This is a genomic window from Arthrobacter rhizophilus, from assembly GCF_026241105.1.
Taxonomy (GTDB): domain Bacteria; phylum Actinomycetota; class Actinomycetes; order Actinomycetales; family Micrococcaceae; genus Arthrobacter.
In genome coordinates, this window is sequence record NZ_JAPFFT010000009.1 from 115344 (window position 1) to 170239 (window position 54896).

The 54896-nt window shown below is 61.2% G+C and carries 58 protein-coding genes (1 of these 58 only partly in view); 43 read left to right on the forward strand and 15 right to left on the reverse strand.

Annotated elements, in window-relative coordinates; all coding sequences use genetic code 11:
- The 4 genes from OOZ51_RS09960 to rplL all read left to right on the forward strand — a co-directional run.
- Positions 1-830, forward strand: partial view of a GNAT family N-acetyltransferase gene (locus OOZ51_RS09960; protein ID WP_265979289.1) — the 3' portion only. The gene continues 253 nt to the left of window position 1, outside the view; the window shows 830 of its 1083 coding nt (coding positions 254-1083); its start codon lies beyond the left edge, outside the window; the stop codon is at positions 828-830.
- Positions 809-1960 carry a GNAT family N-acetyltransferase gene (locus OOZ51_RS09965; RefSeq protein ID WP_416346369.1) on the forward strand — a complete coding sequence of 384 codons (1152 nt, stop codon included), beginning with the start codon at positions 809-811 and terminating at the stop codon, positions 1958-1960. The genes OOZ51_RS09960 and OOZ51_RS09965 overlap by 22 nt, the downstream gene beginning before the upstream one ends.
- Positions 1961-2262: 302 nt before the next feature.
- Entirely contained in the window at positions 2263-2868 is a 606-nt protein-coding gene (rplJ, locus tag OOZ51_RS09970) for a 50S ribosomal protein L10 (RefSeq protein ID WP_265979291.1), read from the forward strand.
- A gap of 75 nt (positions 2869-2943) precedes the next feature.
- Positions 2944-3321, forward strand: coding sequence for a 50S ribosomal protein L7/L12 (gene rplL, locus OOZ51_RS09975; protein ID WP_265979292.1), 378 nt, complete (start codon positions 2944-2946; stop codon positions 3319-3321).
- Positions 3322-3455: 134 nt separating this feature from the next.
- Here the strand turns inward: rplL and OOZ51_RS09980 are convergent, their stop codons facing one another.
- A complete protein-coding gene (locus tag OOZ51_RS09980) occupies positions 3456-3923 on the reverse strand; it encodes an aminoacyl-tRNA deacylase (protein ID WP_265979294.1) in 468 nt (155 codons plus the stop codon).
- A gap of 41 nt (positions 3924-3964) precedes the next feature.
- Positions 3965-5173: an acetyl-CoA C-acetyltransferase gene (locus OOZ51_RS09985; RefSeq protein WP_265979295.1), complete on the reverse strand. Its 1209-nt coding sequence runs from the start codon at positions 5171-5173 to the stop codon at positions 3965-3967.
- 398 nt (positions 5174-5571) lie between these two features.
- On the opposite strand from OOZ51_RS09985, the gene rpoB reads away from it, so the two are divergent.
- The 8 genes from rpoB (at position 5572) to OOZ51_RS10025 (ending at position 22318) form a co-directional block, all read left to right on the forward strand.
- Positions 5572-9078: a DNA-directed RNA polymerase subunit beta gene (gene rpoB / locus OOZ51_RS09990; RefSeq protein WP_265979297.1), complete on the forward strand. Its 3507-nt coding sequence runs from the start codon at positions 5572-5574 to the stop codon at positions 9076-9078.
- Positions 9079-9180: 102 nt separating this feature from the next.
- Entirely contained in the window at positions 9181-13080 is a 3900-nt protein-coding gene (locus OOZ51_RS09995) for a DNA-directed RNA polymerase subunit beta' (RefSeq protein ID WP_265979299.1), read from the forward strand.
- A 383-nt stretch (positions 13081-13463) separates the two neighbouring features.
- Positions 13464-13838 (forward strand): 30S ribosomal protein S12, encoded by a 375-nt coding sequence (rpsL, locus tag OOZ51_RS10000; RefSeq protein WP_011692814.1) that lies wholly within the window; start codon positions 13464-13466, stop codon positions 13836-13838.
- Position 13839: 1 nt separating this feature from the next.
- Positions 13840-14310, forward strand: coding sequence for a 30S ribosomal protein S7 (gene rpsG / locus OOZ51_RS10005; RefSeq protein WP_059387355.1), 471 nt, complete (start codon positions 13840-13842; stop codon positions 14308-14310).
- A gap of 68 nt (positions 14311-14378) precedes the next feature.
- On the forward strand, positions 14379-16493 hold the full coding sequence (fusA, locus tag OOZ51_RS10010; protein WP_265979306.1) for an elongation factor G: 2115 nt from the start codon (positions 14379-14381) through the stop codon (positions 16491-16493).
- A 235-nt stretch (positions 16494-16728) separates the two neighbouring features.
- Positions 16729-17919 (forward strand): elongation factor Tu, encoded by a 1191-nt coding sequence (gene tuf, locus OOZ51_RS10015; RefSeq protein WP_265979308.1) that lies wholly within the window; start codon positions 16729-16731, stop codon positions 17917-17919.
- 141 nt (positions 17920-18060) lie between these two features.
- A complete protein-coding gene (locus OOZ51_RS10020) occupies positions 18061-22164 on the forward strand; it encodes a hypothetical protein (protein ID WP_265979310.1) in 4104 nt (1367 codons plus the stop codon).
- 28 nt (positions 22165-22192) lie between these two features.
- Entirely contained in the window at positions 22193-22318 is a 126-nt protein-coding gene (locus OOZ51_RS10025; protein WP_265979311.1) for a hypothetical protein, read from the forward strand.
- A gap of 32 nt (positions 22319-22350) precedes the next feature.
- Here OOZ51_RS10025 and OOZ51_RS10030 read toward each other — a convergent pair whose 3' ends face one another.
- Complete coding sequence (locus OOZ51_RS10030) at positions 22351-23778, reverse strand: GH1 family beta-glucosidase (protein WP_265979312.1); 1428 nt, start codon at positions 23776-23778, stop codon at positions 22351-22353.
- Positions 23779-24167: 389 nt separating this feature from the next.
- Here OOZ51_RS10030 and rpsJ point away from each other — a divergent pair, with 389 nt between their 5' ends.
- From rpsJ to map, 23 genes are all read left to right on the forward strand, one after another.
- Entirely contained in the window at positions 24168-24476 is a 309-nt protein-coding gene (rpsJ, locus tag OOZ51_RS10035; protein ID WP_038464699.1) for a 30S ribosomal protein S10, read from the forward strand.
- An 18-nt stretch (positions 24477-24494) separates the two neighbouring features.
- Positions 24495-25145, forward strand: coding sequence for a 50S ribosomal protein L3 (gene rplC / locus OOZ51_RS10040; protein ID WP_028265107.1), 651 nt, complete (start codon positions 24495-24497; stop codon positions 25143-25145).
- Positions 25146-25149: 4 nt separating this feature from the next.
- Positions 25150-25767 carry a 50S ribosomal protein L4 gene (rplD, locus tag OOZ51_RS10045; protein ID WP_265979315.1) on the forward strand — a complete coding sequence of 206 codons (618 nt, stop codon included), beginning with the start codon at positions 25150-25152 and terminating at the stop codon, positions 25765-25767.
- Entirely contained in the window at positions 25764-26069 is a 306-nt protein-coding gene (gene rplW / locus OOZ51_RS10050; RefSeq protein ID WP_059387362.1) for a 50S ribosomal protein L23, read from the forward strand. The genes rplD and rplW overlap by 4 nt, the downstream gene beginning before the upstream one ends.
- Before the next feature lie 29 nt (positions 26070-26098).
- Entirely contained in the window at positions 26099-26938 is an 840-nt protein-coding gene (gene rplB / locus OOZ51_RS10055) for a 50S ribosomal protein L2 (protein ID WP_028265104.1), read from the forward strand.
- A gap of 12 nt (positions 26939-26950) precedes the next feature.
- Positions 26951-27232 carry a 30S ribosomal protein S19 gene (rpsS, locus tag OOZ51_RS10060; protein ID WP_018773666.1) on the forward strand — a complete coding sequence of 94 codons (282 nt, stop codon included), beginning with the start codon at positions 26951-26953 and terminating at the stop codon, positions 27230-27232.
- A 38-nt stretch (positions 27233-27270) separates the two neighbouring features.
- The gene (rplV, locus tag OOZ51_RS10065; protein ID WP_028265103.1) at positions 27271-27636 is read left to right on the forward strand and encodes a 50S ribosomal protein L22; all 366 of its coding nucleotides are present in this window, start codon (positions 27271-27273) and stop codon (positions 27634-27636) included.
- Entirely contained in the window at positions 27637-28473 is an 837-nt protein-coding gene (rpsC, locus tag OOZ51_RS10070) for a 30S ribosomal protein S3 (protein ID WP_028265102.1), read from the forward strand.
- Positions 28474-28890, forward strand: coding sequence for a 50S ribosomal protein L16 (gene rplP / locus OOZ51_RS10075; RefSeq protein WP_234749058.1), 417 nt, complete (start codon positions 28474-28476; stop codon positions 28888-28890). It abuts the gene before it with no gap.
- A gap of 2 nt (positions 28891-28892) precedes the next feature.
- Positions 28893-29216 carry a 50S ribosomal protein L29 gene (gene rpmC, locus OOZ51_RS22400; protein ID WP_323054726.1) on the forward strand — a complete coding sequence of 108 codons (324 nt, stop codon included), beginning with the start codon at positions 28893-28895 and terminating at the stop codon, positions 29214-29216.
- Positions 29213-29512, forward strand: coding sequence for a 30S ribosomal protein S17 (gene rpsQ, locus OOZ51_RS10085; RefSeq protein ID WP_323054727.1), 300 nt, complete (start codon positions 29213-29215; stop codon positions 29510-29512). The genes rpmC and rpsQ overlap by 4 nt, the downstream gene beginning before the upstream one ends.
- Positions 29513-29862: 350 nt before the next feature.
- Positions 29863-30231: a 50S ribosomal protein L14 gene (gene rplN, locus OOZ51_RS10090; RefSeq protein WP_003803789.1), complete on the forward strand. Its 369-nt coding sequence runs from the start codon at positions 29863-29865 to the stop codon at positions 30229-30231.
- Positions 30232-30234: 3 nt separating this feature from the next.
- On the forward strand, positions 30235-30594 hold the full coding sequence (gene rplX, locus OOZ51_RS10095) for a 50S ribosomal protein L24 (protein ID WP_265979327.1): 360 nt from the start codon (positions 30235-30237) through the stop codon (positions 30592-30594).
- A complete protein-coding gene (rplE, locus tag OOZ51_RS10100) occupies positions 30594-31172 on the forward strand; it encodes a 50S ribosomal protein L5 (protein ID WP_265979328.1) in 579 nt (192 codons plus the stop codon). The genes rplX and rplE overlap by 1 nt, the downstream gene beginning before the upstream one ends.
- Before the next feature lie 77 nt (positions 31173-31249).
- Positions 31250-31648, forward strand: a complete 399-nt coding sequence (gene rpsH, locus OOZ51_RS10105; protein ID WP_028265096.1) for a 30S ribosomal protein S8 — start codon at positions 31250-31252, stop codon at positions 31646-31648.
- 18 nt (positions 31649-31666) lie between these two features.
- Complete coding sequence (gene rplF / locus OOZ51_RS10110; protein WP_236812277.1) at positions 31667-32203, forward strand: 50S ribosomal protein L6; 537 nt, start codon at positions 31667-31669, stop codon at positions 32201-32203.
- Between the two features lie 3 nt (positions 32204-32206).
- Positions 32207-32590 (forward strand): 50S ribosomal protein L18, encoded by a 384-nt coding sequence (gene rplR / locus OOZ51_RS10115; protein ID WP_265979331.1) that lies wholly within the window; start codon positions 32207-32209, stop codon positions 32588-32590.
- A gap of 29 nt (positions 32591-32619) precedes the next feature.
- Positions 32620-33291 carry a 30S ribosomal protein S5 gene (rpsE, locus tag OOZ51_RS10120; protein ID WP_265979332.1) on the forward strand — a complete coding sequence of 224 codons (672 nt, stop codon included), beginning with the start codon at positions 32620-32622 and terminating at the stop codon, positions 33289-33291.
- A 2-nt stretch (positions 33292-33293) separates the two neighbouring features.
- Positions 33294-33500 carry a 50S ribosomal protein L30 gene (rpmD, locus tag OOZ51_RS10125; RefSeq protein WP_059387371.1) on the forward strand — a complete coding sequence of 69 codons (207 nt, stop codon included), beginning with the start codon at positions 33294-33296 and terminating at the stop codon, positions 33498-33500.
- Complete coding sequence (gene rplO, locus OOZ51_RS10130) at positions 33500-33982, forward strand: 50S ribosomal protein L15 (RefSeq protein WP_184740612.1); 483 nt, start codon at positions 33500-33502, stop codon at positions 33980-33982. Before rpmD ends, rplO begins: the two co-directional genes overlap by 1 nt.
- 185 nt (positions 33983-34167) lie before the next feature.
- Positions 34168-35478, forward strand: coding sequence for a preprotein translocase subunit SecY (secY, locus tag OOZ51_RS10135; RefSeq protein ID WP_265979335.1), 1311 nt, complete (start codon positions 34168-34170; stop codon positions 35476-35478).
- 5 nt (positions 35479-35483) lie between these two features.
- Entirely contained in the window at positions 35484-36053 is a 570-nt protein-coding gene (locus OOZ51_RS10140) for an adenylate kinase (RefSeq protein ID WP_265979376.1), read from the forward strand.
- 203 nt (positions 36054-36256) lie between these two features.
- The gene (gene map / locus OOZ51_RS10145; RefSeq protein WP_265979336.1) at positions 36257-37084 is read left to right on the forward strand and encodes a type I methionyl aminopeptidase; all 828 of its coding nucleotides are present in this window, start codon (positions 36257-36259) and stop codon (positions 37082-37084) included.
- A gap of 107 nt (positions 37085-37191) precedes the next feature.
- On the opposite strand, the gene OOZ51_RS10150 is transcribed toward map, so the two are convergent.
- The 3 genes from OOZ51_RS10150 to OOZ51_RS10160 form a co-directional block, all read right to left on the reverse strand.
- A complete protein-coding gene (locus OOZ51_RS10150) occupies positions 37192-38538 on the reverse strand; it encodes an ABC transporter substrate-binding protein (RefSeq protein ID WP_265979337.1) in 1347 nt (448 codons plus the stop codon).
- A 102-nt stretch (positions 38539-38640) separates the two neighbouring features.
- Positions 38641-39579: a carbohydrate ABC transporter permease gene (locus OOZ51_RS10155; RefSeq protein ID WP_265979339.1), complete on the reverse strand. Its 939-nt coding sequence runs from the start codon at positions 39577-39579 to the stop codon at positions 38641-38643.
- Positions 39576-40526: a carbohydrate ABC transporter permease gene (locus OOZ51_RS10160; protein ID WP_265979341.1), complete on the reverse strand. Its 951-nt coding sequence runs from the start codon at positions 40524-40526 to the stop codon at positions 39576-39578. Before OOZ51_RS10160 ends, OOZ51_RS10155 begins: the two co-directional genes overlap by 4 nt.
- A gap of 235 nt (positions 40527-40761) precedes the next feature.
- Between OOZ51_RS10160 and OOZ51_RS10165 the strand changes: the two genes are divergently transcribed.
- The 8 genes from OOZ51_RS10165 to OOZ51_RS10200 all read left to right on the forward strand — a co-directional run bounded on the left by OOZ51_RS10165 (position 40762) and on the right by OOZ51_RS10200 (position 46107).
- Positions 40762-41712, forward strand: a complete 951-nt coding sequence (locus OOZ51_RS10165) for a P1 family peptidase (RefSeq protein WP_265979342.1) — start codon at positions 40762-40764, stop codon at positions 41710-41712.
- 256 nt (positions 41713-41968) lie between these two features.
- Positions 41969-42190 (forward strand): translation initiation factor IF-1, encoded by a 222-nt coding sequence (gene infA, locus OOZ51_RS10170; protein ID WP_009358723.1) that lies wholly within the window; start codon positions 41969-41971, stop codon positions 42188-42190.
- 74 nt (positions 42191-42264) lie between these two features.
- Positions 42265-42378 carry a 50S ribosomal protein L36 gene (rpmJ, locus tag OOZ51_RS10175; protein WP_011775570.1) on the forward strand — a complete coding sequence of 38 codons (114 nt, stop codon included), beginning with the start codon at positions 42265-42267 and terminating at the stop codon, positions 42376-42378.
- 191 nt (positions 42379-42569) lie between these two features.
- Complete coding sequence (gene rpsM / locus OOZ51_RS10180; RefSeq protein WP_011775569.1) at positions 42570-42947, forward strand: 30S ribosomal protein S13; 378 nt, start codon at positions 42570-42572, stop codon at positions 42945-42947.
- A gap of 45 nt (positions 42948-42992) precedes the next feature.
- Entirely contained in the window at positions 42993-43394 is a 402-nt protein-coding gene (rpsK, locus tag OOZ51_RS10185; protein WP_028265083.1) for a 30S ribosomal protein S11, read from the forward strand.
- Positions 43395-43537: 143 nt separating this feature from the next.
- A complete protein-coding gene (locus OOZ51_RS10190; RefSeq protein WP_265979357.1) occupies positions 43538-44548 on the forward strand; it encodes a DNA-directed RNA polymerase subunit alpha in 1011 nt (336 codons plus the stop codon).
- A 66-nt stretch (positions 44549-44614) separates the two neighbouring features.
- Entirely contained in the window at positions 44615-45184 is a 570-nt protein-coding gene (gene rplQ, locus OOZ51_RS10195) for a 50S ribosomal protein L17 (protein ID WP_265979358.1), read from the forward strand.
- Between the two features lie 32 nt (positions 45185-45216).
- Positions 45217-46107 carry a tRNA pseudouridine synthase A gene (locus tag OOZ51_RS10200; RefSeq protein ID WP_265979359.1) on the forward strand — a complete coding sequence of 297 codons (891 nt, stop codon included), beginning with the start codon at positions 45217-45219 and terminating at the stop codon, positions 46105-46107.
- A gap of 197 nt (positions 46108-46304) precedes the next feature.
- Here the strand turns inward: OOZ51_RS10200 and OOZ51_RS10205 are convergent, their stop codons facing one another.
- From OOZ51_RS10205 to OOZ51_RS10250, 9 genes are all read right to left on the reverse strand, one after another.
- Entirely contained in the window at positions 46305-47183 is an 879-nt protein-coding gene (locus tag OOZ51_RS10205; protein WP_265979360.1) for a type II secretion system F family protein, read from the reverse strand.
- An 11-nt stretch (positions 47184-47194) separates the two neighbouring features.
- Positions 47195-48136 carry a type II secretion system F family protein gene (locus tag OOZ51_RS10210; RefSeq protein ID WP_265979361.1) on the reverse strand — a complete coding sequence of 314 codons (942 nt, stop codon included), beginning with the start codon at positions 48134-48136 and terminating at the stop codon, positions 47195-47197.
- Between the two features lie 2 nt (positions 48137-48138).
- Positions 48139-49620, reverse strand: a complete 1482-nt coding sequence (locus tag OOZ51_RS10215; RefSeq protein ID WP_265979362.1) for a TadA family conjugal transfer-associated ATPase — start codon at positions 49618-49620, stop codon at positions 48139-48141.
- Positions 49617-50816 (reverse strand): CpaE/TadZ family protein, encoded by a 1200-nt coding sequence (locus OOZ51_RS10220; RefSeq protein ID WP_265979363.1) that lies wholly within the window; start codon positions 50814-50816, stop codon positions 49617-49619. The genes OOZ51_RS10215 and OOZ51_RS10220 overlap by 4 nt, the downstream gene beginning before the upstream one ends.
- Positions 50816-51541 (reverse strand): Flp pilus assembly protein CpaB, encoded by a 726-nt coding sequence (gene cpaB / locus OOZ51_RS10225; RefSeq protein WP_265979364.1) that lies wholly within the window; start codon positions 51539-51541, stop codon positions 50816-50818. Before cpaB ends, OOZ51_RS10220 begins: the two co-directional genes overlap by 1 nt.
- Positions 51542-51634: 93 nt before the next feature.
- Entirely contained in the window at positions 51635-52684 is a 1050-nt protein-coding gene (locus OOZ51_RS10230) for a pilus assembly protein TadG-related protein (protein WP_265979365.1), read from the reverse strand.
- Positions 52672-53085 (reverse strand): TadE/TadG family type IV pilus assembly protein, encoded by a 414-nt coding sequence (locus tag OOZ51_RS10235; RefSeq protein ID WP_265979366.1) that lies wholly within the window; start codon positions 53083-53085, stop codon positions 52672-52674. Before OOZ51_RS10235 ends, OOZ51_RS10230 begins: the two co-directional genes overlap by 13 nt.
- 127 nt (positions 53086-53212) lie before the next feature.
- On the reverse strand, positions 53213-53404 hold the full coding sequence (locus tag OOZ51_RS10240; protein WP_265979368.1) for a Flp family type IVb pilin: 192 nt from the start codon (positions 53402-53404) through the stop codon (positions 53213-53215).
- A gap of 1063 nt (positions 53405-54467) precedes the next feature.
- Positions 54468-54758, reverse strand: coding sequence for a hypothetical protein (locus OOZ51_RS10250; RefSeq protein WP_265979369.1), 291 nt, complete (start codon positions 54756-54758; stop codon positions 54468-54470).
- Positions 54759-54896 lie beyond the last annotated feature (138 nt).

A 54896-nucleotide genomic window follows, 5' to 3' on the forward strand; every position in this document is an offset into this window, starting at 1 on the left:
TTCCGGTCAGAGACAACGTCGGCACCGCGTGGCTGCATGTAGATGTCCTGCAGAGATACCGCCGGCTTGGAATCGGAACCGCATTGCTCCGCACCGTGGAGGAGGTCGCGAAGGCAGAGGGAAGGCATGTCCTGCAGGCGCACACCGAACACCCCGTCGGCTTCGGAGGGGCCGGGCCCCTTGCCCCGGCCACGGGAGTTCCCGGAGATGGTCCGGGCATCGCCTTCTGCCTCAAGAACGGATACAGCCTGGAACAGACAAGCAGGTTCAACAGACTGGAAATGGACCATAACGCGGAGTGGGTGAACCTTGAGTTCACGGCGCATTCCAAAGCGGATGCCGCATACAGGGTCCTCGGTTGGACGAACCGTTGCCCCGGCGAATACGTGGAGCAGATGGCGGTTCTCATGGGCCGCATGAGCACGGATACTCCCGCGGGAGGCCTTGAGATTGAGGCAGAGGCTTGGGACGCGGCACGCGTCAGGCAACTTGAGGACACTACCCTCGCCGAGGGCCAGACCGCGCTTGTGGCAGCTGCGCAACATCGCCCAACGGGGGAACTCGCCGCTTACACCGTGATTTACCTCGATCCTGCGAAGCCGTGGATGGCTGATCAGGACGACACCTTGGTGGCAAGCCCGCACCGAGGCCACGGACTGGGGATGCTCGTGAAATTGGTGAACCTGAGGCGGCTGCAATCAGAATATCCGGCTGTCCAACGCGTCATGACTTTTAACGCCGAGGAAAACGAACATATGCTGGCCATCAACGTACAGCTCGGCTTCCGACCGGTGGGATACGACGGCGAATGGCAAAAGAGGACCAAATGACGAGCACGGTGGAGATCGGCCAACTCTGGATTCCGGATTCCCTTGACGCCGATGACGCGAAGGATTTCCTCGCCGCCGTGGAAGTCAGCCGCAAAGTCCGGATGCAGATCTGGGGGAGCGACGACCTCGCCTACACGCCCTTGGAGAAACTGCTCGAACTGGCAGATCCTTACGAACGCCAAGTCATTCTTGTGGCCCGTGTCGACGGCCGCATCGTCGGCACGGTCGACATCGCGCTCCCGCTTGCCGACAACATGGACCTGGCGGAATTCACCCTCGATATCCTCCCGGAGTTCCAACGCAGGGGGGTAGGGCGGCAGCTTCTTGAGGCCGCCGAACATTTCGCCAAGAGCGAGGGCAGGACGATGATCATGGTGGACACCAACCACCCCGCCGCGTCCTTGCGCGGGGGTGTCGATGAACAATTGGTGCCTGGCAGCGGCCTCGGGTTCGTCCCACTGGCCAGCCGGGAGGTCGACTTCGCCCGGCGTACCGGCTACACACTCCAGCACATCGAACAATTCAGTTCCTGCGCCCTCCCGCTGGACTCGAAGCTCGTCGCCGAGCTCGAGGCCGAAGCAGCGGATGCGAATGCAGGCCGGTACCGCGTCCACCACTGGACGGACCGTTGCCCGGAGCAATGGCTCGAGGCCGTGGCCGCGCTGGAGAACGCTGCCGGCGAAGTTGTGTCGGAGGGCGGCGACACCGCTGAGGCTGAGCAGCAGCAGTTAGTGTTCGACGCCGGTGTCCTGCGTCAGGCGGAAGACGCCGCGATCGCGCAGGGGCGCCGAACGGTGGTCACCGCCGTCGAGCACGTCGCCAGCCGGCGCATCGTTGGACTCACTACTATTGGCGTCCTGGCGCAACGTCAGGATGTCGTCTTCCAAGACGACACGATCGTCCTGCAGGAGCACCGGGGAAACAAGCTCGGACTCCTCATCAAGGTCGCCAACATGCAGCGCCTCAGCGAGCAGTTCCCGGACGCTCGGGTGATCTACACCTGGAATGCCCCGGAAAATCGGTACCTGCTGACAGTGAACAAGCAATTGGGATTTACCACGGCAGGAGTCACGGGGCTTTGGCAAAAGGAGCTGCCGGACATGGGACCGAAGGTTACCTCCTCCGAGTGAGCCGGCGTGATTTGGTGATGCACTTGCCCGTCCCGTAAGCTTGAACTACCAAAGACCGTCGGTTGATGGGAATCCACTCCTCTGTGCGCAGCTCAACACTGCAGCTACGCGCGGAAGAATCAAGTGGGTTCCCTGACGAAGGACCCTGACAAAGGGCGGCCGGCGCAGGTGAACGAAGCAAGTCTCCACGGTCATGTGATCGCGTCGAGCCAAGCCCCGTGCATCTGCGCGGGGCGTTTTTTAGTTGCAGCTCTTTTGAGCGGGGACCCGGAAGACCGGCTTTATTCCCCGGAAGGAGGGTTATGGCAACGCCAAGCAAGATCTCTGCAGTAGCTGAGATCACGAACGATTTCAAGGAATCGAACGCCGCTGTCCTGACCGAATACCGCGGGCTCTCTGTCGCACAGCTCAAGGAGCTGCGTGTTTCTCTCGGCCTGGACACCAAGTTCTCGGTCGTCAAGAACACCCTGACCGCCATTGCAGCCAAGGAAGCTGGTGTCGAAGCATTCGACGGTCAGCTCGCCGGCCCCACTGCGATTGCATTCATCAAGGGTGACGCGGTTGCTGCCGCCAAGAGCCTGACGGACTTTGCCAAGGTCAACAAGCAGCTGGTCATCAAGACCGGTTACTTTGAAGGCAAGGCACTGAACGCAGCAGAGGTTGCCGCTCTGGCAGCCCTCGAGTCCCGTGAGCTGCAGCTCGCCAAGGTTGCAGGCATCCTCAAGGCACCTGCTGCCGCTGCTGTACGCATCATTGACGCTCTGCGCCTCAAGCTTGAAGAAGAGGGCGGCGCTGTAGCACCGGCCGCTGAAGAAGCACCGGCTGCCGAAGAGGCTCCCGCCGAGGCTGCTGCAGAAGAGGCTGCCGCTCCGGCTGAAGCCGCTGAAGCAGCAACTGAAGAGAACTAAGTTCTCCCCCAATCAAACTGCGGTGCGGTAACGGACGATGTCCGTGGCAGCACCACCTAAAGGAAGGACGCCAACATGGCGAAGCTCAGCAACGAAGAGCTCATTGAAGCTTTCAAGGAACTGACCATCATCGAGCTCTCCGAGTTCGTCAAGCTCTTCGAAGAGACCTTCGAAGTTACTGCTGCTGCTGTTGCAGTTGCAGGCCCGGCTGCGGGCGGCGCTGGCGAAGAAGCTGAAGAGCAGACCGAATTTGATGTCATCCTCGAAGCTGCCGGCGAAAAGAAGATCGCAGTGATCAAGGAAGTCCGCGCCATCACCTCCCTCGGCCTCAAGGAAGCCAAGGACCTGGTTGACGGTGCACCGAAGGCTGTCCTCGAAGGCGCCACCAAGGAAGCTGCAGAGAAGGCCAAGGATCAGCTCGAAGCTGCAGGCGCCAGGGTTACTGTCAAGTAACTCGCCTCTTCGGGTAATTCGCTTTACCCAGGAAGCCCCGTCCGGATTCGTCCGGGCGGGGCTTCCTGCATTTAACCCCCAACTGGCTCGCAGTTGTTGTCGTTATGACGGCTTACAACGACGTCTAGTGCCAGTCAGATGGGGTCGCTGATGTCGGCCACCACGGCCTGTAACGCGGCAGCCAGTTCGTCGGCTTTCACGAAAGCGCTGAATCCGTGTTCGCCTGCACCCATGGATACCCGTCGTCCCGCGATGCTGGCGTCAGCATAGACCGGCCAAGGCTTTGAGCTTCCCAACGGAGTGATGGTGCCGCGCTCATAGCCGGTGGCCTCGAAGGCTATATCGGCGGAGGGCATGGACAGCTTGTTGACGCCGAGGAGTGCGCGCAGTTTTGGCCAGGAGATCTGCCGGTCACCAGGAACCAGCGCGAACAGGAAAGTGCCGTCCCGGTGTTTGACTACAAGAGACTTCACAATGTCCGACGGCGTGATCCCCATGATGCGGGCCGCTTCCTCAAGACTTCCGGCCGCCGCCCGTTCCACGAGCTGGACCTCCAGTCCGCGGGCGGCCGCGTCGGCCAGGAATCGCTCAGTGCCCCGCATTCATGCCCCATTTCTCAAGTGGCCGCTCCCGCTGCCGAATCCTAGTCGCGGTAAAGGAGCAGTGCTTCGCCTTGACCGCCACCGCCACACAAGGCGACTGCCGCCTTGCCCTTGCCGCGGCGCTTCAGCTCGTGGGCCGCATGCAGCGCAAGCCGGGCCCCGGAGGCCCCGATCGGATGTCCAATAGCGATTGCCCCGCCATGGATATTGCACTTTTCCAAGGGATAGTCCAAGTCCTTCAACGACTGCACCGCAACCGAGCCGAACGCTTCGTTGATCTCGATGAAGTCCAGGTCGGCAGTTGTCCATCCGGCGCGGTCCAAAGCCTGCCGGATGGCGTTGGATGGCTGTGAATGCAGGCTGTTGTCAGGTCCGGCCACTTGCCCGGGCTTGCCGAGGACTGCAAGATACTCGAGGCCGTTCTCCTCGGCAAAGCGGCGGCTCGTGAGCACCAGTGCGGAGGCGCCGTCGGACAGGGGAGACGAGTTGCCCGCCGTGATGGTTCCGTCGGTGGCGAAGGCGCCCTTCAAGGGGGCCAATGTCTCGAGAGTGGTCTGGGGGCGGACGCCTTCGTCTCTTGTCAACACCAGGGGTTCGCCCTTGCGCTGTTTGATGCTGATGGGTGTGATCTCGCCGTCGAACACTCCCTGCTCTGCGGCCGCGGCGGCACGCTGGTGCGAAGCAGCGGCCACTTCATCCTGGGAGCGGCGGTCGATGCCCAACGAGAGGTTCTTGATCTCGGTGGACAGGCCCATCGACTGGCCATCAAAGGCGTCCGTGAGACCGTCATGTGCCGCAACGTCGAGAGCCTGGATTGCCCCGTAGCTCCACCCTTGCCGTGAGCCTGGCAGCAAATGGGGAGCGCGGCTCATCGATTCCTGACCGCCGGCAACCACAACGGTGGCATCGCCGCTGCGGATCATTCGCGCGGCATCGATCACGGCCGTCAGTCCGGAAAGACAGACCTTGTTGATGGTGACGGCCGGGATATTCCATCCGATGCCGGCGGCTATGGCACTCTGCCGGGCAGGATTTTGGCCGGCTCCCGCTTGCAGGACCTGTCCCATGATCACCGCGTCCACTTTGTCCGCGGTGAGTCCGCTCGCTGCGATGGCGCCTGAAATGGCGTGCGCACCGAGCTCGACGGCGGTGAGTCCAGCCAGTTGACCGTTCAACCTGCCCTGTGGGGTACGGGTGGCAGAAAGGATGACGACGTCGTTGTTGTCCCTTTTGTCTGAAGGGGTGCTCATTTTCTCTCTTCCGATCAAGGGTGGTGAGCCTAGGCTACCGTGGCGCCCATCACCTCTCCATTCAACGATGGAGCCCCGTACAACATTCCGTCGGCGGCGGCCGCATAGGTGCCTGCAGCAACTGTGCTTGCATTCAGGCGAAATGTGGGGTAGACAGGTGGGTTGATTTGCCGTATCGTGGATATTTGCGTCTTCCCTGTTAACCTTCAGCCTTCATATAGCGGTGGGCTTTACCCCTCAGCTGCGCCTTTTGATGTGCCGTTTCGAACGTGCATGCTCTTGGTCGGCCGGGGTCCCGGGTCATATAGCGGAACCGGAAAGGTACACTGCGGATTCAATCTGCAGGGTGCAAGCGGGGGAGATCTGAAAACGCCTGAAGGTCTGTGGAAGGATCCCTCTTGGTCGCCTCGAGCACCTCTAATAACGAAACCGCTAATACGGCAAGCACCGATGGTGCAACTCGCCGGCTCTCATTCGCAAAGATTCACGAACCGCTGGACGTTCCGAATCTTCTCGCACTGCAGACAGACAGCTTTGACTGGCTGGTCGGAAACGAACGCTGGCAGGCGCGGGTAGCGAAGGCTGTCGAGGAAGGCGACCTGAGCGTCGCCACCACCTCTGGACTTGCCGACATCTTCGAAGAGATCTCCCCCATCGAGGACTTCCAGGGCACTATGTCCCTGAGCTTCTCCGAGCCGGAGTTCGCTGATCCGAAGTACACCATGGCCGAATGCAAAGACCGTGACGCCACTTACTCGGCACCGCTGTATGTCAAGGCCGAGTTCATGAACAACAACACGGGTGAAATCAAGCAGCAGACCGTGTTCATGGGCGATTTCCCTCTCATGACGGAGAAGGGAACGTTTGTTGTCAACGGCACCGAGCGTGTCGTCGTCTCCCAGCTGGTTCGTTCGCCGGGCGCCTACTTTGAGCGCACCGCTGACAAGACCAGTGACAAGGACATCTTCACTGCAAAGATCATCCCGTCCCGCGGTGCATGGTTCGAGCTCGAAATCGACAAGCGCGACCAGGTCGGCGTACGCCTCGACCGCAAGCGCAAGCAGTCGGTCACCGTTCTGCTGAAGGCCCTTGGTTGGACCGAAGGCCAGATCCTGGAAGAGTTCGGCCAGTACGACTCCATGCGTGCAACGCTGGAGAAGGACGCCACCGAAACCCGCGAAGACGCTCTTCTGGACATCTACCGCAAGCTGCGTCCGGGCGAGCCGCCCACCGTCGAGGCTGCCCAGTCCCTGCTGGACAACCTGTACTTCAACGCCAAGCGCTACGATCTGGCCAAGGTTGGCCGTTACAAGATCAACCGCAAGCTCGGCATCGACCGCTCCCTTGGCGACAAGGAAGCTTCGGTCCTGCACGTTGAAGACATCGTCGCCATGATCAAGTTCCTCGTCGCGCTTCACGCCGGCGAGAAGACCCTCATGGGCAAGCGCGATGGCGAAGACCACGAGCTCCGCGTCGAGATCGATGACATCGACCACTTCGGTAACCGCCGCATCCGCGCCGTTGGCGAACTGATCGAAAACCAGGTCCGCACCGGCCTGTCCCGCATGGAGCGCGTCGTCCGCGAACGCATGACCACGCAGGACGTCGAAGCCATCACGCCGCAGACCCTGATCAACATCCGCCCTGTTGTGGCAGCAATCAAGGAGTTCTTCGGAACGTCCCAGCTGTCCCAGTTCATGGACCAGAACAACCCGTTGTCGGGTCTGACCCACAAGCGCCGCCTGTCGGCTCTTGGCCCGGGTGGTCTTTCCCGTGACCGCGCCGGCATGGAAGTTCGAGACGTTCACCCGTCCCACTACGGACGTATGTGCCCCATCGAAACTCCTGAAGGTCCGAACATTGGTCTGATCGGTTCGCTGGCTTCCTACGGCCGCATCAACCCGTTCGGTTTCATCGAGACTCCTTACCGCCTGGTTTCCGAGGGCGTCGTTTCCGATGAGGTCCAGTACCTCACTGCCGACGACGAAGCCGAGGTCCTGATTGCACAGGCCAACGCACCGCTGGATGCCGACAAGAAGTTCGCGGAAGAAACCGTGCTTGTCCGTGCCCGTGGTGGTGGAGGCGAGCCCGTCCTGGTTCCGGCTGGCGAAGTTCAGTTCATGGACGTCTCCCCGCGCCAGATGGTGTCCGTAGCTACTGCTCTGATTCCGTTCCTCGAGCATGACGATGCAAACCGCGCACTCATGGGTGCCAACATGCAGCGCCAGGCTGTGCCGCTGGTCCGTTCCGAGGCCCCGTTCGTGGGTACCGGTATGGAGCGCGCTGCTGCCGTCGACGCCGGTGACGTTGTCATCGCGAAGAAGGCCGGTGTCGTCAACGAAGTTTCCGCTGACCTCGTCACCATGCTTAACGACGACGGCACGGAAACCAGCTACCGCATCAACAAGTTCGCCCGTTCCAACCAGGGCAACTGCTACAACCACCGTGTCCTGGTCAACGAAGGCCAGCGCCTCGAGGTCGGCGGCATCATCGCTGACGGCCCAGCAACGGACCAGGGTGAACTCGCCCTCGGTAAGAACCTTCTCGTGGCATTCATGTCTTGGGAAGGCCACAACTTCGAGGACGCCATCATCCTGTCGCAGCGCATTGTCGCTGAGGACGTCCTTTCCTCCATCCACATCGAGGAGCACGAGATCGATGCCCGCGACACCAAGCTTGGTGCCGAGGAAATCACCCGTGACATCCCCAACGTGTCCGAGGAAGTCCTGGCAGGACTTGACGAGCGTGGCATCATCCACATCGGTGCCGAGGTTGAAGCCGGCGACATCCTGGTCGGTAAGGTCACCCCGAAGGGTGAAACCGAACTGACCCCGGAAGAGCGCCTGCTCCGCGCGATCTTCGGCGAGAAGTCCCGCGAAGTGCGTGACACCTCCCTGAAGGTTCCCCACGGCGAGTCCGGCACGGTTATCGGTGTGCGCGTCTTCGACCGCGACAACGACGACGAGCTGCCCCCGGGCGTCAACCAGCTCGTCCGCGTCTACGTTGCTGCCAAGCGTAAGATCACCGACGGCGACAAGCTCGCTGGCCGCCACGGTAACAAGGGCGTCATCTCCAAGATCCTCCCGATCGAAGACATGCCGTTCCTTGCTGACGGGACGCCGGTGGACATCGTCCTGAACCCCCTGGGTGTTCCGGGCCGTATGAACGTCGGCCAGGTGCTCGAAACGCACCTCGGTTGGGTTGCCAAGACCGGTTGGAAGATCGAAGGAGAGCCGGAGTGGGTCAAGAACCTTCCGAACCTGCCTCGTGAAACCGGCCAGACCACTGTCGCCACCCCGGTGTTCGACGGTGCACGCGAAGAGGAAATCACAGGTCTGCTGGATTCCACCAACGTGACCCGCGACGGCGACCGCCTGATCGACTCCTCCGGCAAGACCCGTTTGTTCGACGGCCGCTCCGGCGAGCCGTTCCCGGACCCGGTCTCCGTGGGCTACATGTACATCCTGAAGCTCCACCACTTGGTGGACGACAAGATCCACGCGCGCTCCACCGGCCCGTACTCCATGATCACGCAGCAGCCGTTGGGTGGTAAGGCACAGTTCGGTGGCCAGCGCTTCGGTGAAATGGAAGTGTGGGCGCTCGAAGCATACGGCGCTGCCTACACCCTCCAGGAACTGCTGACGATCAAGTCGGATGACATCCACGGTCGCGTGAAGGTTTACGAAGCCATCGTCAAGGGCGAGAACATCCCCGAGCCTGGCGTTCCGGAATCCTTCAAGGTCTTGATCAAGGAAATGCAGTCGCTGTGCCTGAACGTGGAAGTTCTTTCCACGGATGGTACGACGATCGAAATGCGTGACTCTGATGACGCAGTCTTTACGGCTGCGGAAGAACTGGGCATTGATCTGTCTCGCGCAGAGCCCAGCTCCGTAGAAGAGGTCTAACAGCCGCTTTTGGCTAGCGGTGCAAACCGTCAGCCAAGGCAGCTGCCTCTTTCCGTAAATCAAGACTTCAGAATTTAGAGAACAAGAGAGAACAGGGACCATATGTCCAGCGAATCCTCCTTCGGCCTCATGCAGATCGGCCTAGCCACCGCGGAAGACATCCGCGGTTGGTCGTACGGTGAGGTCAAGAAGCCGGAAACCATCAACTACCGCACGCTCAAGCCCGAGAAGGACGGCCTCTTCTGCGAGAAGATCTTCGGCCCGTCCCGGGACTGGGAATGCTACTGCGGCAAGTACAAGCGCGTGCGCTTCAAGGGCATCATCTGTGAGCGTTGTGGCGTTGAAGTCACACGCGCCAAGGTGCGCCGCGAACGCATGGGCCACATCGAACTGGCTGCTCCCGTCACGCACATCTGGTACTTCAAGGGCGTTCCCTCCCGTTTGGGCTACCTCCTTGACCTGGCACCGAAGGACCTTGAAAAGGTCATCTACTTCGCTGCCTACATGATCACCAGCGTGGACACCGAGAGCCGTCACGCGGAACTGCCGAACCTCCAGGTTGAGCACGACCTTGAGAAGAAGCAGCTCGTCGACAACCGCGACAGCGACATCGCCACGATTGCCCGCGACCTTGAGGACGAGCTTGCCCGCCTCGAGGGTGAAGGCGCCAAGGCTGCAGACAAGAAGAAGGCCCGCGACTCCGCGGACCGTCAGATGGCCAACGTCCGCAAGCGTGCGGACGCTGAGATCGAGCGCCTCGAGCAGGTCTGGGACCGCTTCAAGAACCTCAAGGTCGCAGACCTCGAAGGTGACGAAGGACTGTACCGCGAACTGCGCGACCGCTACGGCATGTACTTCGAAGGCTCCATGGGCGCCGAAGCCATCAAGAAGCGTCTTGAGAACTTCGACATGCAGGCAGAGTCCGAGTCCCTGCGCGACACCATCCAGAACGGCAAGGGCCAGCGCAAGACCCGTGCACTCAAGCGCCTGAAGGTTGTCAATGCGTTCCTGACCACCAACAACAGCCCGCTCGGCATGGTCCTGGACGCTGTCCCGGTGATCCCGCCGGAACTGCGCCCGATGGTCCAGCTGGACGGTGGCCGCTTCGCGACCTCCGACCTCAACGACCTCTACCGCCGCGTGATCAACCGCAACAACCGACTCAAGCGATTGCTTGACCTCGGTGCTCCGGAGATCATCGTCAACAACGAGAAGCGCATGCTTCAGGAAGCTGTTGACAGCCTCTTTGACAACGGCCGCCGTGGCCGTCCCGTCACGGGTCCGGGCAACCGTCCGCTGAAGTCCTTGAGCGACATGCTCAAGGGCAAGCAGGGTCGCTTCCGCCAGAACCTGCTCGGCAAGCGCGTCGACTACTCAGGCCGTTCGGTCATCGTCGTCGGCCCGCAGCTGAAGCTGCACCAGTGTGGTCTGCCCAAGCAGATGGCCCTGGAGCTCTTCAAGCCGTTCGTGATGAAGCGACTGGTTGACCTCAACCACGCGCAGAACATCAAGTCGGCAAAGCGCATGGTGGAGCGTTACCGCCCGCAGGTCTGGGACGTGCTGGAAGAGATCATCACCGAACACCCGGTGCTGCTCAACCGTGCACCTACCCTGCACCGCCTCGGCATCCAGGCATTCGAGCCGCAGCTTGTTGAAGGCAAGGCCATCCAGCTTCACCCGCTGGTTTGTGGTGCCTTCAACGCCGACTTCGACGGCGACCAGATGGCAGTCCACCTGCCGCTGAGCCCCGAAGCCCAGGCTGAAGCCCGCATCCTGATGCTCTCCTCGAACAACATCCTGAAGCCGTCTGATGGCCGTCCGGTGACCCTGCCTTCGCAGGACATGATCATCGGTCTGTACCACCTGACCACCAAGCGTGTTGGTTCCGCAGGCGAAGGCCGTATCTTCTCCTCGGTTGCGGAAGCCATCATGGCCTACGACGCCCGCGAGCTGCACCTGAACTCCCAGGTCAAGATCCGTCTTGAGGGCTTTGTTCCTTACGCCGGCTGGGAAGCTCCGGAAGGCTGGGAGCCGGGTCAGACCGCACTGGTCCAGACCTCCCTCGGCCAGGTTCTCTTCAACGAGACCCTGCCGGAGGACTACCCGTGGGTCGAGGCTGTTGCTGACAAGGGCGAGCTTTCCCGGATCGTCAACGACCTCGCAGAGCGCTACCCGAAGGTTGTCACGGCTGCAACGCTGGACAACCTGAAGGACGCCGGTTTCTACTGGGCAACCCGCTCGGGCGTCACCGTGGCAATCTCCGACATCGAGGTGCCCACCTCCAAGCCGGCCATCCTGGCCGGTTACGAGACCATGGCTGCCAAGATCCAGGCCCAGTACGACAAGGGCCTGATCGACGACGACGAGCGTCGCCAGGAACTGATCGAGATCTGGAACAAGGCCACCAACGAAATCGCCCAGGCGATGCGTGACAGCCTGTCCCCGATGAACACCATCAACCGCATGGTGTCCTCCGGTGCACGTGGTAACTGGATGCAGGTCCGCCAGATCGCGGGTATCCGTGGTCTTGTGGCCAACCCGAAGGGTGAGATCATCCCGCGTCCGATCAAGTCCTCGTACCGCGAGGGCCTGTCGGTGCTGGAGTACTTCATCGCCACGCACGGTGCCCGTAAGGGTCTGGCCGACACCGCCCTGCGTACCGCCAACTCGGGTTACTTGACCCGTCGTCTGGTGGACGTTTCGCAGGACGTCATCGTCCGTGAAGAGGACTGTGGCACCGAGCGTGGTCTCATGACCGCAATCGCCGTGCCGGACTCGAACGGTGAGCTGGTCCTTGACGAGAACGTTGAGAACAGCGCCTACGCACGTACCCTCGCCGTCGACGTCGTCGACTCCAAGGGCGCGGTGCTGGCGGCTGCCGGCACCGACTGCGGCGACGTCGTCATTGCCGAGCTGCTCGCAGCCGGCATCACCGAGGTCAAGGTCCGGTCCGTGCTCACGTGTGAGTCCAAGGTCGGTACCTGTGCGCTCTGCTACGGCCGTTCGCTGGCCACGGGCAAGACCGTGGACATCGGAGAGGCCGTCGGCATCATCGCCGCACAGTCCATCGGTGAACCCGGTACCCAGCTGACCATGCGTACGTTCCACACCGGTGGTGCTGTTTCCGCCAGCGGTGGCGACGACATCACCCAGGGTCTGCCCCGGATCCAGGAGCTCTTCGAAGCCCGTACTCCGAAGGGTGTCGCACCGATTGCTGAAGCAGCCGGCCGCATCGCCATCGAAGAGTCCGAGCGCCAGATGCGCCTCGTCATCACCCCGGACGATGGTTCCGAGGAGATCGCCTACCCGGTGCTGCGCCGTTCCCGCCTCCTCATCGAGGATGGCGAGCACGTCAGCGTCGGCCAGAAGCTGATCAACGGTCCTGTGGACCCGAAGCAGGTTCTGCGCATCATGGGTCCGCGTGCGGCCCAGAAGTTCCTGGTGGACGAGGTCCAGGGCGTTTACCGCAGCCAGGGCATTGGCATCCACGACAAGCACGTGGAAGTCATCGTCCGTCAGATGCTGCGCCGCGTGACCGTCATCGAATCCGGCGACTCCGATCTGCTTCCGGGCGAGCTCGCTGAGCGCAGCCGCTTCGAGGACGAGAACCGTCGCGTGGTGTCCGAGGGCCGTACCCCGGCTTCCGGTCGTCCGGAACTCATGGGTATCACCAAGGCATCTCTGGCAACCGAGTCCTGGCTGTCGGCCGCTTCCTTCCAGGAGACCACCCGCGTTCTGACGCAGGCGGCCATGGAAGGCAAGAGCGACCCGCTGCTTGGCCTCAAGGAGAACGTCATCATCGGTAAGCTCATCCCGGCCGGTACGGGCTTGCCCCGTTACACCGAGGTCACCGTGGAGCCGACTGAAGAAGCAAAGGCAAGCCTGTTCACAGGCCCCAGCGCCTTCACGGACTTCTCGTATGACGCGTTGGGCGGCGACGGAGCTCCCGAGTTCCACGCCATCCCGCTGGATGACTACGATCTCGGCAACGACTTCCGCTAAGAAGTCTGCAACGCAAAGGAAGGACCCCGTACTCAGCGAGTGCGGGGTCCTTCCCGTTAGGTGCCCGACGACGGCGGCGCGCACCCGCCGTCGTCCTCCGCCTTTACACCCGATTAAGGCCTCAGATCAAGCCATGCTAGAATTTTCGTAATTGTTCTGTGTGGCAGTGGATGAAGGCCGCCGCAGCATCATTTCGGTTTTGTTCTCATGATGCTTCGGTGGTGCCTGTTTCCGAGTTGCGGGCTACGTGCGCAACGAATGCCGCACTTTTGCACGCCCACCGGTCTTCCGGCCAGGGTCGCATGGACAACGCCAAAGCTCTCACGCAAACACAGGCTAATGCCTGGGCGCGGGGCAGAGATCAACCAACGGAGAACACGAGAGTGCCTACGATTAACCAGCTGGTCCGCAAGGGCCGCACGCCTAAGGTCAAGAAGACCAAGGCTCCCGCCCTTAACGGCAGCCCCATGCGCCGCGGTGTTTGCACCCGCGTCTACACCACCACTCCGAAGAAGCCGAACTCGGCTCTGCGTAAGGTTGCACGTGTGCGCCTCAACGGTGGCGTTGAAGTTACCGCCTACATCCCCGGTGTTGGCCACAACCTCCAGGAGCACTCCATCGTGCTCGTCCGTGGTGGTCGTGTGAAGGACCTCCCGGGTGTCCGTTACAAGATCGTCCGTGGTGCCCTCGATACCCAGGGTGTCAAGAACCGCAAGCAGGCCCGCAGCCGCTACGGCGCAAAGATGGAGAAGAAGTAATATGCCTCGCAAGGGTCCGGCCCCGAAGCGGCCGCTAGTTTCCGATCCCGTTTACGGTTCCCCGTTGGTCACCCAGCTGATCAACAAGGTTCTGATTGACGGCAAAAAGTCCACCGCAGAGCGCATCGTTTACGGCGCCCTCGAAGGTGCACGCGCCAAGTCCGGTGGCGACCCCGTTGCCGCCCTCAAGAAGGCCATGGACAACGTCAAGCCTTCCCTCGAGGTTCGCTCCCGCCGTGTCGGTGGCGCAACCTACCAGGTTCCCGTTGAGGTCAAGCCGGGCCGCTCCACTGCCCTCGCTCTCCGTTGGCTGGTTGGCTACTCCAAGGCCCGCCGCGAGAAGACGATGACCGAGCGCCTCCAGAACGAAATCCTGGATGCGTCCAACGGTCTCGGTGCCGCTGTGAAGCGTCGCGAAGACACCCACAAGATGGCCGAGTCGAACAAGGCCTTCGCACACTACCGCTGGTAAAACTTCCCGTACGCCGCCGGCTCCCTGAGCTGGCGGCGAACGTGTAGTCCATCCGAAAGGGAGACACCGTGGCACAGGACGTGCTTACCGACCTTAGCAAGGTCCGCAACATCGGCATCATGGCCCACATCGATGCCGGCAAGACCACCACCACCGAGCGCATTCTGTTCTACACAGGTGTGAACCACAAGATCGGCGAGACGCACGACGGCGCTTCGACGACCGACTGGATGGAACAGGAAAAGGAACGCGGCATCACCATCACGTCTGCCGCCGTGACTTGCTTCTGGGACAAGAACCAGATCAACATCATCGACACCCCGGGCCACGTGGACTTCACGGTTGAGGTCGAGCGCTCCTTGCGCGTCCTCGACGGCGCCGTTGCTGTCTTCGATGGCAAGGAAGGCGTTGAGCCGCAGTCCGAGACTGTTTGGCGCCAGGCCGACAAGTACAACGTGCCGCGTATCTGCTTCGTCAACAAGATGGACAAGCTCGGTGCCGACTTCTACTTCACCGTAGACACCATCATCAGCCGCCTCGGCGCCAAGCCGCTGGTTCTCCAGCTGCCGATCGGTGCAGAGAACGACTTCGTCGGCGTCGTGGATCTCCTTGAGATGCGCGCGCTGGTGTGGCCGGGCGATGCCAAGGGTGACGTCACCATGGGTGCCAAGTACGAGGTCCAGGAGATCCCCGCCGATCTCCAGGCCAAGGCCGAGGAATACCGCGCACAGCTCGTTGAGACTGTTGCCGAGGCTTCCGAAGAACTCATGGAAAAGTACCTCGACGGTGAAGAACTCACTGTCGAGGAGCTCAAGGCCGGCATCCGCAAGATGACCATCAACTCTGAGCTCTACCCGGTTCTCTGTGGTTCTGCCTTCAAGAACCGTGGCGTACAGCCGATGCTGGATGCTGTTGTTGACTTCCTGCCGAACCCGCTCGACGTCCCGCCCATGATCGGTCACGACCCGCGCGACGAGGAGAAGGAACTCACCCGCAAGCCTTCTGCCGAGGAGCCGTTCTCGGCCCTCGCGTTCAAGATCGCCGCGCACCCGTTCTTCGGTCAGCTCACCTTCATCCGCGTGTACTCCGGTCATGTGGAAGCAGGCTCCCAGGTGGTCAACTCCACCAAGGGCAAGAAGGAGCGTATCGGCAAGCTGTTCCAGATGCACGCCAACAAGGAAATGCCTGTTGAGGGCGCTACCGCCGGCCACATCTATGCAGCTATCGGTCTGAAGGACACCACCACGGGCGACACCCTGTGCGACGCGAACAACCAGATCGTCCTCGAGTCCATGAGCTTCCCGGAGCCCGTGATCTCGGTTGCCATCGAGCCGAACACCAAGGGTGACCAGGAGAAGCTCTCCACGGCCATCCAGAAGCTCTCCGCTGAGGACCCGACCTTCCAGGTCTCCCTCAACGAGGACACCGGTCAGACCATCATCGCCGGCATGGGCGAACTCCACCTGGACATCCTGGTGGACCGCATGCGCCGCGAGTTCAAGGTCGAGGCAAACGTCGGCAAGCCGCAGGTTGCTTATCGCGAAACCATCAAGCGCGCTGTAGAGCGTCACGACTACACGCACAAGAAGCAGACCGGTGGTTCGGGTCAGTTCGCAAAGATCCAGATCGCTATCGAGCCGATGGACACCGCCGACGGCGAGCTCTACTCGTTCGAGAACAAGGTCACCGGTGGCCGCGTGCCCCGCGAGTACATCCCGTCCGTTGACGCGGGTATCCAGGATGCACTCAACGACGGCGTTCTGGCCGGCTACCCGGTTGTCGGCATCAAGGCCACGCTGATTGACGGCGCGTACCACGATGTTGACTCCTCGGAAATGGCGTTCAAGATCGCGGGCCGTATGGCTTTCAAGGAAGCTGCGCGAAAGGCGAACCCTGTTCTGCTCGAACCGCTGATGGATGTTGAGGTCCGCACCCCTGAGGAATACATGGGTGAAGTTATTGGTGACCTGAACTCCCGTCGTGGCCAGATGCAGTCCATGGAAGATGCCGCTGGCGTCAAGGTGATCCGTGCGCACGTTCCGCTGTCCGGCATGTTCGGCTACATCGGTGACCTGCGTTCGAAGACCCAGGGCCGCGCTGTGTACTCCATGACGTTCAACAGCTACGCAGAGGTCCCGAAGGCAGTTGCCGACGAGATCATCCAGAAGAACCGCGGCGAGTAATCACCGACGGAAAAACCAGGATGCTGGCCCGTTCCGGGAAAGCATTCAGTGCAGGTGGCCGGGCCGTGGCCCAGGCTCAGATCCGGCCCCTGCACGATCAGACTCCAGGCACCAGCATTGGTTCCTGAATCTGCAATTTCACCAAACCAAAGCCCCCAAGTAGACTTGCTGGAGTTTCTGCCGCGAAAAGCGCGGCCGAGAAGCAACTCACTTGAAATCGTTCTAGGAGGAACCTGTGGCAAAGGCAAAGTTCGAGCGGACTAAGCCGCACGTCAACATCGGCACCATTGGTCACGTTGACCACGGTAAGACGACGCTGACTGCCGCCATTTCCAAGGTGCTGTACGACAAGTACCCCACTCTCAACGAGCAGCGCGACTTCGCGTCGATTGACTCTGCTCCGGAAGAGCGCCAGCGTGGTATTACCATCAACATCTCCCACGTTGAGTACCAGACCGAGAAGCGCCACTACGCACACGTAGACGCTCCGGGTCACGCTGACTACATCAAGAACATGATCACCGGTGCTGCCCAGATGGACGGTGCGATCCTCGTGGTTGCCGCCACTGACGGCCCGATGGCTCAGACCCGCGAGCACGTTCTGCTCGCCCGCCAGGTTGGTGTTCCCTACCTGCTGGTCGCGCTGAACAAGTCGGACATGGTCGACGACGAAGAGCTTCTCGACCTCGTTGAAATGGAAGTTCGCGAGCTGCTCAGCGCTCAGGGCTTCGATGGCGACGAGGCTCCGGTTGTGCGTGTTTCCGGTCTCAAGGCACTCGAAGGCGACCCGATTTGGGTCAAGTCCGTCGAGGACCTCATGGAAGCTGTCGACAACTCGGTTCCGGACCCCGTCCGTGACCGCGACAAGCCGTTCCTGATGCCGATCGAAGACGTCTTCACGATCACCGGCCGTGGCACCGTTGTTACGGGTCGCGCCGAGCGAGGTACCCTCGCGATCAACTCTGAAGTTGAAATCGTTGGTATCCGTCCGGTCCAGAAGACCACCGTTACCGGTATCGAGATGTTCCACAAGCAGCTCGACGAGGCATGGGCCGGCGAGAACTGTGGCCTCCTGCTCCGCGGTCTGAAGCGCGACGACGTCGAGCGCGGCCAGGTTGTCGTCAAGCCGGGTTCCATCACCCCGCACACCGACTTCGAGGCCAACGTCTACATCCTGTCCAAGGACGAAGGCGGACGTCACAACCCGTTCTACTCGAACTACCGCCCGCAGTTCTACTTCCGTACCACGGACGTAACCGGCGTTATCACCCTGCCGGAAGGCACGGAAATGGTTATGCCTGGCGACAACACTGAGATGACCGTTGCGCTCATCCAGCCGATCGCTATGGAAGAGGGCCTCGGCTTCGCAATCCGTGAAGGTGGCCGCACCGTTGGTTCGGGACGTGTCACCAAGATCATCAAGTAGTTTCTACTTGTAGATCAGTGGAGGACCGGACGCCTGGCGACCGGTAGCAAAGCAAAGAAAAACCCCGTCACTATCGTGGCGGGGTTCTTCTTTGCTATCTTTTATCTATCGAATGGATAAATAGCGGACAGGAGAGCAGGAATGTCTGGCTTCTTTGGCACCATCCTCGTACTGCTTGTGGTCTTCGTCACCGCGTTGGTGGCCCACTCCTCAGGGAAATCGAAAGGGCGATCACTTGCCGAAAGGGCTGCCCAGCGGGTTGCTGACGATTCCGTCCTGCAGTATCGCTCAGGCTATCTGGCCGGCCACCTGGCAGGATGGCGCGACGCCGAGGCTCACCGCGCAGGCGCTCCCGCGAGGGAACGGGATTCCCGCCCGCCTGGCCCGGAGCGCAGTCAAACGTTCGCGCCTGCTCCCGTCCAGACGGCTCCGGTCCGAACCGTTCCAGTTAAGCCCTGGCCATTGCCCATCCAGTCGCAACCAGCCCGGATCCTGGCAGAGGCCGGGATCTCGCCAGAGGCGCTGCGAGAGGAGCAAACGGCCCGGAAACAGAAGCGGGATCGGCAGAACATCAACATCACGCTGTACGTGGCGAGCCTCCTGCTGGTCGCCGCTTCGGCACTGTTCATTGGCACGAGCCTCCCGTCAGTCCTCCGTTTTGCCGGTGTCTGGACCATCACGGTTACCTTCTATGCGGCGGGTTTCATCCTCCACGCGAGGGCACCCAGGCTGCGGCCCGCCGCGATCGCCTTCGCGGGAACGGGCCTTGCGTTGATCCCTGTGACGGGTCTGGCGATGTACAACTTTGCGTTGCACAACGGCCCGGCGGCCTGGCTGGTTACGTCCATCGTTGGGACCGTGGCCTATGTTGTCGCAGCGGTGCGACTAGACAATCGGGTTCTCGCCTTCCTGTCCTTGAGCTTTGTGGTCTCCGCGGCGTGGTCCGGCGTGTCTATGCTGGGCGGCGCCCTTGTCTGGTATTTCGCTTGCCTGATCGGGCTCGCCGTGTTCCTGGCCCAGACGGCCATGCGCCAACCGCATTGGCTTCCGCCGGTCTATGTCCGGCCTTTGATGTCCCTCCACCCTTATGTCGTGCCGTTCGTTGCACTTGCGGCCAGCTTCGTTCCCCAGCATTTGGGGAAGGGTGAATACGCCATCATCATGACGGTGTGTGGACTGTATTTCGCCGTGATGGCGTCCCTTCCGCAGGGCGTGTTCCGGCTCCCACAGTTCTATGCGGCGAGGCTCTCCTTTTCAGTGGCATTCCTCGTGCTCCTGTCCGACGCCGGGCTTGGGCTCCCGGAAGTACTGCTGGCCGCCGTCGTTCTTCTTGCGCTGCAGTCGCTGTGGTCGGCATTCGACAGCGGCAGGCTCGTTCGTTGGTTCCCGGGGCCGGGCACATCCCAGGCGATCCGGCGCTGCTGGATTGATGCCGTGGTGTGCTTTGGCCTTCAATTGGCGGCTGCCTTCATGGCGGCCTTCGCCATCCTGGTCCGGCATTCCGAGACGCCCGTGGGGATCCCGTTGTTCGCGACCCTCCTTTCCGGTGTGGTTCTGGCGTGGAAGCTGGGAGGCCAGGCCGAGTGGCTCCCTGTTGCCGCTCTTGTGGTTGCCGCACCGTTTGCCGATGAGCTGGGCGGTTGGCCGACGGCGGCGTTGTTGGCTATCGCCGGCGCGTTCTGGTTACTGCGGGCAGGGAGGCCAATGGAGCCCAGGCGTAGGGTGTTTATCTTGGCGGGACGCATTGCGCTCACTCTCAGCGTCCCGGCAGTAACAGCGGGGGTAGTGCCGGAGAATCCTGACCGCCCTGCCGCCGTCGTTCTGGCGTTCCTTGCCGCAGCGTCGTTCCAGTTGATGTTGGAAGCCGCACTGATCCGCTCGGGAGTCAGGACGTTCGCGCCGACCATCTGCCTCGCCGCCTTCGCTGGTTCCGGCATGGCAGCGATCCCATTGCTTCTTTTGCTCGAGCAAGCTCCCGGCCAACCCCTGACAGTATCGGCCGTCGCAATTCATGTCCTTGCTGTGGCGCTGCTCGGCTGGGCGCTGTTCCCGGACGCTGCAGGCGTCGGCCTGCGGCCCGGAAGGGTGGCTGAGTTGCTTGCCCCGGCAGCTCTTGCATGGGCGGGGGCGTTGTCCTTCGGGGCAGTCTCCCTGACGTTGGGAAACACGGTGTTGCTCGTTGGCGTGCTGTACTTCACCGTTCAGGCGCTCCGCCTTCCGCGCACCCTGCACCGCCGCGGCTATTGGTGGGCCGCCCGTGCGCTCGTCACCCTGCTCGCCGGCACAGGTTATCTACAGTTACTCCTGGACGGAGGCAGCCTGGTAGTGGCGGGGGAGAGGCTTCAGCTTGCCACCGTGGTCTTCCTGGCCTTGGCCCTCCAACTGATTCCGCCGCTTGCGGAGGCGTTGCGCGGCCCTGATCGGGGTCTCGCGATACTTGACGCCGCCGTGGTGCTGCCCTTCATGGCCGGCGCCGTCGCCGTCGTGAGCCTCTCGGGCACCTACTTCGACAGCGCCTTGGCTGGAAGTTGGCAGGCGGTGGCGATCTCAATCGTCATGGCGGCGTCGGCTGTGGCAGCCGGGTTCGTGCTTCGTGCGGAGGGCGCGTCCGCGGTCTTGGCGCCGGCGACGTTGGCGCTCTTGCTGTTGCTTCGCGGTGCGCACGTTCACGAGGTCGAGGCGTTGCTTGCCATCTTCGCCGTATTCAGCGCCGTCATGGTGGCCACGGCTCCCGGGCGCACGGCGAAGGGCACCTACTTCATCGCCGCCAGGATTCTCACGGCCGCCGTTGCTGCGGTTTTTGCCCATGACGTATCAACCTCAGCCACGGTGGTGTCGCTGACTTTCGCGGGCGTCCTGGTGCTGCAGCACATCATCCGTTGGCTCATGCGGAACCGATTGCAGCAGATTCCCTTCCAACAGGCAGCAGTGTGGGTGACGTTGAGCGCGCAGGCCGTGCTGCCGGCGACGTACCTTTCCTCTGTGGTTCAGCCGGAAGCGCACGACGGCGGCCGCTGGGTCCTGCTGCTTGAGCTGGCAGTGTTGTTGGTTTCCGCCGTCGTCGCGAATCGGATCTTCACCGCCCTGGGCGCCGTGTATTTCACCATTCCGGCGTCGATTGCGGCGCTGGTGGCAGCCGGACCCGAGGTGTCCTTCCCTTCCGGGACATGGCTCTCTGAACCCTTGCTCGTCGAGGCGGCGGTGCCCCTGGTGCTGCTCACAATGTCACTCGTGGTGACTGCCGTGAGGCTACTCGTCCAACCAGGAAGCGGCGTCCCTGAACGTTGGTTCTGGCTGGCGGCGGCGCTGGCTTTCGCCGCTGCCGGAGGGGCGCTGTCAGCCGACGTGTCGGACACCGCCACGGGCATGGCGGGACTGGTATTGGCCGTAGTGTGCTTCGTGGCCTCACACGTCGAGCGAATGCCGGGCTTCTATCCGCTTGCCTCCGCCGCGAGCCTCGTCGGTGCTACTGTCTTCGCCGCTTCGGTCTTGGATAAGGCTCCGATCCTTGGCCAGACCGGGGCTCAATGGGAGGATTTCCTGCCGTGGCTCCTGGGCTGCGCAGGATCGGCCGCTGTGCTCTACTCCGCCCGTTGGTCCCGGATCCCGGGCGTGGGGTCGCAGCCCGTGCGCAAGTTGTCGCTCGCGGTAGCGGCAGGAGGGGGATTTGCCCTCGCCGCAGCTGCAGGCCTATTGCACGATGACACCGCACTGGCAGGAACTTGCCTGCTCGGGGCTGCCCTGGCCGTGGCCTTCCTCGAGGTACCTCGGGCAATCAGATTCGGTGTCGCCGAGCTGGGTGCGGTGCTGGTACTTGCCGCCGCACAGCGGGCGGTCCTTTTCGTCCACGGAGCCAGGCCCGAGCTTTTTTGGGTGGTGCAGTGGTTCGCGGTCCTCGGTGCCGTTTTGGCAGGGCTGCGCTATTACGCGGGGAACAAGCTGGAGGGGCGTATCAGGTTGGGCCTAGCCTCAGGCTTGTTGTCTCTCGGGGGCCTCCTCTCGATAGTGCCAGGCAGCGCCTTTCCGGGCACTGTGCCACAGCAACTATGGGTCCTCGTCGGATATGCGGTGCTACTGCTTGCCGCACTGGTCCTCGTCGAGCGCATGTTTGTGTGGTGGGGTGCCGCGGGCGTTGCCCTCAGTGTTATGTGGGCCCTTCGTTCCTATGCCTTCGCGATGCTCGCCGTGATCGCCCTGGCATTGATCGTCCTTGCCGTCTGGCGCCTCAACAGGACCGCGCCCTGATAGCGTTGCCTCAAAGGAGGAATGCAGAATGGAATGGATCATTTTTCTGGTTGTGGTGGTTGTGGTGGTAGCTGGCGTGATGTGGGGAAGGAAATACTTCCGCCGCGAGATCGAGCGCGCCAAGCGCATCAATCGGGCGAACAGGAAAGATTGATTTAGCACGGTCAGTCCACAAAGGGGCTCGAATCAGCCCCTGCGCGCCCTGCTCAAAGACTGGTACCAATAGAACGAGTCCTTGGGGGTTCTTTCGAGGGTGTCGAAGTCCACATGCACCAGTCCGAAGCGCTGTGAGTATCCGGCGGCCCATTCGAAGTTGTCCAGCAACGTCCACACGTAGTAGCCAAGAAGTTCGACGTCGTGGGCGATCCCGCCGGGGGCCGTGGCCCTCAGGGCCTGGCCAAGGTGCGAAGCAAGGTAGCTGATGCGGTCGGCGTCGTGCACTGGACCCCGGGTGTGGTCCGGTTCCGGGAAGCTCGCGCCGCTCTCCGTGATGAACAGGGGAGGCAGCGCTGCTCCGTAGCGGTCTTTCAGTTCCCGCAGTAGGATTCCGAGGTGTTCGGGAGCCACAGGCCAGCCAAATCCCGTGGTTTCGTATTCGGGGAAGGCCGCCAGATGGAACGGCAGCTTGGCCATCATCTCCGGGGTGTTCCAGTGTCCGCTTCCGTTGCCGCGGCCCGAAGCCACCTTGACGGGGTAGTAGTAGTTCAGGCCGTAGAAATCCAAAGGCTGGTGGATGGTCTTGAGATCCTCGTCCCGGACCTTGCCCAAGGCCCGGAACCAGGGCCTCACCTGTAGCGGCGGCTTCGGGTACCGCCCCAGGAGGATGGGATCGGCGTACACCCGGTTGAAGATGAGGTCGAAGGCCTTGGCCATGAGACCGTCTGCAAGCCGCTTGCTTGCCGGCCGGACCGGAGAGTGGACATTGGCTACGCCAACAGTTCCCGCCACGCCTGCAGCGCGCAGCGCCTGGACGGCCAGGCCGTGCCCCAACAACTGGTGGTGGGCAGCCGGCAACGCATCGAAAAGCAGCCGCCTGCCGGGAGCGTGGACACCCAGCGCATAACCTTGCAACGCGACCGAAACGGGTTCGTTCAGGGTGACCCATTGCGCCACGCGGTCACCGAAGCGGTGTGCGGCCGCGGCGGAGTATTCGGCGAACCGTTCCGCCGTCGCCCGGTTCAGCCAGCCGCCGTCGTGCTCCAACGGCAGGGGAGTATCCCAATGGAACAGGGTCACCATGGGCGAGACCCCGGCCTTCAGGAGTTTGTCGATCAGGCGGTCGTAGAAGTCCAGGCCCTGTTGGTTGATGGGTCCCTTGCCGCCGGGTTGGATCCGCGGCCAGGAGAGGGAGAACCGGTAGGAATCCACGCCCAGGTCCTGCATGAGGGCAATGTCCTCGTCCGTCCGGTTGTAGTGGTCGCAGGCGACTGCGGGGGAGTGGCCGTCGACGATCGCGCCTGGTTTCTCGGCAAAAGCGTCCCAGCTTGACGGTCCGCGTCCATCGGCCGTGAGCGAGCCCTCGATCTGGAAGGCCGCCGCAGCGACGCCCAAGGTGAAGTCCGGCCGGATGCGGCCTGCAAGATCCCCCACCGTGGCAGCATCTTGGACAGTCATGACCCCATCATCCCGAGCGCAGAAGCCGATGGCAATGGTCAGGGAGGTTCGATTGGCTTATGCCGGGGAATTCCGGCATACTAGGTGAGTTGTTCAAGCGCTTCTTCGTGTCCCGATCCGGATAATGCCGGGTGTCAGGGTCCAAGCTGAAGCCCAAACATAACCCAGATCTCCAAAGGAATGCGGACGAGTGTGCGTGGAAAATCGCGACACGCCCGACCGCGGGGGTCGGTTACACCGGCAAGTTGAGGAACCCGGATCCCTCCGGATTCAGCTTGTGCGGCGGGTGGTAGTACTACTTCAAATGCTTCGGCAGCCACATACAACACTTAAGTGAACAGGGCAGCCCTTATTCGAGGGAAGCACAGACTGAAAGAGAGTCAGGCGACATGGCGGGACAAAAAATCCGCATCCGGCTGAAGTCATATGACCACGAGGTCATTGATGTTTCAGCGCGGAAGATCGTTGAGACGGTCACGCGCGCAGGCGCAACGGTAGTGGGCCCCGTGCCGCTGCCCACGGAGAAGAACATCTACTGCGTGATCCGCTCTCCGCACAAGTACAAGGACAGCCGTGAGCACTTTGAAATGCGTACTCACAAGCGTCTGATCGACATCATCGACCCCACGCCCAAGGCTGTCGACTCGCTTATGCGTCTCGACCTGCCGGCCGACGTGAACATCGAAATCAAGCTGTAGGGAGGTGCTGAGAAAACTATGACCGCAACCCGTAACGTAAAGGGCCTGCTGGGCACGAAGCTCGGCATGACCCAGGTCTGGGACGAGAACAACAAGCTCATCCCGGTAACTGTCGTCCAGGCAGACTCCAACGTCATCACCCAGCTGCGCAACGCAGAGACCGATGGCTATGTCGCCGTTCAGATCGGCTACGGCCAGATCGATCCCCGCAAGGTCACCAAGCCGCTGGCTGGTCACTTTGAAAAGGCTGGCGTAACTCCTCGCCGCCACGTCGTCGAACTGCGCACTGCAGACGCCGCGTCTTACGAACTGGGCCAGGAGCTTTCTGTTGAGCTCTTCGAAGCCGGTCAGAAGATCGACGTCGTCGGCACCAGCAAGGGTAAAGGCTTCGCCGGTGTTATGAAGCGTCACGGCTTCCACGGTGTTGGAGCCTCCCACGGTGCGCACAAGAACCACCGCAAGCCCGGTTCCATCGGTGGCGCATCCACCCCGAGCCGCGTCTTCAAGGGTCTGAAAATGGCCGGCCGCATGGGCGCAGAACGTCACACTACGCTGAACCTCACGGTTCACGCTGTTGACGTTGAGAAGTCGCTGCTCCTTATCAAGGGTGCCGTCCCCGGTGCCCGCGGCCAGGTCGTCCTCGTACGCACCGCCGTGAAGGGAGCCTAGTTCAATGACTAGCACTGTCAAGGTAGACCTGCCTGCAGAGATCTTCGACGTCCAGACCAACGTGCCGCTGCTGCACCAGGTCGTCGTCGCACAGCTCGCTGCTGCTCGCCAGGGTACCCACAAGACCAAGACCCGCGCCGAAGTTTCCGGTGCTGGCCGCAAGCCGTTCAAGCAGAAGGGCACCGGCCGCGCCCGTCAGGGTTCCATCCGTGCTCCTCACATGACCGGTGGTGGCATTGTCCACGGCCCGACGCCGCGTGACTACAGCCAGCGCACCCCCAAGAAGATGAAGGCTGCCGCACTGCGTGGCGCCCTGTCTGACCGCGCCCGTAACGGTCGCATCCACGTCATTGCCGATCTGGTCGCGGGCACCAAGCCCTCCTCCAAGGAAGCACTGGCCGCGCTGAAGTCAGTCTCCGAGCGCAAGAACCTGCTCGTTGTTATCGAGCGCGCCAACGATGTTGCGGCACTGTCGGTGCGCAACCTCACAGATGTTCACGTTCTGTACGCAGACCAGCTGAACACCTACGACGTGCTGGTTGCCGACGACGTGGTCTTCACCAAGGCTGCTTTCGAGGCTTTCATCGCTGACAAGGCAAAGAACGAGGAGGATGCCAAGTGAGTGCAGCCACCATCAAAGACCCGCGCGACGTCGTCATTGCACCCGTCGTTTCGGAAAAGAGCTACGGCCTGATCGACGAGGGCAAGTACACCTTCCTGGTGGACCCCCGCTCGAACAAGACCGAGATCAAGCTGGCCGTGGAGAAGATTTTCTCCGTCAAGGTCGAATCGATCAACACCATCAACCGTGCCGGTAAGCGCAAGCGCACCAAATTCGGATGGGGTCAGCGCAAGAGCACCAAGCGTGCAATTGTCACCCTCAAAGAAGGCACTATCGACATCTTCGGCGGTCCGCTCGCGTAGCGGAGACCACTTTAACGAGGAAATGAATTATGGGAATCCGTAAATACAAGCCGACTACCCCGGGCCGTCGCGGCTCGAGCGTAGCCGACTTCTCCGAAATCACGCGATCGACTCCGGAAAAGTCGTTGCTGCGTCCGCTGCACAAGACTGGCGGCCGCAACAACACCGGTAAGATCACTACCCGTCACAAGGGTGGTGGACACAAGCGCCAGTACCGTCTGATCGACTTCCGTCGCCACGACAAGGACGGCGTCAACGCCCGCGTTGCCGAAATCGAGTACGATCCGAACCGCACGGCTCGCATCGCCCTCCTGCACTACGTTGATGGCACCAAGCGTTACATCATCGCCCCGAACAAGCTGTCCCAGGGTGACTTCGTCGAGGCAGGCCCTGACGCTGACATCAAGCCGGGCAACAACCTGCCGCTGCGCAACATCCCGGTTGGTACCACCATCCACGCAGTTGAACTGCGTCCGGGTGGCGGCGCCAAGATGGCCCGTTCCGCAGGTGCTTCGGTTCAGCTCGTCGCCAAGGAAGGCCGTTTCGCCCAGCTGCGTCTGCCCTCCGGTGAAATCCGCAACGTTGACGTGCGCTGCCGCGCAACCGTCGGCGAGGTCGGCAACGCCGAGCAGTCGAACATCAACTGGGGTAAGGCCGGCCGTATGCGCTGGAAGGGCGTTCGCCCGACCGTCCGTGGTGTCGCCATGAACCCGGTCGATCACCCGCACGGTGGTGGTGAAGGCAAGACTTCCGGTGGACGTCACCCGGTCAACCCGAACGGTAAGCGTGAAGGCCGCACCCGCCGCCCCAACAAAGAGAGCGACAAGCTTATTGTTCGTCGCCGCCGTACTGGCAAGAACAAGCGATAGGAGCCTGGACACATGCCACGCAGCCTGAAAAAAGGTCCTTTCGTAGACCAGCACCTCTTTGTAAAGGTCGCCAGGGAAAACGAAAAGGGCACCAAGAACGTCATCAAGACCTGGTCCCGCCGTTCGATGATCGTCCCGGACATGCTGGGTCACACGATTGCCGTTCACGATGGACGCAAGCACATTCCGGTGTTTGTCACTGAGTCGATGGTCGGGCACAAGCTCGGCGAATTCGCTCCCACGCGGACATTCCGCGGCCATGTCAAGGACGACCGTAAGGGCAAGCGCCGCTAAGGCGCTGGCTCTACGGCTTAGACGAGAGAAGGAAAGCAATGGAAGCCAAGGCTATTGCGCGTCACATCCGCGTAACGCCTATGAAGGCCCGGCGCGTCGTCAACCTTGTTCGTGGTAAGCAAGCGAATGAGGCTCTGGCAATTCTGAAGTTCGCCGAACAGGCAGCTTCGGAGCCGGTATTCAAGGTAGTTCAGTCGGCAATGGCAAACGCACGGGTCCTCGCGGACCGCGACGGCGTTGCCTTTGACGAAGGAGACCTCTACATCAGCGAAGCGTTTGTTGATGAAGGCCCGACCATGAAGCGGTTCCAGCCGCGTGCTCAGGGTCGCGCATTTCAGATCAAGAAGCGCACGAGCCACATCACCGTGGTAGTCGCTACCCCGGAGAAAGAGGAGGCTCGCTAAGTGGGACAGAAAGTAAACCCGCACGGGTTCCGACTCGGCATCACCACCGATCACGTATCGCACTGGTTTGCTGACAGCACCAAGGCTGGCCAGCGGTACAAGGACTTCGTCCGCGAAGACATCCGCATCCGCCAGCTCATGTCCACGGGCATGGAGCGCGCTGGTATCGCCAAGGTCGAAATCGAGCGCACCCGTGACCGTGTCCGCGTGGACATCCACACGGCTCGCCCGGGCATCGTCATCGGCCGCCGCGGTGCAGAAGCGGACCGCATTCGCGGCGAGCTCGAAAAGCTCACCGGCAAGCAGGTCCAGCTGAACATCCTCGAGGTCAAGAACCCCGAGATGGAAGCCCAGCTTGTTGCCCAGGGCGTTGCCGAGCAGCTGACTTCCCGCGTGGCTTTCCGCCGTGCGATGAAGAAGGCCATGCAGTCCGCACAGCGCGCGGGTGCCAAGGGTATCCGTATCGCTTGCTCCGGTCGACTGGGTGGTGCAGAAATGTCCCGCTCGGAGTTCTACCGCGAAGGCCGTGTGCCCCTGCACACCCTGCGTGCGAACATCGACTACGGCTTCTACGAGGCCAAGACCACCTTCGGCCGCATCGGCGTGAAGGTCTGGATCTACAAGGGCGACGTCACCGCCAAGGAACTGGCTCAGCAGGCAGCTGCTGCTCCGTCCCGCGGCCGCGGTCCCAGCGACCGCCCGGGCCGCCCGGGTGGCGCAGACCGTGGTGACCGCCGTCGTCGTACCGACCGTCCGGCAGCGGACGCAGCACCTGTTGCTGCGGAGGCTCCGGCAGCTGAAGCTGCTGCTCCCGCGGCAGAAGGAGGACAGGCTTAAATGCTTATCCCACGTCGAGTCAAGCACCGTAAGCAGCACCACCCGGGTCGTTCCGGCGCTGCAACGGGCGGCACCAAGGTCACTTTCGGTGAGTACGGCATCCAGGCCCTGAGCCCGGCCTACGTCACGAACCGTCAGATCGAGTCTGCCCGTATCGCGATGACCCGCCACATCAAGCGTGGCGGCAAGGTCTGGATCAACATCTATCCGGACCGTCCGCTGACGAAGAAGCCGGCCGAAACCCGCATGGGTTCCGGTAAGGGTTCTCCGGAATGGTGGGTCGCAAACGTCAAGCCGGGCCGGGTTCTCTTTGAGATCGCCGGTGTCGAAGAATCGGTTGCTCGCGAGGCACTGCGCCTGGCAATCCACAAGCTCCCGTTGAAGGCACGCATTCTGCGTCGCGAAGGTGGTGAATAGAAATGGCAGTAGGATCCAAGGAACTTGCATCCGCACAACTGGACGGTTTCGACAACGAGCGACTCGTTGAAGAACTCCGCAAGGCCAAGGAAGAGCTGTTCAACCTGCGTTTCCAGTCCGCCACCGGTCAGCTGGAGAACCACGGTCGTCTGCGCGCGGTAAAGAAGGACATCGCACGCATCTACACCGTTCTCCGTGAGCGCGAGCTGGGCATTCGTGCCGAGGTTGCCGCGCCGGTTGTGGAAGCCAAGGAAGAAAAGAAGTCCAAGAAGGCAGAAGCCAAGGCTGAAAGGGCCGAAGCTGAGGCTGGAGAGGACGCCAAGTGAGCGAACAGAAGGAAACTGTGACGGAAGCAGCAGCCAGCGCTGAACAGCGCGGTTACCGTAAGACGCGTCGCGGATACGTGGTCTCTGACAAGATGGAAAAGACCATCGTTATTCAGGTTGAAGACCGCGTGAAGCACGCTCTGTACGGCAAGGTCATTCGCCGCACCTCGAAGATCAAGGCTCACGACGAGCAGAACACTGCCGGCATCGGCGACCTCGTTCTGATCGCGGAGACCCGCCCGCTGTCCGCTACCAAGCGGTGGCGCCTGGTCGAGATCCTCGAAAAGGCTAAGTAATCCCGCGTCGGGCTTATGCCCGGCAGCGATATGGATTGGCAGGAAAGGCCCGTGTTCCGGAAGGAATGCGGGCCTTTCCGCGTTTCGGTCCTTAGCATAAAGCGTGCTAGGATATTGAGTTTGTATGGCGCCAGTTGTGCGTCGACAACTACCTCGTAAACAATCGTGCCGCGGCATACTGCCCCGCGCAGCTATTTCCGCAAGGGAAGCTGATGCTGGCGGCACGGGAGTTTAGGCTTGCTCTGGCAAAATCCAGGCAGGTCAAGAGACACCCCGATCATCCGTTCCGCAAGGCTCATTCCGTATGCTCCATTTCGGTCTGAGAACCGGCGCGACGCAAGGAGTAAAAATTGATTCAGCAGGAGTCGCGACTGAAGGTCGCCGACAACACGGGTGCTAAGGAAATCCTTACCATTCGCGTTCTCGGCGGATCCGGCCGTCGCTACGCAGGCATTGGCGACGTCATCGTCGCAACCGTCAAGGACGCTATCCCTGGCGGCAACGTAAAGAAGGGTGACGTCGTTAAGGCTGTCATCGTTCGTACCAAGAAGGAACGCCGCCGTGCGGATGGTTCCTACATCAAGTTTGACGAGAACGCAGCTGTGATTCTGAAGAACGACGGCGACCCCCGCGGTACCCGTATCTTCGGCCCGGTTGGTCGTGAGCTCCGTGACAAGAAGTTCATGAAGATCGTCTCCCTGGCCCCGGAGGTGCTTTAGTCCATGGCTAAAATCAAGAAGGGTGACCTCGTTCAGGTCATCACCGGTGCCAAGCAGGAGCGCGGCGGCGACCGCGGCAAGCAGGGCAAGGTTTTGCGCGTTTACCCGGAAGCGAACCGCGTTCTGGTAGAAGGCATCAACCGCGTCACCAAGCACACCAAGGTCGGTCAGTCGCAGCGCGGCACCAAGACTGGTGGGATCGAGGTCGTTGAGGCCTCGATTCACGTCTCCAACGTTGCTCTTGTTGACCCCTCGACCAAGAAGCCGACCCGCGTTGGTTTCCGCCTCGAGACCGTTGAGAAGGACGGCAACTCCAAGACCGTTCGTATCCGCGTGTCCAAGGCATCCGGGAAGGACATCTAATGACTGAGACTCTCGAGACTCCGGTGAAGATCGTTCCGCGTCTGAAGACGAAGTACGCCGATTCCATCAAGCAGACCCTGGTTGAGGAATTCAAGTACCAGAACGTGAACCAGGTTCCCCGCCTGGTGAAGGTTGTTGTGAACATGGGTGTTGGAGATGCCGCCAAGGACTCCAAACTGATCGACGGCGCTGTCCGCGACCTCACCCTGATCACCGGCCAGAAGCCACAGGTAACCAAGGCCCGCAAGTCCATCGCCCAGTTCAAGCTGCGCGAAGGCATGCCCATCGGTGCACACGCAACTCTGCGTGGAGACCGCATGTGGGAATTCGTGGACCGCCTCGTGACCCTCGCGCTGCCCCGTATCCGCGACTTCCGCGGCCTCAGCGGCAAGCAGTTCGACGGCAACGGCAACTACACCTTCGGTCTGACCGAGCAGGTTATGTTCCACGAGATCAACCAGGACTCCATCGACCGCGTACGCGGCATGGACATCACGGTTGTCACCACGGCAAAGACCGATGACGAAGGCCGCGCGCTGCTCAAGGCGCTTGGCTTCCCGTTCAAATCCGAAGACTAACAACTACGTAGTAGGTCCGGCCGCGGCTGCTTGATCAGCCAACGCGGAAACCATTACGAGGAAGGGCAAGAGCCCAAATGACTATGACAGATCCTGTCGCAGACATGCTTACGCGTCTGCGCAACGCCAACTCGGCATACCACGACACCGTGAGCATGCCGTACAGCAAGCTCAAGGCACGCGTTGCCGACATCCTGAAGGCAGAAGGCTACATCGCTGCCTGGAAGGAAGAGGAAGCCGAAGTCGGCAAGAAGCTGACCATCGACCTCAAGTTCGGTCCGAACCGCGAGCGTTCGATTGCTGGTGTCCGCCGCATTTCCAAGCCTGGTCTCCGCGTTTACGCGAAGTCCACCAACCTGCCTCACGTGCTGGGTGGCCTGGGTATCGCAATCCTGTCCACCTCTTCCGGCCTCCTGACTGACAAGCAGGCCGGCAAGAAGGGCGTGGGCGGCGAAGTCCTCGCGTACGTCTGGTAACGGGAAAGGAAGAGAATAATGTCACGTATTGGACGTCTCCCCATCACCGTTCCTGCCGGCGTTGAAGTCAAGGTTGATGGCTCTGTCATCAACGTCAAGGGCACCAAAGGCGAGCTGAGCCACACTGTAGCCAGCCCGATCGAGGTCACCTTGGACGAGAGCACCTTGACTGTCACCCGCCCGAACGACGAGCGCACTTCGCGTTCCCTGCACGGCCTGACCCGCACCCTGATCGCAAACATGATCGAGGGCGTCACCAAGGGCTACGAGAAGAAGCTTGAAATCGTAGGCACTGGTTACCGTGTTCAGGCCAAGGGTTCTGACCTTGAGTTCGCTCTCGGATTCAGCCACCCGGTCAATGTCTCCGCTCCGGAAGGCATCACCTTCACGGTGGAGGGGCCGACCAAGCTCTCCGTCGCTGGTATCTCCAAGCAGCAGGTCGGCGAGGTTGCTGCCAACATTCGCAAGCTGCGCAAGCCCGACCCCTACAAGGGCAAGGGTGTCCGTTACGCCGGCGAAGTTATCCGCCGCAAGGTCGGAAAGGCTGGTAAGTAAACCATGGCCATCGCAATTAACAAGAAGCGTACGAACAAGAGCAAGTCTGCTGCACGCAGCCGTCGCCAGCTTCGTATCCGCAAGCGCATCACCGGCACGGCTGTTCGTCCTCGTCTGGTCGTCAACCGCTCCGCACGCCACATCTTCGTCCAGGTTGTCGATGACAGCAAGGGTGTAACCGTGGCTTCCGCTTCCACGCTGGAAGCTGACCTTCGTGCACTCGATGGCGACAAGACTGCCAAGGCCAAGCGCGTCGGCGAGCTCGTTGCAGAGCGTGCCAAGGCTGCAGGCATTGAAGCTGTTGTCTTCGACCGCGGTGGTAACAAGTACCACGGCCGCATCGCCGCCGTCGCTGACGGTGCACGCGAAGGTGGGCTGGCACTGTGACCGTTGAGAATAACGAAAAGGACATTCAGGTGACTGAAGCTGCAGCTGCTGAGGCAACTGAGACCGCTGCTGCTACCGACGACCGCCGCGGCGGCCGTCGTGGCGAGCGTGGTGACCGTGGCCAGGGCCGCGGCGACCGTGGTGGCCGTGGTGGCCGCGACGGCGGTCGCGAGGCCGAGAAGAGCCAGTTCGTAGAGCGCGTTGTAACCATCAACCGTGTTGCCAAGGTCGTCAAGGGTGGTCGTCGCTTCAGCTTCACCGCCCTGGTGGTCGTCGGTGACGGTAACGGCATGGTTGGCGTTGGCTACGGCAAGGCCAAGGAAGTTCCGGCAGCTATTGCAAAGGGCGTTGAAGAGGCTAAGAAGTCCTTCTTCCGCGTTCCCCGCGTTGGCAGCAGCATCCCGCACCGCGTGCAGGGTGAGGCCGCAGCAGGCGTTGTCATGCTGCGTCCGGCTTCCCCCGGTACCGGTGTTATCGCCGGTGGTCCGGTCCGCGCGGTACTGGAATGCGTCGGTATCCACGACGTTCTCTCCAAGTCGCTCGGTTCCTCGAACGCCATCAACATCGTTCACGCGACTGTTGACGCCCTGAAGCGACTGGAAGAGCCCGCTTCCGTGGCAGCCCGCCGTGGCCTGCCGCTGGACGAGGTTGCTCCTCCTGCTCTGGTGCGCGCACTCCAGAACCAGAAGGCAGGTGTTTAGTCATGGCTAAGAACCTGACTCCCTCCGACGCTCAGTTGGAGATCACCCAGATCAAGGGCGTCATCGGCGCCAAGCAGAACCAGCGTGAAACCCTGCGGTCCCTCGGCCTCAAGCGCATCGGACACACTGTTGTCCGTACCGCTGATGCCGTGACTGTGGGAATGCTCAACACGGTTCCGCACCTCGTGAATGTAGAGGAGGCGAAGTAATGGCTGAGAACAAGACCGCCGCAGAGGCTGCCGACAAGCAGAACACTCTGAAGGTCCACCACCTGCGTCCCGCCCCGGGTGCCAAGACTGCCAAGACCCGTGTTGGTCGTGGTGAAGGCTCCAAGGGTAAGACCGCCGGTCGCGGTACCAAGGGTACGAAGGCGCGCTACCAGGTCAAGGCTGGCTTTGCCGGCGGCCAGTTGCCGCTGCACATGCGCCTGCCGAAGCTTCGCGGCTTCAAGAACCCGTTCCGGGTTGAGTTCCAGGTTGTAAACCTGGACAAGCTCAACGAGCTGTTCCCGGAAGGTGGCGTTGTCACCGTCGAGTCCCTGGTTGAGAAGGGTGCCGTTCGCAAGAACCAGCCCGTCAAGGTGCTGGGCACCGGCGACATCACCGTCAAGGTTGACGTCACTGCCCACGCTTTCTCTTCCAGCGCAGCTGAAAAGATTGCAGCAGCAGGCGGAACCACCACAGCCCTCTAAGGGCTCTGGGGCACATCCCGCTGTGAATCGACTCCCGGTGTGGGGGGCTTAGGCCCCCCACACCGGGAGTTTTTCGTGTGGAGCGACCCCCTCGATTGTTCGCATGGCGTGTGAAGCCGTTAGACTCGGGTGTTGGGTTTCAATGACCCCTTCGACACCCTTGGACTTTTAACTCAGGAGGACGCTTGCTAAGCGCATTCGGCCGGGCATTTCGGACGCCTGATCTGCGACGCAAGTTGTTGTTCACGCTGGGAATCATCACAATCTTCCGCTTGGGCGCTTTTATCCCCTCGCCTGGTGTGAGCTACCAAAATGTTCAACAATGTTTGTCAAGCAATCAGGACCAGGGCGGCCTCTACCAGCTCGTCAACCTTTTCAGCGGTGGTGCACTGCTGCAGGTTTCGATCTTTGCCCTGGGGATCATGCCGTACATCACGGCCAGCATCATCGTGCAGCTGCTCCGCGTGGTCATTCCGCGGTTCCAGCAACTATACGAAGAAGGTGCCTCGGGCCAGTCGAAGCTGACGCAGTACACGCGCTATCTAACCATCGCGCTGGGTCTGTTGAACGCCACCACCCTGGTGTCCCTGGCGCGCTCCGGGCAGCTGCTGCCCAACTGCCAGCTGCCCATCATCCCGGACACCAGCATCATCGCCACGATTCTCGTGGTCATCACGCTGACGGCCGGTACGGGCCTCATCATGTGGATGGGCGAACTGGTCACCGAGAAGGGCGTGGGCAACGGTATGTCGCTGCTCATCTTCACGTCCATCGCTGCCGGCTTCCCGACCTCCCTGGGTGCCATCTGGCGTTCCAAGGGCCCGGGTACCTTCTTCACGGTGTTGGCCATCGGCCTGGTGACCGTCGCTCTCGTAGTGTTCGTGGAGCAGTCCCAGCGGCGCATTCCGGTCCAGTACGCCAAGCGTATGATCGGCCGGCGCACCGTCGGCGGCACCAGCACCTACATCCCCATCAAAGTGAACATGGCCGGCGTCGTGCCCGTCATCTTCGCTTCCTCCATGCTCTACTTGCCCGGACTGATTGCACAGTTCAATCGGCCCAAGGCAGGAGAGTCACTGGCCCCGTGGGTTGAGTGGGTCAACAACAACCTCACCCGTGGCGACCACCCCATCTACATGGCGCTGTATTTCGTCATGATTGTTTTCTTCACGTACTTCTATGTCGCGATCACCTTCAACCCTGAAGAGGTCTCGGACAACATGAAGAAGTATGGCGGGTTCATTCCGGGCATCCGGGCGGGTAAACCGACCGCGGACTACCTGCAGTACGTGCTTTCCAGAATCACCCTCCCTGGCGCCCTTTACCTGGGCTTCGTGGCGTTGATTCCGCTGGTTGCACTCGTCCTGATCAACGCCAACCAGAACTTCCCGTTCGGTGGCACATCAATTCTGATCATGGTGGGTGTGGGCCTCGAAACCGTCAAGCAGATTGATGCGCAGCTACAACAACGTCACTACGAAGGGCTTTTGCGATGACGAGAATGCTGATCATTGGACCTCCGGGTTCGGGCAAGGGAACGCAGGCTGAGCGGATTTCCGAGCGCCTGGGCGTAGTCGCCATTTCCACGGGCGATATCTTCCGTGTAAACGTCAGGGGCGAAACCCCCCTAGGTATCGAAGCCAAGAAGTACATGGACGCCGGCGATTTCGTTCCGGACAGCGTGACCAACAAGATGGTCCGTGACCGCTTGAGCGAAGGCGACGTCGAAAACGGCTTCCTGCTTGACGGTTACCCACGCACCACTGCCCAGGTGGAATACCTGGACCAGATCCTTGCCGACACCGAAGAGAAGCTCGACGTCGTGCTTCAGCTGACGGCCGACGACGAGGAACTTGTTTCGCGCTTGCTGGGACGCGCCAAGGAGACCGGGCGCTCGGATGACAACGAAGGTGTCATCCGCCACCGCCTGGACCTCTACCACGAGCAGACGGAAGCCGTGGTGGCCAAGTACGCCGAACGTGGCATCCTGACCAAGGTTGATGGCATTGGCGGCATCGACGAGGTCACTGACCGCGTGTTGCTGGCCATCGAGGCGGCCAAGGCGGTCTAGTCCCGCAATACTTGCTGAAAGGGTGTGTCCTGGCGCCGTGAGCGCGGGACACACCCTTTTCTGTTCCCCCCCCTGCGCGGGGTCCAAAGCAGCGGTGCTTCCTGGATCGATCTCAGGGCCGGTTTCGGCCTGGGTCGCTGATGCCGGAAAATAGGGAAGACTTGGGACCGATCGGATCCCGCACCACACTACAAGAGGAGACCATGGCGTTCGGCCAGCCCCGCATCGAATACAAGTCCAACGAGCAAATGCGCAAGATGCACGAGGCCGGATTGGTCCTCAGCAGCGCCCTCGACGCGGCCGTTGGGGCTGCGAAACCCGGTGTCACCACGCGGGAGATCGACGCCGCCTTTGCGGCGGTTCTGATCGACGCTGGAGCCAAGTCGAACTTCCTCGGGTACCACGGCTTCCCTGCCACCATCTGCACCTCCGTCAACGAGGAAGTCGTCCACGGCATCCCCGGCGACCGTGTCCTGCAGGACGGGGACATCATTTCGATTGATGGCGGTGCGATTGTTGATGGTTGGCACTCCGACTCCGCACGGACCGTGATAGTTGGCACTGCCGACCCCGAAGACCAGCGGCTTTCGGACGTCACCCAGGCCGCCATGTGGCGTGGAATCGCTGCGTTGGCCAAGGGCAAGTTCGTCGGCGACATCGGAAACGCCGTGGACGACTACGTCTCTTCCGTGCCGGGGAAACCGCTGGGCATCTTGGAAGACTACGTAGGACACGGTATCGGTTCCGAGATGCACATGGCCCCTGACGTCTTGAACTTTCGCACCACGCATCGGGGCCCCAAGATCCGGCCGGGATTGTGCCTCGCCATTGAGCCCATGCTCGTCCGTGGCGGCATCGAAACCGTCACCCTCGACGACGAATGGACCGTGGTGACCACCGACGGCAAGCGTTCCTGCCAATGGGAGCACTCGGTCGCCGTGCACGAAAAGGGCATCTGGGTGCTTTCCGCCCCCGACGGCGGCGCAGAGCAGTTGGTGCCGCTCGGCGTCGTGCCCGTTCCGATTCCCTGATCAGACGCGGCTGCCCAACTAGCTCGCATTAGATGTCGTTCTGAACCGTCAAAACGACACTAACTGCGAGCTAGTTGGGCGGGGGGCAGCACTCGGCGCGTAGGGCCTTAGCTCTTGAGCTTGGGCTTCACGTCCTTGGTATAAATTCCGTCTAGGGTTGCCTTGAGGTCCGTCATGGTCGCTTTCACGTCGCCCTGCTGGGTGAGGATCTTCGCGGCGGCCTTGGCCATTTCCTGATCGGCACCGGGCAGGAACACGCGGGCGTTGTCCTGCACCTTGGTGACGGCGAGCTGATCCATGGCCGTCTTGATCTGGGGCGTCTTGGCGAGGACTGCGGTCATGTCCGCGGAGACACGGGTGGGCATGTAGCCCGTTGCGGCGGAGAAGGCTGCGGTGTTTTCCGGTTCGGTCATGAATTTCAGGAAGGTGGCAGCGGCGAGCTGGACCTCCTTGCTGACGCCGCTGGGAATGCCGAGGCCGGCGCCGCCCGTGGGGCAGACGTTGGTCTCAGCCTTGGGGCCGCCCGGCATGAAGCCGACGCCGACGTTGAACTTAGCGGACTTCAGCACGCCCAGCAGGTCACCAGTGGAGGAGATCGTGGTGGACGTAATGCCTGCGGCAAAGTCGTCCGCAGCGTTCTTGGAGGAAACGCCAGCCCACTTGTCCTTGTAGATCGAGTCCTGGGCCCACTGGAGGGCCGTGACGGACTCAGTGGAATCGCAGTTGAAGGTCCACCCATTGGACCAGCTGCCGCCCCAGCCCCACAGGTTGTTCTGCAGTGTCCAGCCGGCGTATCCGGCGAGGGCCGGGTAGATGTAGGCGTACTTCGCGCCCGAGCTGGCCTGTAGCTTGGGGGCCCACTCGGCAAATTCCTGCCAGGTCTTCGGCGCCCGGTCCGGAAGGCCGGCGGCTTTGAAGTGGTCCTTGTTGTAGTAGAAGAGCGGGGTGGAGCGGCCGTAGGGGAGCGCCCACTGCTTGTTGGCGTACTGGTAGTCCGCTACGAGGGACTTCTGGAAGTCATCAATTTTGAAGTCCAACTGCTTGATGAGTCCGTCCAACGGAATGATGTTGCCGTTGGTGTAGTAGCGGAACCACCAGACGTCGGAGAGCACCACGAGGCCGGGGAGGGCTGACTTAGCAGCCTGCGAAGTCTGGAACTTCTGGGCGATTTCCTCGTAGTTGGCGCCTGCCGTCACGAGGTTCACCTTGATGTCCGGGAACTTCGCCTGGAATTTGTCGATGATGGATTGCTCGACGGTCTGCGACTGTCCGGGGTGGCTGGTCCAAAAGTCGAACGAGCCCGCAGCCTTGACGCCGGTGAAGTCGATGTCTGAGGGTGCGCTGCTTGCAACGCTGCCGCCGGTTGACGGACCGCCGCAAGCCGCCAGAGCTGCGGCGCCGACTCCAAGTCCGGCGAGCCCCAGGAAGTTTCTACGGTCAAGATTCATTGCCATGGTTTGTCCTCTCAAGGATGCAAAGGTGGTGAGGTTTGGTTTGGAAGCTTCGGCCAGGCCGAAGTACGGCCGGGGTAGGCCGCGGGTGACGGTGGGGTGTTGCTAACCGGTGACGCTGCCCTGGGTGAGCCCGGCAACGATATAGCGTTGCAACGCGGCGAAGACCAGGAGGATGGGGATGATCACCAGGACTGCCCCGGCCATCAAGATCCCCCAGCCGGCGCCGTTTCCTTCTGAGTTCTGAAGCAGGGTCAGCCCGACCGGGAGGGTCATGGTTTCCGGTCGGTCCGTGATGATCAGCGGCCAGATGTAGTCGTTCCATTCGCTCACCACGGTGACGAGGGCCACGGTGGCGATGGAGGGGAGCGACACGGGGACGACGACTTGCCACAGCCTGCGCCAATGGCCCGCACCGTCGATTTCTGCGGCTTCGAGGATGGACCCCGGGAGCGTCTTGAAATGCTGGCGAAGGAGGAAGGTTCCGAAAGCCGTGCCGAGACCCGGAAGGATGATTCCCCACAAGGTGTTCTTGCCGCCCATTCCGGCAATCAAGATGTAGTTAGGGAGGATCGACACCTGCGGGGGAACCATCAGGGCCACGAGGATCACGACGAAGATGACGTTCTTGAACGGGAACCGGACAAACACCAGGGCGTAAGCCGTCAGAATAGCCAGGATCACCTTCACCGTGGAGCCCACAGCGGTGACGATCAGGCTGTTCAGGAAGAACCGTGCGAACGGCACCGTGGTCATGGCAGTGTGGTAATTCTCCAGGTTCAGGCCCTGCGGCAGGATTTTGAGATCCGTGGTGACGATCTCGCCGGGCTGCTTGAAGGAACTCAGCAACATCCACAACAGCGGCAGGACCACCACCAGGGTGGCCACGATCAGCGGGATGTAGCCTCCAGCCAGCGTCTGGACAAGGTTTGCGCGGGAGAATGGCCGGTCGCGGCGCACGGGGAGCTCCGGACCGCCGTCGGGAGCTTTCAGGGTCCCGACGCCGGTTGCGGGGTTGGGACTGACGGGAGAGAGCGTGCTCATGAGTAGTGCACCTTCCGTTCGACGAACCGCAGCTGGAGCACGGTGATGATGAGCAGGATGACGAAGAGCACCACTGAGATGGCGGCGGAGTACCCGGCGCGGTTGTAGGCTCCGAAGGCCTGAAGATAGGCCTCGTAGATCAGCGTGCTGGTGCCGTTGCCAAGCGGTGTCATGATGCGGATCAGGTCGAAGGCCTGCAGCGAGCTGATCATCGTGGTGATCAGCAGGAAGAACGTGGTGGGCGAGAGCAGCGGAACGGAAATGCTCATGAAGCGGCGGAAGCCGTTGGCGCCATCCAGGGAAGCTGCCTCCATGACATCCTTCGGGAGCGACTGGAGCCCTGCGAGGTACACGACGGCGCAGTAGCCCAGGTTCTTCCAGACGTAGACGATGATGACCATCACGAGCGAGAGCTGCGGATCGTTGATCCACTGGGGGCTTTGCTGGCCAATGCCCCGGAGCAACCAGGACAGCACGCCGTAACCGGGGTCGAAGATGAACAGCCACACGAGGCCAACACCTACGCCGCTGAGGACGTAGGGGGCAAAGACGGCAGAGCGCGCAAAGGTGGTGCCGCGTACCTTCGCGTTCAAGGCCAGGGCCACCAACAGGCCCAGCACCATGGAACCGCCGACAGTGACCACGGTGAAGACGAGGGTGGTGCCGAGTACTTGGGGGGCGTCGGAGCTAGTGAAGAAGTTGATGTAGTTGTCGAACCCCACAACGGTGGCCGACGCTGAGCCCAAGGTCCAGTCAAGGGTTGAGTAATACATGTTGTTGATCAAGGGCAGATACGTGAACACCGCGATCAGCGCCAAGTTCGGCAACGCCAGCGCCAGGAAAACAAAGAAGTCGCGACGGGTTCGGCCGGACCAACGTCCCCGGCGCGGAGGGGCCTGGACAGTCTGCGCGGGGGCCGCGGGGCTGCCAGTCAGTTGTCTTGTCATTGGAAGTCTCTAACGGTTTGCAGATATTGGGGCACGCCAGACTCCGTGGGTTGGGTGAAGGGGCGGCTAGTTTTACCTCACCACACGGGAGGACCTGTCAAGTCAAAAAGAGAGCCAACTCCGGGATTGTTGGACAAGCCTTCCGCGGTCGTTTACTCGATGTTCCGTAGAAGGTGGGGCCCTGTTTACATTCGAGGCACGACTACCGTTTGTGCAGAAGGAGCAGAATAGGCACATGACTTCCAAGATCACTGATGTGCCAGGAATCCGGGTGGGACATGTCCAGCGGATCGGCGATGGCTGGCTGAGCGGGGTGACCGTGGTCCTTCCGCCGCCGGGGACTGTTGGATCGGTGGATGTGCGCGGCGGCGGTCCGGGCACGCACGAGACGGATGCGCTTGACCCCACCACCCTGGTGTCCATAGTCGATGCTGTAGTGCTCACGGGTGGGAGCGCCTTCGGGTTGATCACGGCCCACGGTGCCCAGCGATGGTGCGAAGAGCAGGGGCGCGGTTTCGCCGTGCCCGGGGGAGTGGTGCCGATCGTTCCCGCCGCGGCGATCTTCGACTTGGGTCGCGGCGGCGACTTTGCCGCCCGACCGGACGAAGCCATGGGTTACGCAGCAGCGGCCGCGGCTGCAGCCTCAAGCGGGCACGCCGACGTCGTACGCGGAAACGCCGGCGCCGGCACGGGAGCAGTGATTGGCCGCGGCGCGTTCAAAGGGGGAGTGGGCACGTCCTCCATCACCCTTGACAACGGAGTGGTGGTGGGTGCGCTCGCAGTGGTGAACGCGCTGGGGATGCCTTTTGGCACGTCGCCCCGGTGGTCGGCGCCCGGGAACGCGAAAGCGGGGACGCCCCCGGCGTTGAACACCACGCTTGTTGTCGTCGCTACGAACGCGCTCCTCGACCCCGCCGAATGCAAGCGCACGGCGAGTGCGGCACATGCCGGACTCGCCCGGGCCCTGAGTCCTTCCCATACCCTCGCCGACGGCGACACTGTGTTCGCGCTGGCGACGGGCGCCGTCGGGCTTGACCGCAGTTCGGAGCAAGCGAGGCAGGTTTCGCTCATTACCTTGCAAAGCGCCGCGGCAGACGCCGTGCGCCTGGCTGTTCTTGACGGCGTCGCGTCCGCTGAAACAACGACGACGGCGGCAGGGACCTTCCCGTCCTACGGCGCGGTTTAGCGTGTTTAATGGGATTTCGCGACCCGGGGAAGAGTGACACCGTGCCGGTGTCTGCGCTAGCATGGGCGGATTTAACTTTCGCGCCGTATTGGCGTAGAGTTGTTTGTTGGTTGTCTGCGCAGCCACGCCCATTTAACAGGTCGCGAGTCCTGCTTTGTGGAGTGGCAGAAGCCGGACGGCCAAACAAACAAAAAACGTCCGCAGATTTTCCGGTGCCTAACCGGAGGATTGCGGCAAACAACAGTTAGCGGAGGATATGGCCAAGAAGGACGGGGTCATTGAGATCGAGGGCGTTGTGACTGAGGCGCTGCCCAATGCGATGTTTCGCGTTGAGCTCACCAACAAGCACATCGTTCTTGCACACATCTCGGGGAAGATGCGACAGCACTACATCAGGATTCTTCCTGAGGACCGCGTAGTGGTGGAGCTGAGCCCTTACGACCTCACACGTGGTCGCATCGTCTACCGCTACAAGTAATTGCTGGGCGGCAGCCTTGGGAAACCCGGGCGTAGCCGCAACAGCTGACCAACTGCAACACGCAAAGGAACGCCATGAAGGTCAAGCCGAGCGTTAAGCAGATCTGCGACAAGTGCAAAGTGATCCGCCGTAATGGCCGGGTCATGGTGATCTGCGAGAACCCGCGCCACAAGCAGCGCCAGGGCTAATTCCCCGCAAGGGAACTAGCGCCCGCGAGGGCAACCTGGGTTGCTAACCCACGCAAGTAAATAAAGGCAGCACAAGCTGAATTGGGACGTATAGAGCCCGGACAGCTAACCCCCGGTCGGAGGCTGGGGCCGCACTGAAAGTGCGGGTGTACTGCCTACGACCTCCGGTTTATTCAAGGAGTACTGCCACTATGGCTCGTCTCGCTGGCGTAGACATTCCCCGCGAAAAGCGGTTGGAAATTGCGCTTACTTACATCTACGGCGTGGGCAAGACCCGTGCACACGAAACCCTGGCTGCCACCGGCATCAGCGCTGACGTTCGCGTCAAGGACCTGACTGACGCCGAGCTGGTCCAGCTGCGTGACTACATTGAAGGCAACTACAAGGTTGAGGGTGACCTTCGCCGCGAAGTAGCAGCAGATATCCGCCGCAAGGTTGAGATCGGCAGCTATGAAGGCCTGCGTCACCGCAAGGGCCTGCCCGTACGCGGTCAGCGTACGAAGACCAACGCTCGTACCCGCAAGGGCCCGAAGCGTACCGTCGCCGGCAAGAAGAAAGCCGGCCGCTAGAAATAGCTGCTGACTTTCCCCCGATAACTTTCTGTAGGAGAAATAATGCCCCCGAAGACTCGTGGCGCGGTTCGCAAGCCGCGTAAGAAGGACAAGAAGAATATCGCGCTTGGCCAGGCGCACATCAAGAGCACCTTTAACAACACCATCGTGTCCATCACGGACCCGAACGGTGCTGTAATCTCCTGGGCTTCCGCCGGTGAGGTTGGATTCAAGGGCTCCCGTAAGTCCACCCCGTTCGCCGCCCAGATGGCTGCCGAGGCTGCTGCAAAGCGCGCCCAGGAGCACGGTCTGCGCAAAGTCGACGTTTTCGTCAAGGGACCGGGATCCGGACGCGAGACCGCAATCCGTTCGCTGCAGGCCGCTGGCCTCGAGGTTGGCTCCATCCAGGACGTCACCCCCAGCGCCCACAACGGTTGCCGCCCGCCGAAGCGCCGCCGCGTCTAATTGGCTTCTTGGCCTTTGCCGGCCGGGTCCGCTGCGGAACAGTTTGACTGTTCCGCAGCGCCCGGCCGGCAAAGCCGGAACCAAGCCGATTTCCACCACCTGTGTTGCGTCATATAGCGGATGCTCGCCGAAAGGAAACCTAAGTGCTCATTGCACAGCGCCCCACTCTGTCTGAAGAAGTAGTCTCCGAGAACCGCTCGCGTTTCATCATTGAACCGCTGGAACCTGGCTTCGGCTACACCCTCGGAAACTCCCTCCGCCGTACCCTGCTCTCTTCCATCCCCGGTGCCGCTGTAACCAGCATCCGGATCGATGGCGTGCTGCACGAGTTCACCACGGTTCCGGGTGTCAAGGAAGATGTCACTGAGATCATCCTGAACATCAAGAGCCTCTCCGTGTCCTCCGAGCACGATGAGCCGGTTGTTGCATACCTGCGCAAGCAGGGCCCCGGAATCGTCACCGCCGCGGACATTGCTCCGCCGGCCGGCGTCGAATTCCACAACCCGGATCTGCACATTGCCACGCTGAACTCGAAGGGCAAGTTCGAACTCGAACTGACCATCGAACGCGGCCGCGGCTACGTTTCGGCAGCTCAGAACAAGTCCGGAGACTCCGAGATCGGCCGTATTCCGGTCGACTCGATCTACTCGCCGGTCTTGAAGGTAACCTTCCGCGTGGAAGCTACCCGTGTTGAGCAGCGCACTGACTTCGACAAGCTGATTGTCGACGTCGAGACCAAGCAGGCTATCGCCCCGCGCGATGCCGTTGCCTCGGCAGGCACCACCCTGGTGGAGCTGTTCGGTCTGGCCCGCGAGCTGAACACCGCAGCTGAAGGTATCGAGATTGGCCCGTCGCCAACGGATGCTGCCTTGGCAGCTGACATGGCACTGCCGATCGAGGATCTGGACCTCACCGTCCGTTCCTACAACTGCCTCAAGCGTGAGGGCATCCACACCGTGGGTGAACTCGTTGCCCGCTCCGAGGCTGACCTGATGGACATCCGCAACTTCGGTGCGAAGTCCATCGATGAGGTCAAGGCAAAGCTGGTTGAACTGGGTCTGTCCCTCAAGGACTCCCCTCCCGGTTTCGACCTGGCAGCCCGCGCCGCAGCCATCGAAGAGGACGACGCCGCGTTCAGCGACGACGAGCTCTAACAAGCAGATCTTGGCCACCGAGTCCACGTTCGGACCCGGCCGGCCTTCATTACAGGAGAAATTACTATGCCTACCCCCACTAAGGGTCCGCGCCTCGGAGGCGGTCCGGCTCACGAGCGCCTGATGCTCGCGAACCTGGCAGCAGCGCTGTTCGAGCACAAGCGCATCACCACGACGGTCACCAAGGCCAAGCGCCTGAAGCCGTACGCAGAGCGCCTCGTGACCTTCGCCAAGCGCGGCGACCTGTCCTCCCGCCGTCGCGTGCTCGGCCTGATCAGCGACAAGGGCATCGTCCACGAGCTGTTCACCGACATCGCCGGCGCCGTTGCCAACCGCGATGGTGGCTACACCCGCATCACCAAGATCGGCAACCGCAAGGGCGACAACGCTCCCATGGCTGTCATCGAACTGGTCCTTGAGCCGGTTTCCCCGAAGCAGGCTGTGGTTGCCGAGGCAGCCGCCGCTGCCAAGCGCGACGCTGAGAAGGCTGCTCCGGCTGCCGAAGAAGCTGCTCCAGTTGCCGAGGAAGAGGTCGTTGAGACCGAAACCGCCGAGACTGAAGCCGTCGAGACTGAGGCTCCTGAAGCTGAAGCTGCTGAAACCGAAGAGGCTCCGGTCGCTGAGGAAAAGAAGTAATTCGCTGAATTCTTCACAGTAGACTTAAGTCTATGAACGATCGAAAACCCGCAGCCCCCGTTTTGGGGGGCGGCGGGTTTTTGCGTGTCCGGATGGATCTTTCGTACGACGGCGGCCCTTTCAATGGTTGGGCCCTGCAGCCGGGTCTGCGGACAGTGCAGGGTTCACTCGAAGAGGGGCTGGCGTTGATCGTGCGGCGTCCCGTGCGGGTCACCGTGGCTGGCCGCACCGACGCCGGTGTGCATGCACGGGGACAAGTGGTGCACATCGATCTGTCTGAGGCCGAGTGGAACGGACTCCCGAGGGGTCGCGAGATTGACCCCGCCGCTGCGCTGCTCCGGAGGCTTCGGGGAGCCTTGAGCCGCGTCCTGCGGGATGAAACCGGCGCCATTGAAGTGCACGACGTCGGACTCGCGCCTGAGGGCTTCGACGCCCGGTTCTCGGCATTGTGGCGCCGTTACAGCTACCGGATTGCCGATGGCCCGGAACGCTGGGACCCTGTCCTGCGCAGGTTGACCTTGTGGCACAAGTCCTCGTTGGACGAGGGTGCCATGAATGTGGGCGCCGCGGCGCTGTTGGGGCTCCAGGACTTCCGCGCATACTGCAAGCCCCGAGAGGGAGCTACCACTATCCGAGAATTGCAGCGGCTTGAGTTCGTGCGCGGCAGCGACGGCGTGCTGGTGGCCAATGTGCAGGCCGATGCCTTTTGCCACAACATGGTGCGGGCCTTGGTGGGATCGGCATTGAGTGTGGGGGAGGGCCTGGAAAGTCCGGAGTGGCTGCACGAGCGCCTGCTCGCGGGAGTCAGGGACGCCAAGTCGGTGCTGGCAGCGCCGCATCCCTTGGTTCTTGAGGAAGTTGCCTACCCGTCCGACGACGAACTGTTTGCGCGGGCCGAGCTGACCCGGGCCCGGCGGGAGTAAGTTTGGGGGCCTGTTGTCCGGGCTTGGTCTCCCAGATGCCGCCCTGACGTTGGACGGCCCCCTCCCGGCTCTGGGTACCGTGGAGGGGGCCTGCGAAGACCACCCGCGGGTCTGGGTATCGCGGGTGGTCGGTTTGAAGGCGCCCCAGATGCGCCGAGTTCATTTTCGAAGACCCATAAGGCACTCCGAGAGCCGTCCTAGGTAAACGCCGCTATGATGTTGATGGCTGCGGGGCCCAGCAGGACGATGAACAACACCGGGAAGATGCAGAAGATGAGCGGGAAGAGCACCTTTACAGGAAGCTTCATAGCCTTTTCCTCGGCTCGCTGCCGACGCTTGACTCTGGCTTGCTTCGCCTGCGTGCGGAGGATATTCGCGATGCCAATTCCGTATTTGTCTGCTTGAATGACCGCCCTAACAAAACTTCGAACGTCTGGGACTGTGGTTCTGGTAGCAAGTGCTTCGTAGGATTCCTGGCGCGGGCGTCCGACTTGGATGTCCTGTAGTGTTCGAGTGAGTTCCTGGGCCAGGGGCCCATTACCGTTGGTTCCGGCCCTTGCCATGGCCGATTCGAACCCAAGTCCCGCCTCAACCGCGATCAGCATCTGATCCAGGGTATTCGGGAGTTCCAACTCGATCGCTTGTTGACGCTTGATCCCCTTGTTGTAGATCAGCAGGTCCGGTGCGAAGTAGAGAAAAAGCGTCAAGAAGATCGCAAGGCCGAGGTTCGTCGACGACGGTGAATTGCTGAATAGAAGAAGACCGACCAAGGCTCCAGCCAGTGATGCGATGGGTTTCGAGATGATCAATTTCTCAAGCGGCATGGATTCGGGGCGTCCCGCCATCGCAAGCCAACGGTCAAGTTTCGCTTCATAGCTTCGGGGGGTCACTCGCTTCGATACCCCCAATAGCAAGGACGTGCGTTGAACGTCCGAACTACCGGCCCTGACCAGGCCGGTTCCGAGATTGGTTTGGACAGCCAAGGCGCCTTTTCTGTCCAAAGTGACAAGGACCCACGTGAAGTAGGCCAAAGGCAGCACAATAGCCGCAATGATTAGCCAGGCTATGGGAGTCATGGCAGTTCTCCTTAGAACTTAATCTTGATGACGCGGCTCATCCAGAAACCGCCGACGATGAAGAGCAGACAACTCACTGCAAGCATGACCATTCCAATCGGATTCTGGAACAACACGTCGAGGTAGCCGGGATTCACTACTCTCATGAACAGTCCGACGCCTACGGGAAGGGCCATCAGGATGTAGGCAGACATCTTTCCCTCGGCGCTTAGGGAACGAACATGTCCCTTGATTTCACTTCGCTCGCGAATGGTTGACGCGACCTGCTCAAGAACCTCGGCCAAATCGCCGCCGACTTCACGGTTGATCTGGATCGCCTGACCGATCCAACGGAAATCCTCGCTCTGCATACGGTCAGCGCACTCATCTAAGGCCTGCCGCGCATCCATGCCGATGCGAGTTTCGTTCACGATCCGGCCGAATTCTTCTGAGCTCGGAGCATCAGCCTCCAGCGCGGCGGCTTCTATGGAGCGCATTACACTGTGTCCGGCGCGCAGCCCACCGATAAGCATTTGGATGGAATCGGTCATTTGACCATCGAATTTCCCGCGCCGTTTGTCGGTAAGCATTCCCAACACAATTCTTGCCAGGAACGGAGTCGCCACAGCAGCAACAACGCCGATGAACCAATTGACGATCAGGATTCCAAGAACGCCTGCGACGAGGGCACCTGCGGAGACGAGCACGGTGAAATCTGCAGGAGTCATTTTCACGCCTGCGTTGTAAAGTACCGCACGGTTGTACGGGCCACCCGATTCGCCAAGAACCCCAGCTACTGCGTCGGCTGCGGACTGGGAAACTTTGCTGATAGCGGATTGCTCAACCTGGCGGCCCAAGCGCCGGCGATTGAGCGGAAGCGAACCATGGTGTGGCTTGAATGCAACAAATAGCAACACGAGCAGAGACGCGAGACAGAGCGTCAAGCCCAGCACTGGAACCGTTAGGGCGGTCATGTCTATCGCCTCCCGAGCGGCAGGGCTTCGACACCGAACACTGCCGGCGACACGGCGATACCTAGTTCGGCAAAGCGATCAAGGAACCGTGGACGTATTCCAGTCGGAATCGGTTTGCCAAGGAAACGTCCGTGTTGGTCGATCCCCGCGGAGTAGTCGAACAAGAAGGCATCCTGCAAGGTCACGATCTCTCCCTCCATGCCCTGCACTTCGGTGACGTGGGTGACTCGGCGGCTGCCGTCGCGCAAACGCGTGACTTGGACGAGAAGGTCCACCGCGGAGGACACTTGCTCACGGATGGCACGGAGCGGAAGATCCATTCCTGCCATGAGTACGAGCGTCTCCAGGCGCGCAATGGCGTCGCGCGGTGAGTTCGCGTGCACGGTTGAAAGCGACCCGTCGTGACCAGTGTTCATGGCCTGCAGCATGTCCAGGGACTCACCGCCACGAACCTCGCCCACAATGATTCGATCTGGCCGCATGCGGAGGGAATTGCGAACGAGTTCCCGTATGCCGATGGCACCCTTACCTTCGATGTTCGGAGGGCGGCTTTCCAAACGGACCACGTGTTGCTGCTGTAGCTGAAGTTCTACGGCATCTTCGATGGTCACGATGCGGTCTTCCTCAGGGATGAATGACGACAGCACGTTGAGCAAGGTGGTCTTACCGGTGCCGGTTCCTCCCGAGACGATGATGTTCAAGCGCGCGCGAACGCATGCGCTCAGCAGTTCCGCGATTTCAGGAGTGAGCGAACCCCACTCAATGAGGTTCTGTACCGTGAGGGGTACATGGCTGAATTTCCTGATGGTGAGGGATGGACCGTTCACCGCGAGCGGAGGAATGATCGCGTTGACACGGGAGCCGTCCTCCAGCCTCGCGTCCACGAGCGGGGACGATTCGTCGATGCGACGACCCACACGGGAGACGATTCGCTCAATGACTTTCCTAAGATGGTCGTCTGAACTGAACTGTGCTCCCGTCAAGGTGATGTGGCCATGGCGTTCGATGTAGATCTGGTCGAATCGATTGACCATGATCTCGGTGACTGAGGGATCTTCAAGCAGGCGCTGAAGGGGGCCGTAACCCATCACCTCGTCAGCGATCTCTCGAATGAGGCGTCTACGTTCCTCAGGCGAGAGCGGTACCTGCTCCTGGTCGATGACGGCCGACAGTTCATCAATGGCCGTGGCGCGAAGCTCATCTTCGGATGAAGATGTATCGCCAAACCGCGTTCCCATACGCTCAAACAGAGCCTGAGCTGCACGCTGTTTTAGTCCGGCCAAAGCATCGACGGCGGGCGATTCCTGGCCCCCGGTAAATGACAGTGGCGATGCCGTCCGAGCAACTGGCGTCAATGATGGGACCGCAGCAACCAGCGCAGGGGCCCCGGCGGGTGGCGACTCGATGCCCTTGGAAAAATCCGGGTTGGCACCCACCACTTCGGGAGAAGGATGTGAGCTGGAGAGTCGGGCTGAAAGTTTCATGACACAACCACCCGTCGGTGCTGTTGGTTGTGGGTGGTTGATACCCACTTTGGATCGAAGCGGTCTACGAGCTTCTTCAAGCCCTTTGCGGCGGAATCGCGTGTAGCGCCCTGCAGCACAGGGATTCCTCGATTGGTAGTGAAAGGCAGCGTCCGTGAACGGGGAATGACCGTGTCAATCGGTACCCCGATGGTTGCTTCGACATCCTGCACCGAGATTCCGCTTCTGCGATCGGCGAAGTTCAACACAGTATGTCTGCCTGCGGGGAGCAGCTGAAGTTCCTTCAGGACGCCGAAGCACTTGCGGAGGCCGCGTATGCTCGGGACGTCCATGCCGCATACCCATACGCCGTCTGTAGCCAGTTCCAACGTGGCCAGGCAATGTTCGCCGAGTCCGGGGGCCGTGTCCACGACAACATACTTGAATTCGCCGGCCAACTGATTGAGGAGCTGGGAAACGTGATCCGGCGTGATGTAGTCCGATTCTGCTGGCGTCCGTGGGGCACAAAGCGCGTAAATGCCCGCGGGGTGCACGGTGAGGAAGGCTTTGAGGACCATGGAATCCTGGGAAGCCGCCCCGCGGACTGCTTCAGTGATCGAATGCTCAGGTTCAAGCAACAACCCAGAAGCAACGTCCCCGAATTGCAGGTCAAGGTCAACGATGACGACGCCCATGGGCGCCAGCTTCCCCAACCCAATAGCCAGATTTGTTGCAACAGTGGTCTTCCCCACGCCACCTTTGGGCGACATGACGGCGACCACGCGTCCCCGCGATTGGCCGGGATCTGCAGCAGGGGCCATCCCACGGCGGCGGCTGGCTGAAGCTAGGCATGCTCGCTCAAGCAACACGCGGAGTTCGTTGACGTCTATTTCCGGAGCGACCACGTCGCGGATCCCGGAATGCATAGCCTTCAGAATGAGAGCCGGACTTGGTTCGGCAATAAGCAATAGGCTGATCTCCGGGTATTGGAGATCAAAGACGGTTGCGAGTTTCAAGGCGCTTTCCGGTGTAACTCCTGGGCCGAGAATCAGGACTTCCGGCGGTGCGCCATTGAGCTGTCCAAAGACGTCGTCCGGTCCGCCGGACAGGACGTCCGGAGACAGAGTCTGCAGTTCGCCGTGAAGGGCCCCGGCAATGGCCTGCCGCACGCGGCCTTCAAAATCCCGAACTGCTGTGATGGCTACAAAACGGCTCATCAGTACAGCCCTCCAAAGGTGGTGACCGGAGGATTGCTCTTCTTAGTGGTATCCGTTTGCTTGGCGAGCCAGAGAGTTCCGAATTCTGAACCGAAGACCATCTTTGAGGCGTCTGCGTCGCTCCTAGCCACAGTGACGAACGCAGATCCATTGGGCATTGCCACTGCAGGGTCCGTGGAAGTGGAACCGGCTTTCTGTGTTGCCGGTGGGGCCTGTTGCACGGCAGTCACAAGGACATCGTGGAAAAGAATTCCAGTTGACTGCTTCGATCCTGCCGGTATGTTCGTGCCGGCGGGCATGGCCTCGTCGGTCTTGAATGAGCTGTACACAGTGACTTTGTCACCAGCTGCAAGCCGCCCGCCCAGGATCCGTTCGGGTGTGAGCAGGAAAGTAACTTCTGTCATACCGTCGGGAACCGGTACTGTTCCCGGAACCAGTTCTCCTGGTGCCACTAGCCTGGATGCGATGAGCTGCTCCCCAGGTGCCAGGCTGACGGATGTGACCTTTCCGTTCTGACCGCTCAACTCATGGAGGGCGCCCGTGGTGATGGCTGACTGTGGTATGGACTTCAGCTCGACTTTGCTGCCGAGATCTTCGGCTTTTGTTCCAGCGGGAATTGCGTCCTTGACAACAAGTATATTTGTGGGTTCCATCCCTTTCGCTGCCCTGGCGTCGGCGCCCTGAACATAAACAACAAGTAGTACGGCTCCGACAACTGCCAGCAACAGCGCTGCAATGCCTCCCAGTAGGCGTGATTTCACTTGACTAGCTCCTTTCAAATCCCAGATCAGATGAGTTGGCTAAACAGGGCCCTAGAACTACCCCGTAAGCGCGATCACGGAAGCCCCGTAGTTGGGCAGTCCTCCGCCAATCGACATTCCCTCTTGGAGGGAAACAAGACGTACGAAATAGCCCTGAAGTCCGCGGCAGTTACCCGTACAGCTCGGCGCAGCAGGATCAACAACGGCACCCGAGCCGCTGAATTTGTAGCCGGTTACCTGGAATGCGCCGAATCCGACAAGGGTGTAGGTTGCATGGCTACCGTTGCCGGTGGCTGAGTTGAAGAGGGGAACCAGGACAGGTTTGGCCATCAGCGTCGAAAGAACGGCGTTGCAAGCGGGGTCGTTCGGGAAATGATTTCCGGGCTGGCCGGTGACTTGCGCTGAAATGTTGATGTTTGTAGAGCAACCCGTATTGGTAACGAGCCAGCCAAATCCGCCCGGCTCGTAGCCGTTCTGCGCTGCACATCCCGGGTACGTGGGGGCGTTCGTGTCGTAACGCATCAGGATATGGGTCGGCACCGGGTCGCCCGTGAAATTGCCAGTCGACTGCAGCTGCGCCAGCTGGCTCGGCGAGAGGTATTTCTTGAAGACGCACTCGCTCATCGTCCAGGGAAGGCTCGTGCCGCTCGAAGGCGCCCCCCAGGACGCTTGGGCAACGGCTCGAACGTCGGCCGAATTGATCCCCAGCACTCGCGCGAAGAACAAGGAAAAGCTGTTGGCACCTGTGCCGGCGTCGCGGGAGTTTGTTTCGACACGCACCGTGGTCGCCTGCGGGAAAGTGATGGAAGAGACTCCGCTTGAGCCGTCGTTGGCGTTACCGTTGGCAAGCTGTGACGCAGTCGTATTGGTATTCCCGCAATTGCCGGCCGCACAATCGTTGGCTATAGCGAGAGCCGAGGAATCGGCCCCGTTCTGCAGCTGGGCCTTCTCCGCATACAAGGCACCGACGTCGACGGCGAGGGCGGCGAAGCCGAGCAGGACCACGAGGAGGAAGGCGACGATCAGGGTCGTCGCCCCCTTCTCACTGCCGTCGGGAGATTCAACTTTCCGATGTCCAAGGAAGTGAGTACTCTTCAGCCGCCGCATTTCATCACCCCGACTCCAGTCATTGACAATGGAAAGATTCCAGGAATCCCGAAGGCTCCGCCATTCAGGAAACCCGTCAATGACGGAAGAGAGATCCTGGTGGTAACTGTGACGTTCGGAGTCGGCACGGACGAGCAACTTGAGGCGTTATTAGTGACCGTCATTCCCAGCCCGCTTAGTGATGGTGCAGCATTCTGCGCCGCGCCGGTGACGTCGGGGTTGGAGTCCTTGTAGTGGATGGCTGCATATCTTGCGCCTTCCCGGGCCGCCTGTGTCAAGGAGACCTGAACGTTCAGCACCCGGCCGAACTCAATGATTCCAATCAGAATCAGAAGCAGCAGCGGGAGGACAATCGCGAGTTCGACGGCTACTGCGCCGCGTTCTTTCTGTTTCGCTTTCAAGAACATCTCCCAGAATTGGGTCCCGAATAAGGAGAATCGCCCAGGTTCAACGTGGGTTCTTCGTATTAAGCGGTTTGGCTCCGGCAGCGGTTCGCACCACGACCGGAGCCAAACGATGATGTGAGGGCTAAAGGCTTGTTGTGACGCCTGCGAACATAGCCTTGATTGCTAGTCCCAGCGGACCAATGGCGGCCAGGACTACGACGGCGATAAGGGCGACCATGATGCCGTATTCCACCATCGTCGCCCCTTTCTCGGAATTGAGCCGTTCCTTGACCCCAGCGATGAATGAGACTACGGAGAGCATGAGAGATGACATTGGAAAACCTTTCCCAGATAAGTGACTTTGTCGACGAATTCCGGTTGCCCTATTTCTCGTGTGGCGTTCGGATTTCGATAGGACAAGAATTGCCCCTGGGCGGGTTAACAAACAATGCGTAGTGGTACTCGTCTTTTCTCTGAACTGCCGCGTCAACTACTCGTAAGAGGGGCGCGGGTACTTGGTTTTTCTGGCTAAGTACTACTCAAGCTCCGAGGCAGCGGTGGCCTGTGGGTCTGAAGAGAAGCCTGCGAAGATAGTCCGCACCTCGGGAAACGAGCAGTACCACTCCAGTTGCTGCGGCGAAGATGGGCCGGTCCTGAACCGCCTTGGAAGGCTTGATTCCGCGTCTCAGTAGCAACAGCAGCACCGTCGTAACCCCGCCCACCACGAACCCCAGCAGTCCCCCCTAGAACACTTGGCTCCAGACCAAGTGGCCCAAGTACATTCCGAGTGGCGCTGCGAGCTTTACACCGCCCATTCCGAGGCCTCCTGAGAAATTAATCCGCGAATTAGGTTCCCAAGGAACAAAATGTCGCCGCCCGCCGTCGCGCGCAGCAGTGCAGGCCGGTCTGGAACTCGCACAGCGGATGTAGTTAACAGTCAAGCCAGCAGCGAGCGTGCGGTTCGGATGCGCTCCGCCAGCCTCTATGCCGATCTGGCACTGGGCGCCCTGGAAACGAGAATCTGGTCGCAGGAACAGGCAGGAACCGGCTCGAGGACGCCGCACCAAACACGCCGGCGCTAGTGGCGCAGGATGGCCAGGGTGGGGCATTGAGTTCGTCGAAACCGACCAGCCACCGGGCTGACCCGACGTGCGGGGTGGTTGCGTCACGGCGGGAGGGAAGGAACAACGCTTCCAGCGGATCCGGGACACCCTTGTCGCCGGCCCCGTGGAGGTCCTCAGGTCCAAATACCGCTGGTACTGCGAAGACCGGCGTGCAGGAGGTTCTCGTTCGTTGACTGGGAACAGCTCAGGGTCTTGCTGCAAGGTCGAAGCCAACAACGCCGCGATCAAGAACAGCAAACGCACCGCCCTTAACGGTTACCGCAATCCAGTCAACTACAAATCGGTCATTCTCTTGAGAAGTGCCGTCAGGACGGCGGCATGACACTCATCCCGGGGAATCCCTTTCCCCACGAACCACCAAGAGTCCGCCAAGGAGCGGGGGATCCTGCCTGGCCGATGCGTGGCACGGGCAGGGGCGAACTGGGGCCACCCGGTCTTCACGGAAGCCCCGGAATCGAGGGATACTCCGAAGGACGTCGCCGTGGTCAGCCCTGCACGGGAGACCAGCGACGGGCCCCGTCCTGGCAACAGGAAGGGGCGGGAAACGGAGGTCGTCTTAAACACGCGAAGGGCGCTCCTTAACCCGGCGAAATGGCGGTCTCGAAAACCACTATTTCCCAGTTCAGGCGAGTTCTAGCGGTTGTTGCAACACCCCCTGAAAACCGGGAGTTGCAACAACCTTGGAAACACCACTGATAGACA

Excerpts from the sequence above, each read along its gene's own strand:
- OOZ51_RS09965 (WP_416346369.1), top strand. The coding sequence starts at position 809 with ATGGCAAAAGAGGACCAAATGACGAGCACGGTGGAGATCGGCCAACTC.
- rplJ (WP_265979291.1), top strand. The coding sequence starts at position 2,263 with ATGGCAACGCCAAGCAAGATCTCTGCAGTAGCTGAGATCACGAACGAT.
- rplL (WP_265979292.1), top strand. The coding sequence starts at position 2,944 with ATGGCGAAGCTCAGCAACGAAGAGCTCATTGAAGCTTTCAAGGAACTG.
- OOZ51_RS09980 (WP_265979294.1), bottom strand. The coding sequence starts at position 3,923 with ATGCGGGGCACTGAGCGATTCCTGGCCGACGCGGCCGCCCGCGGACTG.
- OOZ51_RS09985 (WP_265979295.1), bottom strand. The coding sequence starts at position 5,173 with ATGAGCACCCCTTCAGACAAAAGGGACAACAACGACGTCGTCATCCTT.
- OOZ51_RS09995 (WP_265979299.1), top strand. The coding sequence starts at position 9,181 with ATGTCCAGCGAATCCTCCTTCGGCCTCATGCAGATCGGCCTAGCCACC.
- rpsG (WP_059387355.1), top strand. The coding sequence starts at position 13,840 with ATGCCTCGCAAGGGTCCGGCCCCGAAGCGGCCGCTAGTTTCCGATCCC.
- OOZ51_RS10020 (WP_265979310.1), top strand. The coding sequence starts at position 18,061 with ATGTCTGGCTTCTTTGGCACCATCCTCGTACTGCTTGTGGTCTTCGTC.
- OOZ51_RS10025 (WP_265979311.1), top strand. The coding sequence starts at position 22,193 with ATGGAATGGATCATTTTTCTGGTTGTGGTGGTTGTGGTGGTAGCTGGC.
- OOZ51_RS10030 (WP_265979312.1), bottom strand. The coding sequence starts at position 23,778 with ATGACTGTCCAAGATGCTGCCACGGTGGGGGATCTTGCAGGCCGCATC.
- rpsJ (WP_038464699.1), top strand. The coding sequence starts at position 24,168 with ATGGCGGGACAAAAAATCCGCATCCGGCTGAAGTCATATGACCACGAG.
- rplC (WP_028265107.1), top strand. The coding sequence starts at position 24,495 with ATGACCGCAACCCGTAACGTAAAGGGCCTGCTGGGCACGAAGCTCGGC.
- rplD (WP_265979315.1), top strand. The coding sequence starts at position 25,150 with ATGACTAGCACTGTCAAGGTAGACCTGCCTGCAGAGATCTTCGACGTC.
- rplB (WP_028265104.1), top strand. The coding sequence starts at position 26,099 with ATGGGAATCCGTAAATACAAGCCGACTACCCCGGGCCGTCGCGGCTCG.
- rpsS (WP_018773666.1), top strand. The coding sequence starts at position 26,951 with ATGCCACGCAGCCTGAAAAAAGGTCCTTTCGTAGACCAGCACCTCTTT.
- rplV (WP_028265103.1), top strand. The coding sequence starts at position 27,271 with ATGGAAGCCAAGGCTATTGCGCGTCACATCCGCGTAACGCCTATGAAG.
- rplP (WP_234749058.1), top strand. The coding sequence starts at position 28,474 with ATGCTTATCCCACGTCGAGTCAAGCACCGTAAGCAGCACCACCCGGGT.
- rpmC (WP_323054726.1), top strand. The coding sequence starts at position 28,893 with ATGGCAGTAGGATCCAAGGAACTTGCATCCGCACAACTGGACGGTTTC.
- rplX (WP_265979327.1), top strand. The coding sequence starts at position 30,235 with ATGGCTAAAATCAAGAAGGGTGACCTCGTTCAGGTCATCACCGGTGCC.
- rplE (WP_265979328.1), top strand. The coding sequence starts at position 30,594 with ATGACTGAGACTCTCGAGACTCCGGTGAAGATCGTTCCGCGTCTGAAG.
- rpsH (WP_028265096.1), top strand. The coding sequence starts at position 31,250 with ATGACTATGACAGATCCTGTCGCAGACATGCTTACGCGTCTGCGCAAC.
- rplF (WP_236812277.1), top strand. The coding sequence starts at position 31,667 with ATGTCACGTATTGGACGTCTCCCCATCACCGTTCCTGCCGGCGTTGAA.
- rplR (WP_265979331.1), top strand. The coding sequence starts at position 32,207 with ATGGCCATCGCAATTAACAAGAAGCGTACGAACAAGAGCAAGTCTGCT.
- rpmD (WP_059387371.1), top strand. The coding sequence starts at position 33,294 with ATGGCTAAGAACCTGACTCCCTCCGACGCTCAGTTGGAGATCACCCAG.
- rplO (WP_184740612.1), top strand. The coding sequence starts at position 33,500 with ATGGCTGAGAACAAGACCGCCGCAGAGGCTGCCGACAAGCAGAACACT.
- OOZ51_RS10140 (WP_265979376.1), top strand. The coding sequence starts at position 35,484 with ATGCTGATCATTGGACCTCCGGGTTCGGGCAAGGGAACGCAGGCTGAG.
- map (WP_265979336.1), top strand. The coding sequence starts at position 36,257 with ATGGCGTTCGGCCAGCCCCGCATCGAATACAAGTCCAACGAGCAAATG.
- OOZ51_RS10150 (WP_265979337.1), bottom strand. The coding sequence starts at position 38,538 with ATGGCAATGAATCTTGACCGTAGAAACTTCCTGGGGCTCGCCGGACTT.
- OOZ51_RS10155 (WP_265979339.1), bottom strand. The coding sequence starts at position 39,579 with ATGAGCACGCTCTCTCCCGTCAGTCCCAACCCCGCAACCGGCGTCGGG.
- OOZ51_RS10160 (WP_265979341.1), bottom strand. The coding sequence starts at position 40,526 with ATGACAAGACAACTGACTGGCAGCCCCGCGGCCCCCGCGCAGACTGTC.
- OOZ51_RS10165 (WP_265979342.1), top strand. The coding sequence starts at position 40,762 with ATGACTTCCAAGATCACTGATGTGCCAGGAATCCGGGTGGGACATGTC.
- infA (WP_009358723.1), top strand. The coding sequence starts at position 41,969 with ATGGCCAAGAAGGACGGGGTCATTGAGATCGAGGGCGTTGTGACTGAG.
- rpmJ (WP_011775570.1), top strand. The coding sequence starts at position 42,265 with ATGAAGGTCAAGCCGAGCGTTAAGCAGATCTGCGACAAGTGCAAAGTG.
- rpsM (WP_011775569.1), top strand. The coding sequence starts at position 42,570 with ATGGCTCGTCTCGCTGGCGTAGACATTCCCCGCGAAAAGCGGTTGGAA.
- rpsK (WP_028265083.1), top strand. The coding sequence starts at position 42,993 with ATGCCCCCGAAGACTCGTGGCGCGGTTCGCAAGCCGCGTAAGAAGGAC.
- rplQ (WP_265979358.1), top strand. The coding sequence starts at position 44,615 with ATGCCTACCCCCACTAAGGGTCCGCGCCTCGGAGGCGGTCCGGCTCAC.
- OOZ51_RS10200 (WP_265979359.1), top strand. The coding sequence starts at position 45,217 with ATGAACGATCGAAAACCCGCAGCCCCCGTTTTGGGGGGCGGCGGGTTT.
- OOZ51_RS10205 (WP_265979360.1), bottom strand. The coding sequence starts at position 47,183 with ATGACTCCCATAGCCTGGCTAATCATTGCGGCTATTGTGCTGCCTTTG.
- OOZ51_RS10210 (WP_265979361.1), bottom strand. The coding sequence starts at position 48,136 with ATGACCGCCCTAACGGTTCCAGTGCTGGGCTTGACGCTCTGTCTCGCG.
- OOZ51_RS10215 (WP_265979362.1), bottom strand. The coding sequence starts at position 49,620 with ATGAAACTTTCAGCCCGACTCTCCAGCTCACATCCTTCTCCCGAAGTG.
- OOZ51_RS10220 (WP_265979363.1), bottom strand. The coding sequence starts at position 50,816 with ATGAGCCGTTTTGTAGCCATCACAGCAGTTCGGGATTTTGAAGGCCGC.
- OOZ51_RS10230 (WP_265979365.1), bottom strand. The coding sequence starts at position 52,684 with ATGCGGCGGCTGAAGAGTACTCACTTCCTTGGACATCGGAAAGTTGAA.
- OOZ51_RS10240 (WP_265979368.1), bottom strand. The coding sequence starts at position 53,404 with ATGTCATCTCTCATGCTCTCCGTAGTCTCATTCATCGCTGGGGTCAAG.